The sequence below is a fragment of the Nocardioides mangrovi genome, assembly GCF_020073815.1.
GTDB classification, from domain to species: domain Bacteria; phylum Actinomycetota; class Actinomycetes; order Propionibacteriales; family Nocardioidaceae; genus Nocardioides; species Nocardioides mangrovi.
Map to the genome: position 1 here is coordinate 1 of NZ_JAIQZJ010000003.1, position 55,577 is coordinate 55,577.

Genomic DNA, 55,577 nt, shown 5'->3' on the forward strand with positions numbered 1-55,577 from the left:
GTGCGGGTTCCGGCTGCCAGCCGCCGAAACCCGCGAGATCAGCCCGTCGGAGATCTCGACGAGCACGTCGTCCCGCACCGCGCCGTCGACCCAGGCCCGCTCGAGGAGGTACGACGAGCTCACCGGGTCAGCCTGTCGAGCGTGTCGGCCAGGGCGGAGACGCCGACCAGGCAGTCGGCGACCTCGGCGTGCTCGGCCGGCGAGTGGGAGACGCCGGTCGGGTTGCGCACGAAGAGCATCGCGGTCGGGATCCCCGCGGCGGAGAGGATCCCGGCGTCGTGGCCGGCCTGGGTCGGGATGATCGGCCAGGCGCCGCCCTCGTGGTCGGCGGCCACGGCGGCCGCGAGCGCCGGGTCGAAGGTGACCGCGCCGGAGACCGACTCGGCGGTCACCGTCAGCGACGTGCCGTCGCGGTCCGCGCGCTCGCTGCCCTGCCGCCCGATCGCGTCGACGAGCTCGGCCAGGCCGGCGTCGGTCGAGCACCGCGCGTCGAGCCACGCCGTCACCGCGGACGGGACGGCGTTGGTGCCGTTCGGGGTCACCGCGACGCGGCCGAAGGTCGCGCGCTGGCCGGCCAGCCGGGCCTGCTTGTTGGCCGCCAGCGCCGTCATCGCGTAGGTCAGCATCGGGTCCTGGCGGTCCTCCATCCGCGTGGTGCCGGCGTGGTTCGCGGCACCCGCGAAGTCGAAGCGGTAGCGACCGTGCGGCCAGATCTCGCTGGCCACGCCGATCGCCGCGCCGCGGTCCACGAGGTCGCGACCCTGCTCGACGTGCAGCTCGACGAACGTCCCGACCGACGACAGCAGCGACGACGCCGCACCCGGCACCACGTCGCCCAGCGCCACCCCGTCGCGGTCGCGCAGCTCGCGCGCCGCCTCCCACGACAGCGCGCCGGACGCGAGCCGCGAGCCCAGGCAGGCGAGGCCGAAGCGCGAGCCCTCCTCCTCGACGAAGACCGACACCCCCACCGGCCGCGTCGGTACGACGCCGCGCGCCCGCATCAGGTCGATCGCGGCCAGCGCGGACACGACACCGAGCGGTCCGTCGTACGCGCCCCCGTCGAGCACCGAGTCGAGGTGCGAGCCGGTGAGCACCGCCGGCCCGGAGCCGACGTCCCACCAGCCGACGGCGTTGCCGATCTCGTCGGTCTCCACGCGCAGCCCGCGCGCAGCGCACTGCTCGACGAACCACTGGGCGAGCTCCCGCTCGGCCGAGGCGAAGGGTTGCCGGAAGTAGCCGCCCGACGAGGCCGACCGGCCCACCGGCGCCAGGTCGCCCCACATCCGCTCGAAGTCATCGGGCACGGCTGCCTCCATATCCTTGGCCGCCATGGAGTTCCAGGACGTCGTACGGCGCCGCAAGATGGTCCGCAGCTACACGACCGACCCGGTCGACCCGGCGATCGTCGACCTGGCGCTGCGCAACGCGACCCGCGCGCCCAACGCCGGCTTCAGCCAGGGGTGGGCCTTCCTCGTGCTCGACCGTCCCGACGACGTACGCCGCTTCTGGGCCGCGACCGCCGACGACCTCGACCACCCGGACCGGTGGCTGGCCGGGATGATGCGGGCGCCCGTCGTGATCCTGCCGTGCTCGAGCAAGGCGGCGTACCTCGACCGCTACGCCCAGCCCGACAAGGGCTGGTCGGACCGCGACGAGGCCCGCTGGCCCAAGCCCTTCTGGGACATGGACACCGCGATGGCGGCGCTGCTGATCCTCCAGACCGCGACCGACGCGGGCCTCGGCTCGTGCTTCATCGGCGTCCCGCCGGACCGGGACGCCGCGGTGCGGGAGGCGTTCGCGATCCCCGACGACTTCGACCCGGTGGGCGTCGTGACCATCGGCCACGCCGCCACGACGGTCGGCGCACAGGGGTCCCCCGCCAAGCGGGCCCGCAAGCCGATGGACGGCCTGGTGCATCGGGGGCGCTGGGGACACGACTCCAGTCCATCGGCGTGAGCGGGCCGGGTCAACGACCGCGCCGCACCACGAGTCTCACATCCGAGACGAATAGCCTCCGCTCGTGACCACGCCCCCCGTCGACCCGGTCGTCGAGAAGCTCCAGGCCCTGATCCGGATCCCGACCGTGTCCCACCGCGACCCCGGTCGGGTCGACACGGCCGCCTTCGACGCGTTCGGCGCGGAGCTCGCGCGCCAGTTCCCGCTGCTGCACGAGCGGCTCGAGCTGACCCGGATCGACACCCACGGCCTCCTCTTCCACTGGGCCGGCCGGAGCGCGGAGCGGCCGGTGGTGCTGATGGCCCATCTCGACGTCGTGCCGGTCGAGGAGGACGCGCCGTGGCAGCACCCGCCCTTCGGCGCCGAGATCCACGACGGCGCGATCTGGGGCCGGGGGACGCTCGACGACAAGGGTCAGCTGGTCGCGATCTGCGCCGCCGTGGAGGCGCTGCTCGCCGACGACTTCATCCCCGCCCAGGACCTCTGGCTCTCCTTCGGCTGCAACGAGGAGGTCTCCGGTCCGGCGGCCCCGCTCGCGGTGGAGGAGCTGACCCGGCGCGGCGTACGACCGTGGTTCGTGATGGACGAGGGCGGCGCGATCGCCGCCGAGGCCTTCCCCGGCGTGGCCGCGCCGATCGGCGTCGTCGGCGTCACCGAGAAGGGCGTCACCTCGATCGAGCTCCGGGTGGACGGCCGCGGCGGCCACGCCTCGACGCCGGCGAAGAACGGCCCGACCGTCCGGATCGCCAAGGCGATCGCGAGGCTCGACGCCCAGCAGATGGCGGCCAGCATCCCCGACCCGACGATCGAGCTACTGCGCCGGATCGCACCGCACGGATCGACCCTGTTGCGACCGCTGATGGCCAACGCCGCGCGGCTGCGGCCGGTGCTCACCCGGGCGCTGATCGCGGCCGGGTCTGAGCCGGCCGCCATGACGCGCACGTCCTTCGCGATCACGACCCTGTCCGGCTCCCCCGCGCTCAACGTGATCGCCTCGACCGCCACGGCCGGCGTGAACATCCGGATCATGGTCGGCGACACCGTCGCCGGCGTCCTCGAGCACGTCCGCCGCACCGTCGACGACGACCGGGTGCAGATCAGCGTCGTGGAGGAGAACGAGCCGAGCCCGATCTCGCCGTACGACGGCGACGAGGCGTTCACGCTCCTGGAGGACACGATCGCCGAGGTGTTCCCCGACGCGATCCCGTCGCCCTACGTCATGATGGCCGCGACCGACTCGCGGTTCTTCACCTCGATCTGCTCCCGGGTCTACCGGTTCGCCCCGTTCCGGATGACCAAGGCGCAGCGCGAGTCGATCCACTCCTACGACGAGCACCTCGGGATCGACGCCTTCGTCGACGGCGTGCGGTGGTACCAGCGCCTGATCGAGAGGATTCCCGCATGAGTGACGCGGCATGACGGTGACCCAGGACCCCCGGGTCCGCGGCCTCTTCGCCATCGTCGGGTTCCTGGTCTGCGTCGAGCTCGCCAGCGGCATCCTGCAGGGCTACTACACACCGATCTTCAGCGACATCGCCGACCACCTCGACATCGCCGACGCCGACGTCAACTGGTTCGAGGCCGCGCAGCTGATCGTCTCCGCTCTCGTCGTGCCCCCGCTGGCGCGGATGGGCGACCTGGTCGGCCACAAGAAGGTGCTGCTCCTCTCGACCGCCGTCACCGCTGTCGGCTCGTGGGTGATGGCCTTCGCGCCGTCGTTCGCGACCTTCCTGGTCGGCGCGGCGATCCAGGGCGCGTACGTCGTCTGGCTGCCCCTCGAGGTCGCGATCATCCACCGGCGCACCGCCGGGACCGGGCGCCAGCACCAGCTCACCCGGCGCGCCGCCGCGATCCTGGTGGGCGCCCTCGAGCTCGCGGTGATCATCGGTGCCCTCACGTCGGGCGCGCTGGTCGAGGCGACGTCGATGACCGTGCTGCTGGCACTGCCCGCCGTCGCGGTGACGGCCTGCTTCGTGATCATCTGGTTCGGCATCGAGGACATGGAGGGCACCGCGACCGGCGGCATCGACCTCGGCGGGCTGGTGCTCCTCACCGCCTCGATCGGACTGGTGATGGGTGGCCTGATCGCGATCCGGCTGCAGGGCCCCGGCAGCATGCTGCCGTGGGTGCTGATCCTGCTCGGGCTGGTCGTGCTCTCCGTCTTCGGCCGCTACGAGCTCGGCCAGGACGACCCGATCGTCGACGTACGCCTGCTCAGGACGCCCGGCCAGTGGCCGGTGCAGCTGACGGCCTTCCTCTTCGGCATGTCCGTGCTCGGCGCGCAGATCCCGCTCTCGACCTTCGCGCGCACCGACCCCGACGTCGCCGGCTACGGGCTGGGCGCGAGCGCCGGCTTCGTGTCGACGCTGATCGGCGTCTACGTGATCTTCCTGGCGATCGGCGCGTTCACGCTGCCGCTCACCACGCGGGCGCTCGGCCCGCGCGGGGCGCTGATGATGTCCTCGGTGCTGGTGGCGGTCGGCTACGCGCTGTGGCTGCCCTTCCACGACCACACGTGGCAGGCGCTGATCAACATGGCCGTCGCCGGGCTCGGCTCCGGCGCGCTCGTTGCCGCGCTGCCCGCGACCGCCGCGGCGGCCGCTCCGCCCGAGCGCACCGGCTTCGCGACCGGCATGACCAACGCGACCAAGACCATCGGCGGCGCGATCGCGTCCGCGATCTTCGCGATCGCGCTGTCGGCCACGGGCTCGATCGCCGATCCGGAGAAGGGCCACGCCCCGCTGTCGGGTTACCTCACCGTCTGGACGGTGTGCGCCGTCGCGGCCCTCTGCGCCGCCGCCGCACTGATGATGCTGCCGCGGCACGTCGCCGAGGAGCCGGCGCTCCCCCTGGTCCAGTAGCACTGGCTCAGTAGGCTGAGGGTGATGCCCCAGGAGCAGGACCCCGACCGCGCGGCGAGTCGCGCCGCGGCCCGCGCGCGCATCCAGCAACAGCAGACCTGGGTCGACGTCCAGATCCGGCAGGCGATGGAGCGCGGCGAGTTCGACGACCTCCCCGGCGCCGGCAAGCCGATCGAGAACCTCGGCACCGAGCACGACCCCGACTGGTGGGTCAAGCAGCTGGTCGAGCGCGAGCGGATCGTCGTGCTGCCGCCCAGCGTCGCGCTGCGCAAGGAGGACGCCGAGCTCGACGAGCAGCTCGACGCGATCAACTACGAGGCGGAGGTACGCCGGGTCGTCGAGGACTTCAACGAGCGGGTGATCCGGGCGCGCTACTCGCTACACCCCGGACCTCCGCTGGTCACCATGCCGCGCGACGTGGACGAGACGGTGGAGGCCTGGCGCACGCGGCGAGCGGCCCGACGAGTCGCCCGGACGGAGCCCGCCGTACGACCGCGGAGGCGGCACTGGTGGAATCGACGCACACGAGGAGAGGGAGTTCGATGAAGAAGATCGCCGTCGTCGGTGGTGGCCTGATGGGGTCGGGCATCGCCGAGGTCAGTGCCCGCGCGGGCCACGACGTGGTCGTGGTCGAGTCGTCCGACGACGCCGCGAAGGCCGCGCTCGGCCGGCTGGAGAAGTCGCTGGCGCGTGCGGAGGCGAAGGGCAAGATCTCCTCGGCCGCCGACGTGCTCGGGCTGGTCCGGGTCGAGACCGACCTGGACGCGGTCGCCGACCGCGAGGTCGTGGTCGAGGCGATCGTGGAGGACGAGGCCGCCAAGGTCGCGCTCTTCAAGTCCCTGGACGCGGTCGCCGAGGCCCCGGACGCGATCCTGGCCTCCAACACCTCCTCGATCCCGATTATGAAGCTCGGCGTGGTCACCTCCCGCCCGACCCAGGTGATCGGCATCCACTTCTTCAACCCGGTCCCGGTGCTCCAGCTCGTCGAGCTGGTCCCCTCGCTGCTGACCTCCGAGGAGACCACCGCCCGCTCCCGCGCCTGGGTCGAGGAGTCGCTGGGCAAGCAGGCGATCGACTGCCAGGACCGCGCGGGCTTCGTGGTCAACGCGCTGCTGATCCCCTTCATCCTCTCCGCGATCCGGATGTACGAGTCCGGCTTCGCCTCCGCCGAGGACATCGACCGCGGCCTGGTCCTGGGCGCCGCCCACCCCCAGGGCCCCCTCGCGCTGGCCGACCTGATCGGCCTGGACACCACCAAGGCCGTCGCCGAGTCGCTCTACGACGAGTTCAAGGAGCCGCTCTACGCCGCCCCGCCGCTCCTCCAGCGGATGGTCGACGCCGGCCTGCTGGGCCGCAAGACCGGCCGCGGCTTCTACACCTACGCCTGACCACCTCGCGCCCCACCGGTCACACCCGTCAGGGTGGTCAGCCGGAACCCGCCCGACACGCCGCTCCATCGGCCGCGTGTCGGCGGGTTTCCCCGGGCAGCCGGGGAAACCCGCCGCCGACTGTCAGATCCGTCATACCGGCGGGTAACGATCCGCTGCTACGTTCCGCCCCATGAGCGGTTCCCGCAGCGCCAAGGACTTCTTCCGACCCCTCGCGGTCGGCGCGCCGACGCCCCTGACCGAGATCCCGGCCCGGCCGAGCCGGGCGATCCACTTCTTCGACCCGAGCAACCCGAAGATGGCGGCCAAGATCCCGGACATGGTCGGCACCGTCGACGTGCTGCTGGGCAACCTCGAGGACGCCGTCAAGGCCGACAACAAGGTCGCCGCGCGAGAGGGTCTCGTCGAGATCGCGAGGAAGACGGCCAACCTCGGAGGACAGAGCGGGCCGACCCAGCTGTGGACCCGGATCAACAGCCTCGACAGCCCGTGGGCCCTCGACGACCTCACCACGCTCGTCCCCGCGATCGGCGACAAGCTCGACGTGATCATGGTGCCGAAGGTGCAGGGCGCCGAGGACATCCACTACGTCGACCGCCTGCTCGCCCAGCTCGAGGCCAAGGCCGGGCTCGACCGGCCGATCCTGGTGCACGCGATCCTCGAGACCGCCCGCGGCGTCGCCAACGTCGAGGAGATCTGCGGCGCCAGCCCGCGCATGCAGGGCCTCTCCCTCGGCCCGGCCGACCTCGCCGCCGACCGCCGGATGAAGACCACCCGGGTCGGCGGCGGCCACCCCGGCTACCTCGTGCGGGAGGACCCGCCGAAGGAGAACGGCGTCGCCAACCTCGAGGCCGCCCGCGCGACGTACCAGCAGGACCTCTGGCACTACACGATCGCCCGCATGGTCGACGCCTGCGCGATGCACGGCATCTACCCCTACTACGGCCCGTTCGGCGACATCGCGGACACGACGGCGTGCGAGGACCAGTTCCGCAACGCGTTCCTGCTCGGCTGCGTCGGCACCTGGAGCCTGCACCCCAAGCAGATCGCGATCGCCAACAGGGTCTTCTCCCCCAGCGTCGAGGACATCGCGCACGCGCGCCGCGTGGTCGCCGCGATGGGCGACGGCACCGGCGCCGTGATGCTCGACGGCAAGATGGAGGACGACGCCTCCCTCAAGCAGTGCCTGGTCATGGTCAAGCTGGCCGAGCAGCTGGCCGCGATCGACCCCGAGCTCAAGAAGCAGTACGACGCGATCGAGGTCGCCTGAGATGACCGACTTCACCCCGCTGCGCAGCGTCCTCTACATGCCGAGCTCCAACGCCAAGGCGCTGGAGAAGGCCAAGACGCTGCCTATCGACGGCGTCATCTTCGACCTCGAGGACGCCGTCGCCCCCGACGCCAAGCCCGCCGCCCGCGAGGCCGCGGCGGCGGCCGCGGCCAGCGGCGAGTACGGCCGCCGTACCCTCACCATCCGCGCCAACGGCATCGGCACCGAGTGGCACGACGCCGACCTGGTCGCGGCCGCGCAGGCCGGCCCGGACGCCGTCGTCGTCCCCAAGGTCAACAGCGCCGCGGAGGTCGGCCGGCTGGTCGACGCGCTCGAGAAGGCCGGCGCCCCCGACCACACCAAGCTCTGGGCGATGATCGAGACCCCGGTCGCGATCCTCGACGCGCTCGCCATCGCGCGGGCCAGCGAGCGGCTCACCTGCTTCGTGCTCGGCACCAACGACCTCGTCAAGGAGCTGTACGCCGAGCACGTGCCCGGCCGCGCCCCGATCCTGCCGAGCCTGCACACCGCGCTGCTCGCGGCCCGGGCGGCCGGCATCGCCATCCTCGACGGCGTCTACAACGACGTGAAGAACACCGACGGCTTCCTCGCCGAGTGCGAGCAGGGCCGGCAGATGGGCTTCGACGGCAAGACCCTGATCCACCCCGGTCAGGTCGAGGGCGCCAACACCGCGTTCGCCCCGTCGGAGCAGGCGGTCGAGGACGCCCGCGGCCTGATCCAGGCCTGGGAGGACGGGCAGGGCTCCGGCGTCGTCACCTACAACGGCCGGATGGTCGAGAACCTCCACGTCGAGTCGGCCCGCCGTACCCTCTCCATCCACGACGCGATCCAGGCCCTGAACCAGGACTGATGCGCGCCGTCGTCCAGCGCGTCCTCGGCGCGAGCGTCACCGTCGACGGAGTGACCGTCGGCGCGATCGAGGGCCCCGGCCTGCTGGTCTACCTCGGCGTCACCCACGACGACGGCGCCGCCGACGTCGCCTGGACCGCCCGCAAGATCTGGGACCTGCGCATCCTCCGCGACGAGCAGTCGGCCTCGGACGTCGCCGCGCCGGTCCTGGTGGTCAGCCAGTTCACGCTGTACGGCGACGCCCGCAAGGGCCGGCGCCCCACCTGGCAGGCGGCGGCACCCGGACCGGTCAGCGAGCCGTTGTACGACGCCGTGTGCCAGGCGCTGCGCGACCTCGGCGCCCAGGTCGAGACCGGCTCGTTCGGTGCCGACATGCGCGTGGAGTCCGTCAACGACGGGCCGATCACGATGATCCTCGAGAGCCCCCCTGACCGCTAGCGTGGCCTCATGGCCGGGACGGGCGGGGAGGGCCGCGGTCTCTTCCACCGGATCACCGGTGGGGTGACCGAGCGCGTCGTCGACCTCGTCGACCCCGACATCGTGCTCGACCAGGTGGACGTCGACGCCCTGGTCGCGCGGATCGACGCCGACGCGCTGCTGGCGCGGATCGACATGAACGCCCTGCTCGCCCGCGTCGACCTCAACGCGCTCCTCGACCGGGTCGAGATGGATCCGCTGCTCGACCGCGTGGACCCCGACCGGCTGCTCGCCCGCGTCGACGTCGCCGCCCTCGTGAGCCGGATCGACCCCGACGAGCTGATGTCGCGGCTCGACCCGAACGCCCTCCTCGACCGCGTCGACATGAACGCGTTGCTCGCGCGCGTCGACATGAACTCACTCCTCGACCACGTCGACATGAACACGCTCCTCGACCACGTGGACCTCAATGCCCTGCTGGCGAAGGTCGACGTCGAGGCGCTGCTGGCCCCCGTCGACCTCGAGGCGCTGGTACGCCGCTCCGGCGTGCCCGAGCTGGTGGCCGAGAGCACCAACCAGCTCGCCGGATCGGCGATCGACCTGGTCCGGCGGCAGCTGGTCGCCCTCGACGTCGTCATCGACCGGATCGTCAGCCGGCTGCTCCGACGCGACCCGGACACCCAGCCCGTCGGCCCGCCCCTGCTGCTCGTGACCGAGCCGGCGCCGGCCGCAGGCCCCCGGCTGACGGTCAGCGGCCACTACGCCGGCCCGGTGACCCGCGCCGCCGCGGCCGCGCTGGACGTCGCGATCATCACCACGTCGTACACGCTCGGGATCGCGGGCCTGGGCTTCCTGGCCGGCGTCTTCCTGGGCACCACCTTCGACGACCTCAACGACAACGGCCCGATCGCTGTCGGTGCGCTGGCGGTGTGGGCGTTCCTCTACTCCTTCGGGTCGCACGCCGTCGCCGGCCGCACGCTCGGGAAGGGGATCGTCGGCCTGCGCGTGGTCGGCCGGGACGGCAGCCCGTTGTCGGTGCGCCGCGCCTTCGTGCGCACGCTCGCCTTCCCGTTGAGCGCGCTGGTGTTCGGCATCGGCTACCTCATGGTGCTCGTGCAGCGCGAGCACCGCGCGCTGCACGACCTCATCGCCGGCACCGCATCGGTCTACGACTGGGGCGAGCGGTCGGCGGAGATCCCCGGGCCGCTGTCGGCGTTCCTGGCCCGTCAGTCCGGCTGACCGGCGAAGTCGGCGCGACGGAGGAACGCGAGCACCTTCGCCGCCGGCATCTCGCAGGGCCGCAGCTCGTCGCCGGCCTCGACGAGGTAGACGTTGGTGCTCACGACGTCCGTCCCGCCGAGCTCCTCGGCGTAGACCGACACCGCGCGGCCGTCGGCGCGCAGGGTCTTGGTGACGCCGTACCGGCGCCCGTCGTACGTCGCGACCGACCAGCCCTCGGGGACCCGGCCGACGAGCTCACGCAGGGTGCTCAGTCGCGGGTCCTGCGCAGCTGCTCGTCGAGCCAGACCTTGACGCTGCCGAGCACGCCGGCGACGTCGTGCATCAGCTTGCCGATGGCGTCCTGGCTCTGCTGGAACGTCTCGGAGTAGCTCCTCGCGGCGGCCTTCGCGGCGTCGGTGAGCTTCGCGTCGGCGTCGTCGGTACGGCGCGGGTAGTCGCCGCCGAGGACCCGGGTGTAGTCGCCGGAGTCGACCCACCGGCGCAGCTCGGTCGCGCGGACCACGGCGAAGGGGTGCGAGCGGTTCTCGACGAGCAGCAGCTTGAGCACGGAGTCGCGCAGGTCGGACTCGTCGTACTCCTGGCCCTGGGCGAAGAACGAGGTCGCGTCGAGGTCGTCGAGGTGACCGCCGCTGGCGAGCTTCATGTGCACCCGGAACGCCGCCGCCGGGTCCTGGGTCGCGAGCAGCCCGGCGCGGTCGGCCGAGAGCTCGGACTTGCGCGACCACTCGTAGAGCGCGGCCATGATCGCGCGCGCGCCGAGCGCGCCTCCCGGCACCGAGGAGAGCACGCCGCTGAGCGTGATCATCCGCTGCAGCATGGTCTGGTAGACGGCGTGCCCGCTCATCGCGTGGCCGAGCTCGTGGGCGATCACGAAGCGCAGCTCGTCGTCGTCGAAGAGGTCGACGACCCCGGAGTTGACCACGACGATCGGCTTGTTCATGCCGATCGTGACGGCCCCGAGCATCGGGTTGGCGGCGACGTACAGCTCGGGGAGCTCGGGCGCGTCGAGGGTGCGCCCGGCCTCACCGAGGAGGCGGTGCAACCGGGCGAAGTTCCGCTCGTCGACCCGGACCGCGGAGCCGAGGAAGACGAGGCGTACGGCGCGCTCGTTGAAGAGTCCCGACAGCGCCTTGAGCAGCGTGTCGAAGCCCTTGAGCTTGCGGAGCGCGACCAGCGCCCCCTGGTCAGCGGGGTGCTCCCACGCGCGGGAGCTGATGCCGGTGAGGGTGGCCCGGGTCCGAGCCGGCTCGGTCGTCACACCGTCACTCTGACATGGGGATGCGAACGCCGCGGTCGTCGGCGACCTCGGCGGCGCGGTCGTAGCCGGCGTCGACGTGCCGGATCACGCCCATGCCCGGGTCGTTGGTGAGGACCCGCTCGATCTTCTCGGCCGCCAGGGCGGTGCCGTCGGCGACGCAGACCTGGCCGGCGTGCAGCGATCGGCCCATGCCGACGCCGCCGCCGTGGTGGAAGGACACCCAGGTCGCACCCGAGGCGGTGTTGACCAGGGCGTTGAGGATCGCCCAGTCGGCGATGGCGTCGGAGCCGTCGAGCATCGCCTCGGTCTCGCGGTAGGGCGAGGCGACCGAGCCGCAGTCGAGGTGGTCGCGGCCGATCACGACGGGAGCGGAGAGCTCGCCGGAGGCGACCATCTCGTTGAACTTCAGGCCCGCGAGGTGGCGCTCGCCGTACCCGAGCCAGCAGATCCGCGCCGGCAGGCCCTGGAAGTGCACGCGCTCACCGGCCATGGTGATCCACTTCCGCAGCCGCTCGTTCTCGGGGAAGAGCTCCAGGATGGCGCGGTCGGTGGCGGCGATGTCGGCCGGGTCGCCGGACAGCGCAGCCCAGCGGAAGGGGCCCTTGCCCTCGCAGAAGAGCGGCCGGATGTACGCCGGCACGAAGCCCGGGAACTCGAACGCCCGGTCGTAGCCGCCCTTGCGGGCCTCGTCGCGGATCGAGTTGCCGTAGTCGAAGACCTCGGCGCCCTTGTCCTGGAACTCCACCATGGCCCGCACGTGCGCCGCCATCGAGGCCTGGGCCTCCTTGGTGAAGGCCTCCGGGTCCGTCGTACGACGCGCCTCCCACTCCTCGAACGGCACCCCGACCGGCAGGTAGAAGAGCGGGTCGTGGGCCGAGGTCTGGTCCGTGACGATGTCGATCGGGGCGTCCATCTCCAGCAGCTGCGGGAGCATCGACGCGGCGTTGCCGAGGACGCCGATCGACAGCGGTCGCCGCTCGTCGCGGGCCTCGATGGCCAGCGACACGGCCTCCTCCAGCGAGGCCGCCTGGACGTCGAGGTAGCGGTGGTCGATCCGGCGCTGGATCCGCGCCTGGTCGCACTCGATGCAGATCACGACGCCGTCGTTCATGGTGACGGCGAGCGGCTGCGCGCCGCCCATGCCGCCGAGGCCGGCGGTCACGGTGATGGTGCCGGCGAGCGTGCCGGCGAACCTCTTGTCCGCGACGGCCGCGAAGGTCTCGAACGTGCCCTGGAGGATGCCCTGGGTGCCGATGTAGATCCAGGACCCGGCGGTCATCTGGCCGTACATCGTCAGGCCGAGGTCCTCGAGCCGCCGGAACTCCTCCCAGTTGGCCCAGTCGCCGACCAGGTTGGAGTTGGCGATCAGCACCCGCGGCGCCCACGCGTGGGTCTTCATCACGCCGACCGGCTTGCCGGACTGCACGAGCATCGTCTCGTCGTCACCGAGCGTGGTGAGGGTCCGCACCAGTGCGTCGTACGCCTCCCACGACCGCGCGGCCTTGCCGGTCCCGCCGTAGACGACGAGGTCCTCGGGACGCTCGGCGTTCTCGGGGTCGAGGTTGTTCATCAGCATCCGCAGCGGCGCCTCGGTCTGCCAGGAGCGAGCGGTCAGCTCCGTGCCGTGCGCGGCGTGGATCGGGAGGCGGGGGTTGCTCGAGGAGGCCATGCCTCCAGTGAACGAGGTCCGACGCGAGACCCGCCAGTGTGCCGCGACCCCAGCCGTCTCGGGTACGAGACGACCGGGGTCGCGGAGGAGGTGTGGGTACTGCGAAGAGAGCGTCAGACGCGGAAGCGGCCGACGGCCTCCTCGAGCTGAGCGCCCATCTCGGCGAGCTCGCCGGCGGAGCGCTGGGCGTCGGTGACACCGGCGAGCGTCTGCGCGGCGGAGTCGGCGATCCCGGAGACGTTGCCGGCGATGCCCTCGGAGCCGTTGGCGGCCTCGAGCACGTTGCGGTTCATCTCGTTGGTGGTGGCGGTCTGCTCCTCCACGGCGGACGCGATGGTCATCTGGAAGTCGTTGATCTCCGCGATGACGGCGCTGATCTGGCCGATGGCCTCGACGGCACCGGTGGTGTCGCCCTGGATCATCTCGACCCGGCGGGCGATGTCCTCGGTGGCCCGCGCGGTCTCCTGCGCGAGCTCCTTGACCTCGCCGGCGACCACCGCGAAGCCCTTGCCGGCCTCACCGGCCCGAGCGGCCTCGATGGTGGCGTTGAGCGCCAGGAGGTTGGTCTGCTCGGCGATCGAGGTGATCGTCTTGACCACCGAGGCGATCTCCTGCGAGGAGGTGCCGAGCTTGCCGACCGTCTCGGTGGTGGCGGCGGCGACACCGACGGCGTTGCCGGCCACCTGGGCGGCGGCGTTGGCGGACTGCGCGATCTCGCGGATCGCCGACTGCATCTGCTCCGAGCCGGCGGCGACGGTGCCGACGTTGCGGGAGACGTCCGAGGCGGAGGACGAGACGAGGTCGGCCTGCTGGGCGACGCCCTCGACGTTGACCGCGATCGCGCCGGCGGTGCTGCTCAGGTTGGCCGACGAGCCGGCGAGACGCTGGGCGAAGTCGCGGACCATGACCATGACGCCACCGAAGGCCTCGAGCGACTTGTTGAGCGAGCGGTTCATCTCGGCGATCTCGCGGGGGCCGGACTCCTCGACGCGGATGGCGAGGTCGCCCTCGGCGACCCGGGCGAGGATGTCGCGGGTGGCGTCGATGGGCCGGGCCACCGCGCGGGCGCTGGCGAAGCCGAGGCCGACGCTGAGGGCGAGGCCGACGACGATGATCGCGATGGTCAGGGTCCGGGCGGACTCGAAGGCGTCCTTGGCCGACTGGGCCTGGTCGGCGGCCGACTTCTGCTCGGCGCTGTTGGCGGCGTCGATCGCCTTCTGGGCGTCGTCCGCGAGGCTGGTGAGCTGCTGCAGGACGGTGGCCGACTCGGCGGCCGAGAGGGTGCCGGTCTTGAGCTTGTCGACCTCGTCGATGGTGCTCTGGATCGCGGTCGCGAAGGCGTCGACGCTGGCCGCGACGTCGGACGAGAGGTCCATGGCCTTGACCGTCTCGATGCTGGAGTTGAGCTCCTGCAGCGAGGCCGCCTGCATCTTCTGCTCGTCGGCGAGGACGGCGTCGGGCAGGCCGGTGATCGCGAGGCGCGCGTCGTGGGTCTCGTACTCCCACCACAGCACCTGCAGGTTGCGGGTGCCGTCGAGCTGGACGGTGCCCTTCTCGTAGACCGCCTGGGCACGGTCGCTGATCGTGTTCATCCGCGTGAGCGCGAAGCCCGCGACCACCACGCTGGCCAGCGAGACGACGAGGAACGCCGCGAGCAGCCTGGTCCGCAGCGAGAGCGAGGACAGGGACGAGTTGGACACGTTGCACACACCTCCACCCCGGACCGTCCGTCGGTCCGAGTCACGGAGGTCTGGATCGACCGTCTCAGCGTCGACCTGAGGGATCGCTCACCAGCGGAGCGGGCCGACGACCCCCTCGGCCGCCCGCAGCACGGCTCCGGAGGCGACCAGCTCGACCGTCGCCTCGATCTCCGGCGAGAGGTGGCGGTCCGGTCCGGGCCCCTCGACGCCGGAGCCGCGCAGCAGCGCGACGACCGCCCCGGTGGCCGGGGACGGGGTCAGCGGGGCGCGCAGGTCGAGCGCCCGCGCGGCCGTGAGGACCTCGATCGCCACCACCCGGGTGAGGCCGTCGACCGCCCGCCGCAGCTTGCGGGCCGCGGACCAGCCCATCGACACGTGGTCCTCCTGCATCGCGCTGGACGGGATCGAGTCGACCGAGGCCGGCACCGCGAGGCGCTTGAGCTCGGAGACGATCGCCGCCTGGGTGTACTGCGCGATCATGTGGCCGCTGTCCACGCCGGGGTCGTCGGCGAGGAAGGGCGGCAGCCCGTGGTTGCGGGCCTTGTCCAGGAAGCGATCGGTACGACGCTCGCTGATCGAGGCCACGTCGGCGGCGACGATCGCGAGGAAGTCGAGGACGTAGGCCACGGGAGCGCCGTGGAAGTTGCCGTTGGACTCGACCCGACCGTCCTCGGCGAGGACGACCGGGTTGTCGACCGCCGAGGCGAGCTCGCGGCCGGCGACCAGGATGGCGTGGTCGACGGTGTCGCGGGCCGCGCCGTGCACCTGCGGGGAGCAGCGCAGCGAGTAGGCGTCCTGGACCCGGTTGCAGTCCGGCCCCCGGTGCGAGGCGACGACGCCGGAGTCGGCCAGCAGGGCCGTGAGGTTGGCCGCGGACGCCGCCTGCCCGGGGTGCGGACGGATCGCCTGGAGCTCGGGCGCGAAGACCCGGTCGGTGCCGAGCTGGCCCTCGACCGACATCGCGGCGGCGACGTCGGCGGTCCGCAGCAGCATCCGCAGGTCCTCGATCGCCATCACCAGCATCCCGAGCATCCCGTCGGTGCCGTTGATGAGCGCGAGCCCCTCCTTCGCGGCCAGCTCCACGGGTCCGAGCCCGGCGGCCGCGAGCGCCTGCGCGGCGGGCATCAGGGTGCCCTCGGCGTCCCGCACCTCGCCCTCGCCCATCAGGGCGAGCGCGCAGTGCGAGAGCGGCGCCAGGTCGCCGGAGCAGCCGAGCGAGCCGTACTCCCGCACCACCGGGGTGATCCCGTGGGTCAGCAGCCCGGCGAGCAGCGACGCGGTCTCCCGGCGTACGCCGGTGTGGCCCGTCGCCAGGGTCGAGAGCCGCAGCAGCATCAGGGCGCGGACCACCTCCCGCTCGACCTCGGGGCCGGACCCGGCCGCGTGCGAGCGGACCAGCGAGCGCTGCAGCTGGGCCCGCATCTCGGTCGGGATGTGCCGGGTCGCGAGCGCGCCGAAGCCGGTCGAGACGCCGTACGCCGGGGTCGGTGCGGCGGCGAGCTCGTCGACGACGGCCCGGGCGCGGTCGATCGCCGCGAGCGCGTCCTCGCCCAGCCGGACGGCCGCGCCGCCGCGGGCGACGGCGACGAGGTCGGCGAAGGAGACCGGACCGACGCCGATCTCGACGGGGTCCAGGGCGGTCGGTGCGAGCACGTCGGTCATGCCGCCATCCAACTCCCGGGCCCGGGGCCGGACCACCCCGCCGGCGGCGCGGATGTCTGGGATACGAGATGAGACGGGGGTCACACGTAGCGAGAACAGGTTTCACCCGTTTGTTGAACACGGGGTGGGGGGACAGTCCGTGCACATTCCTCGGGAGGGATACAGAGATGGTCAACACCTGGAGAAGTCCTGCTCTGCTCACGGCCGCGGTCGCGGTCCTCGGTCTGACCGCCGGCCTCGGCGTCAGCACCGCCAACGCCGCCACCGGCTCGGCGCCGCAGCGCGTCAAGCCCAGGACGGTCGCCACGGCGTTCGCCCTGCAGAGCGCCGGCTACGCCACCAAGATCAAGGGCGGTCAGGTGCCCGCCCAGTCCGGCACCACCGCCTGGGACGTGATCGGCTGCACCAACGAGGCCGGCACGACCAACACCAACGACGTGACCGACGTCCAGCTGCCCGGCCTCGGCACCGTCGGCGCCGGTACGACGAAGCTCTGGACCACCAGCAAGAAGGGCACGGTCTCCTCGTGGGCCCGTCACTCCGTCGGCGACATCGTGCTCAGTGACTCGCCGCTCGGCACCCTGTCGATCAAGGCGGTCACGACCACGGCCCGCGCCTACCACAACGCCTCGGGCTTCCACACCTCGACGAACACCGACGTCGGCAAGCTGTCGTTCGCCGCAGCGGGCGGCCTGCCGCCGGTCGACCTCCCGATCCCGGCGCCGGGCCAGCCCGTCGACATCCCGGGCTTCGCGACGATCACGATCGGTCACTCCAACACCCACGACCGGGCGACCCAGGCCAACGCCTACGCCAACGGTCTCAAGGTGGAGCTGACCGCGAGCGGTACGTCGGTGCACATCGCGCATGCGGAGGCCAACCTCTACGAGGGCATCAAGACCGGCATCTTCAAGGGCTCGTCCACCGGCCTGACCGGTGACGTCGGCTCCGGCACGCTCAACCTCGGCAAGAACCTCCTCTCCCGGATGCCCTGCCAGGGCACCGACGGCAAGGTCGTCAGCAAGAGCGCGGCCGGGGTCGACCTCGGGGGCCAGGTGGTCGTCGGCGCCGCGAAGAACACCCAGTTCGGCAAGCAGACGGCGAGGAAGGCCACCGGATACGAGCGCAGCCAGATCGCCTCGGTCGACCTCGGCGGCGGCGCGCTGCACATCGACGGCATCGTCGCGAAGGCGAAGGTGACCCGCGCGAACGGCAAGCTGGTCCGCTCCTCCGACGGCACCACGCTGGGTGCCATCACCGCCAACGGCGAGCCGCAGCAGATCCCCGACACCGGCGTCCTCGAGATCCCCGGCGTCGCGAGCATCCAGCCGGGCGTGGTCAAGAAGACCGCCCACGGCCTCCGGGTGGTCGGGCTGCGGATCACCCTGCTCGACGGCACCGGCGCGACCATCGACCTGGCCACGGCCAAGCTCGACATCGCTCGGCCCAGCTGAACCGGCTGAGCGCCACCTCACAGGTCACCCTGCAAGACGGGAAGGGTCGCGCGGGCCGGTCAGGCGTTGACTGGCCCGCGTGACCCTGACCGCCGTCCCCACCGTCGCCGCCGGCCGCCGGTGGGCGATGCTCGGGGCGAGCACGCTCGCCCAGGTCGCCAGCGCGGTGATGATCCACGGCCCGGCGTTCCTCATCCCGAGCCTGCACGCCGACGGCATGAGCCTCGCCGAGGCCGGACTCGTCGCGGCCGCACCGACGGTCGGCGTGATGCTCACCCTGGTCGCGTGGGGCGCGGTCACCGACCGGCGTGGCGAGCGCTTCGTCCTCCTCACCGGCCTCTCCATCACCGTCCTGGCCGGGGTCGCGAGCGCGCTGACCAGCGGCACCGCCGCGCTCGTCCTCACCCTGCTCCTCGCGGGCGGCGCCGCCGCGACCACGAACGTCGCCGGCGGCCGCGTCGTCGTCGGCTGGTTCCCGCCGGACCGCCGCGGCCTCGCGATGGGCATCCGGCAGATGGCCCAGCCGGTGGGCGTCGGCATCGCCGCCATCTCGGTCGCGGTCGTCGCGGACGCCGCCGGGCCCCACGCCGCGCTCTGGATCCCCACCGTCGCCTGCGCGGTCGCCGTGGTGCTGGTCGGCGCGGTCGTCGTCGACCCGCCCCGGCCGGACGCCGCCGACCCGGTGGCCGCGGTCAACCCCTACCGGCAGGACTCCTTCCTGGCCCGGGTCCACGGGGTGTCGGTCCTGCTGGTCGTGCCGCAGTTCCTCATCTGGACCTTCGCCCTCGTCTGGCTGGTGCAGGACCGCGACTGGCGCCCGGCCGCCGCCGGCACCGTCATCGCGGTCGCCCAGGTGGCCGGGGCGCTGGGCCGGATCGCCGCCGGCCACCTCTCGGACCGGGTGCACAGCCGGATGCGGCCCCTGCAGTGGGTGGCGATCGCAGCCGCCGCGACCATGGCCCTCCTCGGCCTGGCCGCGGCGCTCGACCTCGCCGTCGCGGTCGTCCTGGTCGTCGTCGCCACGGTCGTCACCGTGGCCGACAACGGGCTCGCGTTCACGGCCGTCGTGGAGCGCGCCGGGCCGTTCTGGTCCGGCCGCGCGCTCGGCGTGCAGAACACCGCGCAGTTCCTCGCGGCCTCGGCCGTCCCGCCGCTCGCCGGGCTGGCGGTCACGCACATCGGGTACGCCGCGGCGTTCGGCCTCGCCGCGCTCTTCCCGCTCGTGGCCGCGCCGCTGGTGCCGGTCCGCGAGGAGCGGCCGCTCGGCTGAGCGTGAAGGATGCCCGATCGGGTACGGCTCCCCCAGGAACGTCGGGGGACGTCCGAGGAGGAAACCCATGACCCTGGTGCTGCTCGTCCTGATCGTCGTCGTGATCGTCGTCGTCGCGGTGGCCGTCGCCGCCGTCGTCACCACCAACCGCCGCCGCGACCGTCACCGCGAGGAGGCCACGCAGCTGCGGGCGCGGGCCGCCGAGCAGGGCGGCACCGTCGGCGCGCTGCGGCACGACGTGGCCGCCGCCGAGAGCCGCGCAGAGATCACCCGCGCCGAGGCGGAGCGCGCCGAGCAGGAGGCCGACGAGGCACGCCGGAGCCTGGCGATGGAGGAGGCACGGCAGGAGGACGTGATCCGGGACGCCGACGCCGTCGACCCGGACGTCGACCACCGCTCCGCGGACTACCAGCCGGGCAGCGGGACGCACCGCAAGGCCTGACCGTCCGGGTGGCCGTAGCCTTCGGCCATGAGCCAGGTGCCGGCGGCCACGCGCGCGCTCCGCGTGCTGCGCTTCCTGGCCGGGCAGCCCGACCCCGTGCCGCTCGACCGGATCATGCGCGCCTGCGAGCTGCCGCGCAGCACGGCGTACCACCTCCTCAACGCGATGATCGAGGAGGGCTTCGTCGTCCACCTGGCCGACGAGCACCGCTACGGCCTCGGGGTCGCGGCCTTCGAGGTCGGCAGCGGCTACGCCCGCCAGGAGCCGCTGCAGCGGATGGCGCGCCGTCCGCTCGCCGCGCTGGTCGACCGGACCGGCCACTCGGCCCACCTGGCGATCCTGCACGGCCGGGAGGTGCTCTACGTGATCGAGGAACGCGCGCCCGGTCGGCCGCCGCTCGTGACCGACGTCGGCGTCCGGCTGCCGGCGCACCTCACCGCGAGCGGCCGGGCCATCCTCGCGCGGCTGCCACCGACGCAGGTGCGCGCGCTCTACGCGTCGCCGGAGGACTTCGTCGACCGCAACGGCCGCGGCCCGCGGCGGCTGAGCGAGCTGCGCGCGATCCTCACCGACACCCGCAACCGCGGTCACGCCACCGAGCACGGCGAGATCACGACGGGGCTCGCGAGCGTGGCCGTCGCGGCGGTCGACCACAACGGCCACCCGGTCGCCGCGGTCGCCGTCACCTACCCCGAGGACGCCGGCGCCGAGCACCTCGCGGAGGCGGTGGGGGCGACCGCCTCCGCACTCTCCCGCCGGATCGGCGGACAGCCCGCATCGCGGTAATCGGTGCGACCCCGGCCCGGCGATCCGGGAGGATGGGCCGGCCATGCCGACCACCTCCGCCCGCGCCTCGCTGGGCCTCCTGCAGATCTCCCTCGCGGGCGTGCTGTGGGGCACCGGTGGCCTCGCGGTCCACGTGATCCGCGAGGCCGAGCCGCTCTCCGTGGTCACGATCAGCGCCTGGCGGATGCTCATCGGGGCCGTGGCGCTCCTCGCGATGGTCGCGCTCGCCCGCCAGCTCGGCGACCTGCGCGAGCTGGTCCGGCGCCGGCCGGGCCGCGTCGTCGTCATCGGCGTCGCGACCGCGACCTACCAGGCGCTCTACTTCGCGGCCGTCGTCTGGGTCGGGGTGACCGTCTCGACGGTCGTGAGCCTCGGGCTGGCGCCGCTGATCGTGACCCTCGTCGAGAGCGTGCGGCGACGCCGCGCCCCCGGCTCGACCGACGTGCTGATCCTGGCCGCCGCCCTGGTCGGGCTCGTCCTGGTCAGCGTCTCAGCCGGCTCGGCCGGCGGCCCCCACCCGGTCCTGGGCGTGCTCGCGTCGATCGGCTCCGGCACGGCGTACGCGCTGACGACGGTGGTCGGTCACGGACTGGCCCAGTCGACCGGCCCGCTCTGCCTCGCGACCGCGAGCACCTCGGTCGGCGCCCTCGCGCTGGCCCCGCTCGCCGTCGGTGCCGGTGTCGGCGGCGGCGCGCTGACCGACCCGGTCGTCGCGGGGACGCTCGTCTACCTCGGCGTGCTCACGATGGGCATCGCCTACCTGCTCTTCTACGCCGGGCTGCGCACCGCGCCGGGCAGCTCGGCCGTCATCGCGACGCTGCTCGAGCCGCTGACCGCGGCGGTGCTCGCCGCCCTGCTGCTCGACGAGCGGCTCGGGGCCGCGGGCGTGCTCGGCGGCGTGCTGATCCTGGCCGCGGTGGCCGGCCTCGGCCGGAGGCCGGCCACCGCGCTGGACGTCAGCCCAGCCCCCTAGTCCTGCGTCTCAGCGCAGCGCCTTGACCAGCGCCGTCAGCTTCTTCGACGGCGTCCTCGACCAGTCACCGGTCATCGCCACGATCGAGATCCGGTTGGCGTCGAGCGCCGTGGTGTCGGCGTTCTTGTTCGTCGACTTCCGGTCGCTCGGGATGCCGAGGGAGTACGTCGCGCCCTCGGTGGTCGTCGCGCCGTTCCAGGTCATGTCGAGCATGTCGCCGTTGCCGAGCACGTTGAGGGCGGGCTTGCCCTGCTTCTCGTCCGCGCCGACGTAGGGGAAGTTGACGTTGAGCAGCGTCGACGGCTTCAGCAGGCCGGCGCCGCGGAGCTTGCCGATCAGCGTGACCGCGAAGGCCGCGCCGGGGGTGTACGTCGGGCAGTTGACGCCCGACACGGCGCACGGGATGAGGTCGAACTGCTCGCTGAAGGCGATCGCCGGCCGGCCGAACTCGTGCGCGGTCACGGCGGCGCTCGTCGTGCCGCTGTGGAAGACGCCGATGCCGGCGTTCTGGCCCCAGTTGATGCCGCTCAGCACCAGGTCGGGGCCGGCGGGCCAGTAGGTCGCGGGCAGGAAGTTCTGGATGCCGATCCGCACGGTGTCGGACGGCGAGGCGCTCGGCGACCCGGTCGTGCAGGTCATGTTGGAGTTGCAGACGCCGTAGACGGCGCCGCCCGCGCCGGCGTCGGCGCAGTCGCCGGCGTACGTCTCGGGCACCGATGCCGGCGTCACGGTCAGGCCGGTGGCGCGATCCGTGGTGATCCGGCCGCCCTGGCCGCTCTGCTGGCCCCACGGTCCGATCACGACCACGTCCGCGCCGGCGGCGCAGAGCGCCTTGCGCAGCTCGTAGAGGCCCTGGCCGTCGGAGCCGTCGGCCTTGGTGCCCTGCACCGAGTCGTCGTTGGTCAGCAGGATCTTGAGCCCCTTGACGGTGGCCGGCGGCTTGGCGGACTCCGCCGACGCGCCGACCTGGCCCGCGAGGAGCCCGGCGACGAGGACGGCGACCGCCCCGATCGCGATCCCGATCTTCCGATGACGTGCGTGCATGTGGTTGCCCTCCCTGAGCGGACCGCGGCTCCCGCGGCGTGTGACGCGCATCATATACATTTGTAGAACAGATTTAGAACATGTTCCAGTCCGGTGCGGGGAAGGAGGTGACCCCCGGCCGCGACCGTCGTTGGACCGGCGTCGCCGAACGAAGGATCACGCCCGTGCCCCAGCTGCGTCGTCACACCCGGGTCGCCCTCGCCGTGCTCACCGCCGGCGCCGTCCTCACCACCGGCGTCGCCCTCGGCGGCGCGACCGGGCTCCGCGAGGGCAGCCTCAACGCCCGCTACGCCTACGCCCAGAACGCGCTCGGCAGCCTGGCGGCCGACAAGAACGCGATCTCCCGGGCCGGCGAGCTCGGCGACAGCACCCACGACCCGACGAGCGCGGCCGAGAAGGCCCGGAGCACGGCGTACGTCGACCGGGAGCGCGCCCTGCCGGACCCGCAGCTGACCACGGTGCCGGTGATGCAGGAGCGGCGGGCGAGGCCGCAGGACCGCTACGCCATGGCCAACGGCTGCTACGCGCTGGCCGGCGACCCGATCTACTTCAAGCCGACCGACCTCGGCGACTACCTCCTCTACACCGCCGACGAGCAGTTCGTCGTCGCCGAGGGCGGCCGCGCCCAGGCCCCGAGCGCGGCCACCGTGTGGACGGCGCGGAAGAGCGCCGACGGCTTCACCTTCAGCAACGACGGCAGCCCGCTCAGCATCGACGGCGTCAGCGTCTTCGACCTGCGGACGACCAGCGGGTGCACCGACTACCCCGAGTCCCAGATCGACGTCGAGGGCGACCCGACCGCCGGCGTCACGCCCTACCAGGAGGTGCGCGGCTACGTCGACGCGCACACCCACGGCATGGCCTTCGAGTTCCTCGGTGGCGCGGCCCACTGCGGCAAGCCGTGGGACCAGTACGGCGCGCCGTACGCCCTGGTCGACTGCCCCGACCACACCGCCACGGGCGGGTACGGCGGGGTGCTCGAGAGCGTGCTCTCCGGCGAGCCGCACCACGACCCGGTCGGCTGGCCGACCTTCAAGGACTGGCCCGCGCCGGAGTCGCTGACCCACGAGGGCACCTACTACCGCTGGCTTGAGCGGGCCTGGCGCGGCGGGCAGCGGATCTTCGTCAACCTGCTCGTCGAGAACAACAAGCTCTGCCAGATCTACCCGCTGAAGAAGAGCCCCGAGTACGCCCGGTGCGACGACATGGTCACCGTCCGCCGCGAGGCGAACGACATGTACCAGATGCAGGACTACATCGACGCGCAGTTCGGCGGCCCCGGCAAGGGCTTCTACCGGATCGTGAAGAACCCCTTCCAGGCCCGGCGGGTGATCAACGAGGGCAAGATGGCCGTGATCATGGGCATGGAGACCAGCGTGCCCTTCGGCTGCACCATGAAGCTGGACGTGCCCCAGTGCGACATCGGGGACATCGCCGACCAGCTCGACAGCCTGAAGAAGCTCGGGCTGCGGCAGTTCGAGCTGGTCAACAAGTTCGACAACGCCCTCTCGGGCGTGGCCGGCGACAACGGCGCTGTCGGCGCGGCCGTCAACGCCGCGAACTTCCTCGAGACCGGCTCGTTCTGGGACATGCGCCACTGCGAGCCGGCCGACGGCGAGTCGCACGACCGCGACCAGGTCGCCGTACCGGAGATCTCCGGGGAGCAGCAGGACGCGCTCTTCGGCGCGGTCGCCGAGCTCTTCGGCGACCTGCACACCGCGCTCCCGGTCTACGGTCCGCCGCACCACTGCAACGCGCGCGGCCTGACCACGCTCGGCGAGTACACCATCAAGGCGCTCGCGCAGCGGCACCTGGTCTTCGACCCCGACCACATGAGCGTGAAGGCGCGCTCGGCCGCCCTCGACGAGATCGACGACCTCGGCTACCACGGCGTCGTCTCCAGCCACTCGTGGTCGACCCCCGACGCCTACCCGCGGATCTACCAGGAGGGCGGCTTCATCACGCCGTACGCCGGCGACTCGACCGGCTTCGTCGAGAAGTGGCGCGCGCACCAGGGCTGGGCGGACGAGCGCTACTACTGGGGCATCGGGTACGGCGCCGACATGAACGGCCTCGGCGCGCAGGGCGATCCCCGCGGCGCGGACGTGGCCAACCCGGTCACCTACCCCTTCACGGGCCTCGGCGGCGTCACCATCGACCAGCAGCACGCCGGCGAGCGGGTCTACGACATCAACATCGACGGCGTCGCGCAGTACGGCCTCTACCCCGACTGGATTGAGGACCTCACCCAGGTCGCCGACGCCGAGCACCCCGGCGACGGCGCGAAGATCCAGGACGACATGGAGCGCGGCTCCGAGGCCTACCTGCAGATGTGGGAGCGCGCCGTCGGCATCGCCCCCGACTCCTGCCGCAACCCGGAGCTCCGCAAGCCGGTCGCCCGGGTCTCGTCACTGGTCCACCGAGGCATGACCACGACGGCCGTGATGCGCGCCGTCGGCCAGCCCTACGAGCGGCTCGGGTCGACGTACACCTTCTGCGCACGGACGCCCTCGGACGCCCGGGTGACGATGACGGCGAGGTTCTCGAGGAGCGGGAAGGTCACCGCCCTCCGGCGGACCTGAAGTTACCTGCCGGTAGGATCCTTCTCACGCCGTCACGGGACTGACGTCGGGGGACGCTGGGAATAGAGTCCCTCGGACGCCGTACGGCGTTGCCCGACTGCCGTCGCCGAGTCGCTCAAGGGAGTCCCGCTCCATGCAGATCTTCGCCATCGTCGTCTCGCTGGCCGTCACGGTCGTCGCCGTGGCCGCCATGGTCGTGGCCGTCCGGCAGATGCTGGCCGTGCTCCGCCAGGGCCAGGCCGCACCCGGCCGCAGCGACGCGAAGGGTCCCCGCACCCTGACGATGCTCAAGGAGACCTTCCTCCACACGCGGATGCTCCAGTGGCACTGGGTCGGCATCATGCACTGGTTCGTCTACCTCGGCTTCATCGTGCTCAGCACGGCGGTGTTCACGGGCTACTTCCAGCTCTTCGACCCCGAGTTCGTGCTGCCGGTCATCGGTCACTGGTTCGTCTACGAGTGGGTGTGCGAGGCGCTCGGCGTGCTCAGCACGGTCGGCATCGTCTTCCTGATCGTCTACCGCCAGAAGCACCACCCGCGCCTCGAGGGCCGCAACAGCCGCTTCTTCGGCTCGACCTTCTGGCAGGCCTACTTCGTCGAGTTCATGGCCCTGCTCGAGGGCTCGGCGATCCTCTTCATCCGCGGCGCGGAGTGGAAGCTCGACGACGACGCGACCCGCTTCCACTTCCCGATCAGCTCCTACCTCGGCGACGTGCTCTACCCCGACGGTCACGACGCGCTCGAGAACATCGTCGTCGTCATCGCGATGATCAAGATCCTCTCCGCGATGGTGTGGCTGATCGTGATCGCCCGCAACCTGACGATGGGCGTCGCCTGGCACCGCTTCACGGCGTGGTTCAACATCTGGTTCAAGCGCGACGCGACCGGTCGTACGGCGCTCGGCGCGGTCAAGCCGCTGACCTCCGGCGGCAAGGCGATCACGCTCGACGACATCGACGACCTGGACGAGGACACCCGGCTCGGCGTCGGCGCGATCGAGGACTTCAGCTGGAAGGGCATCCTCGACTTCACGACCTGCACCGAGTGCGGCCGCTGCCAGTCGCAGTGCCCCGCCTGGAACACCGAGAAGCCGCTCTCGCCGAAGCTGCTGATGATGGGCCTGCGGGAGGCGGCGTACGCCCAGGCCGGCGCGCCGGCCCACGCTGAGCCCAAGGCGCTGATCGGCAAGACCGACGCCGATGAGGCGCTCGGCTCCGGCGCCGAGGTGACCGACTGGTTCTACAACCCGACCGACGGCGACTTCGTCATCGACGAGGACGTGCTGTGGTCCTGCACCTCGTGCGGCGCCTGCGTCCAGCAGTGCCCGGTCGACATCGAGCACGTCGACCACATCATCGACATGCGCCGCTACCAGATCCTGGTGGAGTCCAACTTCCCCGCCGAGCTCAACGGCCTCTTCAAGGGCCTGGAGAACAAGGGCAACCCCTGGAACATGTCGCCCTCGGCCCGCCTCGACTGGGCCAAGGACCTGCCCTTCGAGGTCAAGGTCGTCGGCGACTCGATCGAGTCGCTCGACGAGGTCGACTGGCTCTTCTGGGTCGGCTGCGCCGGCGCCTACGAGGACCGCGCGAAGAAGACCACCCGCGCCGTCGCCGAGCTGCTCGACATGGCCGGCGTGTCCTTCGGGGTGCTCGGCAACGGCGAGACCTGCACCGGCGACCCGGCCCGCCGCGCCGGCAACGAGTTCGTCTTCCAGGGCCTCGCCCAGCAGAACGTCGAGACCTTCCAGGAGTACCGGGTCAAGAAGGTCGTCTCGACCTGCGCCCACTGCTTCAACACGCTCAAGAACGAGTACAAGGAGTTCGGCGTCGAGCTCGAGGTCGTGCACCACACCCAGCTGCTCAACCGGCTGGTGCGTGAGGGCAAGCTGACCCCGGTCAACGACGGCGCCGGCGCCCACAAGCGCACGATCACCTATCACGACCCCTGCTACATCGGCCGCCACAACGGCGTCTACTCGCCGCCGCGCGAGCTGCTGCAGGTGCTGCCCGGTGCCGAGTTCGCCGAGATGGAGCGCAACTCCGAGCGGTCCTTCTGCTGCGGCGCCGGTGGCGCCCGCATGTGGATGGAGGAGAAGCTCGGCTCGCGGATCAACGTCAACCGCACCGAGGAGGCGGTCGGCACGGGTGCCGACCAGATCGCGGTCGGCTGCCCCTTCTGCCGGGTGATGCTCTCCGACGGCCTCACCGCCCAGCAGGCCAAGGGCGAGGCGCGCGAGGAGGTCGAGGTCCTCGACGTCGCGCAGATGCTGCTCGCCTCGGTCAAGGGCGAGATGGCCACCAAGCTCGCGCCCGGCGCGGGTGCCGCCGCGGCTCCGGCCGCACCGGCCGAGGCGAAGTCGGCCCCCGCCGAGCAGCCCGCCGAGCAGCCCGTCGAGACCAAGGCCGAGCCGGAGGCCGGCGACGAGACCATCACCGAGGACACCGTGGTGGAGACCGCGGACGCCGGCCCGGCTGCGAAGGCCTCGGGCGGCTCCTCGCTCTTCGACGACGCGGGCTCGATGTTCGACGAGCCCGCCGAGGCGAAGGCGGAGCCCGCGACCGCCAGCGAGGACAAGGCCCCCGCCGAGGAGGCGCAGGCCGCGAAGCCGGCGTCCTCCGGTGGTTCCCTCTTCGACCTGGGTGGCGACGACGCACCCGCCGCGGAGCCCGAGAAGAAGCCCGAGCCCGAGGCGAAGGCGGAGCCCGAGGAGAAGCCTGCTGCGAAGCCGGCCTCCTCCGGCGGCTCGCTGTTCGACATCGCCGCGGACGAGCCGGCCGAGGCGCCGAAGGCCGAGGCGAAGGCGGCCGAGCCCGCCGCCGAGAAGCCCACGGAGAAGCCCGCCGCGGAGCCCCAGGCCGACCTCGGGTCGGGCGGGTCGCTCTTCGACCTCGCCGCCCCAGAGCCGGAGGCCCCGAAGGCCAAGGCCGCTCCCGAGCCGAAGCCGGCAGCAGAGCTCGAGCCGGCAGCAGAGCCCGAGCCGGTGGCCGACGAGAAGCCGGAGCCCGCCGCAACGGCGCCCGCTCCGACGTCCTCGATCCCCGAGGGCGGCTCGCTGTTCGACATCGCTGCCCCCGAGCCCGAGGCCCCGCAGGCGAAGGCCGAGCCCACCCCGGAGCCCGAGCCGGAGCCGGAGCCCGAGCCCGAGCCCGAGCCCGAGCCCGAGCCGGAGCCGCAGGACGAGGCGACCGACGAACCCGAGGAGAAGCAGGCGCCGAAGACCGAGTCCGCCCCGGCGCCGACCGCGACGATCCCGGAGGGCGGCTCGCTCTTCGACATCGCCGCCCCCGAACCGGAGGCCCCGCAGGCGAAGGCCGAGCCCACCCCGGAGCGCGAGCCGGGGCCCGAGCCCGAGCCGGAGTCCGAGGCCGAGCCCGAGGCGAAGCCCGAGCCGGAGCCGGAGCCGGAGCCGGCGGCGACGTCCGGTAAGCCGGACCCGACCGCGCTGAGCGCGGCGGCCACCTCGGCGGCGGCCCGCTCGGACGCGGAGCCGGCAGCAGAGGATCCCGAGGACTCGGCGGAGCCTGAGCCGGAGCCCGAGCCGGAGCCGGAGCTCGAGGAGGCAGCGGAGCCGGAGGAGCCCGAGGAGAAGCCGCAGCCCAGCGGCGAGGCCCACCAGCCGAAGACCGACGCCGACATCCACGGCGCCGGCTCGCTCTTCGACCTCTGACCCGCTCACCCGGGGGGTCGTCAGCCGATACCCGCCCGACACGCCGTACCCACCCGGCGCGTCGGGCGGGTTTCCCCGGGCGACCGGGGAAACCCGCTGCTCTCACCATCCGCGCGTAGCGTCGGCTCCGAACAGGAGCTGACATGGATCCCCGGGAGTACCGCGACGCACGGTGGCACTCGCTGCTGCGCGAGGCGGAGGACCTCGGGGTCGCGCCGGAGGAGGCGCCGGGGCTGGTCGAGGGGGTCCTCGGCAGCCAGGAGCGCCGGATCCGCCGGTCGGCCGACCCCGACCCGCTCGTCCGCGAGGCACTCCACGACGCGGTCGACCCGCGGCCGGCGGGCCGGGGCGGCCGGAGGGTGCTGGCCGTCGGTGCGGCCCTCGCGCTGCTCGTCGGCGGCGGCACGGCCTACCGCGAGCTGACCCGACCCGACCCGCCCGGCGACCAGCTGCGCGGCGACCAGGTCCCGTCCCTCTTCGGGTACGACGGACCGACCGCGGCCCAGGTGCTCAAGGACCGCGGGATGCGGGTCCACCTGCAGCCGTTCCAGTCCTGCGAGGTGCTCGACCGGGTGACCGGGGCCGACCCGCCGACGGGCACGCCGTACCACCGCGGCGACCCGATCACGGTCTACACGGCGCTGCCCTCCGACATCACCTGCCTGACCGACTACCAGGACCGCGCGACGGCCTGGGCGTTGCTCGACTTCGCGAACGGCCGCGGGCGCGCGCCGCGGTTCGCCCACCACGTCGTCGTGTACGGCGGGGACGGGCAGCGGCTGCTGCTCACGCGCCGGGCGGCCGGCCACCGGGAGGCCTGGGAGCCCAGCGGCGTGCTCGACGGCCTCCGCGCCGCGTCGGACGCGGTCAGCCTGGCCACCACCGAGCCCGCGACGTACGCCGTGCCCGCGATCCGCATCGTCCCGGCGACCACCGGGCTCGGGAGCTGCGCGGCTCCCGGTCCGACGGTCACCGGGTCGCACGATGCGTTCTCGGTGCTGATCCAGCCACCGGACCGCCAGGGGTGCGGCGTCCGGCTCACCGTCTACCGCGACGGTCGGGCGATCGTCGCGGTGGCGTACTACCCGGTGGCCTAGCCGGCGTTCTGACCGTCGGCGGACTCGTGGTGCGCCGGCACCTTCACCGGGCGCAGCCGCGCCCACGCGAGGAAGATGACGCCGACCACGAGCATCGCCAGGCCGGCCCACAGGTTGGCGCTGGCGTCGCCGGTGCCGTTGTCACCGGCTCCGAAGATCCCCATGACGGTGAGGATGATCCCGTAGAGGCCGACCAGGCCGCCGATGACGTTGCGGATGTCGAAGGCGCCGGCCGTGTGCTGCTTGCTGGGCATGTCGCGCTCCCGTCAGAAGAGGAAGTTGAGGATGATGACGAGGACCAGGGCGATGCCGGCGAGGGGCATCGTGCGCTGGTACCACGGATGCGAGGCCTCCTCGGGGTCGACGAGGTCCTCCTTCGGCGTCTCGGAGTAGACGAGTCCGCGCAGCTCGGCCGCCGGCTTGGGTTGGGTCCCCATCGAGACCACGATGCTGAGGACGATGTCGACCACGAAGGCCGCACCGGCCGCGACGAACGATGCGCCCTGGCCGCTCAGCGAGAGCACGCCGGTGCTCCACGACCCGAAGGCGTCCTCGCTGAGGAAGGCGACGATCACCGCGGCGATGGTGCCGGACGAGAGACCGACCCAACCGGCGGTCGCGGTCATCCGCTTCCAGAACATGCCGAGGATGAAGGTCGCGAAGAGCGGGGCGTTGAAGAACCCGAAGAGCGTCTGCAGGTAGTTCATGATGTTCGAGAAGTTCGACGCCAGCTGGGCGGTGAAGATCGCGATCACCGTCGCGGCGACGGTCGCCCAGCGACCGACCCGCAGGTAGTAGCCGTCCTCCTTGTCCTTGACGACGTAGCGCTGCCACAGGTCGTAGGACATGACGGTGTTGAACGCCGAGATGTTGGCCGCCATGCCGGCCATGAAGGCGGCCAGCAGGCCGGCGATCGCCACGCCCAGCAGGCCGTTGGGCAGCAGGTCGCGCATCAGGTAGATGAGCGAGTCGTTGAAGGTCACCGTGCCGCCGGCACCACCGGACACGGCCTGCCCTTCCTTGGTCTTGACGATCTCGGTGACGAGGACGGCGGCGATCATGCCGGGCAGGATCGTGATGAAGGGGACGAACATCTTCGGGTAGGCACCGATGATCGGCGTCTTGCGGGCCGAGGAGATCGAGTCGGTCGCCATCGCGCGCTGGACCTCGACGAAGTTGGTGGTCCAGTAGCCGAAGGACAGCACGAAGCCGAGGCCGAAGACGATGCCGACGATCGACCAGAAGTCCGAGGAGAAGCCGGTCAGCGCGGTGCCCGGCCACGAGTTGAGCTGCTGGTCGGCGGTCGCGGAGCCGCCGACGCCGGCGTTGGCGGTGATCTTGTCCTTCAGGCCGTCCCAGCCGCCGACCTCGTGCAGGCCGAGGATCGTCAGCGGCAGCAGCGCGGCGACGATCACGAAGAACTGGAGCACCTCGTTGTAGATCGCGGCGCTCAGGCCGCCGAGGGTGATGTAGGAGAGGACGATGATCGCGGCGACGATCAGCGCGAGGGTGAGGTTCCAGCCGAGCAGCGCGTTGATGATGCTGCCGAGCAGGTAGAGGTTGATGCCCGCGATGAGCAGCTGCGCGACGGCGAACGAGATCGAGTTGACCAGGTGCGCACCGGTGCCGAACCGCTTGAACATGAACTCCGGGACCGAGCGGACCTTCGACCCGTAGTAGAAGGGCATCATCACGACGCCCAGGAAGAGCATCGCCGGGATCGCGCCGATCCAGAAGTAGTGGACGGCCGGGAGGCCGAACTGCGCACCGTTGGCCGACATGCCCATGATCTCGACCGCGCCGAGGTTGGCGGAGACGAAGGCGAGACCCGTGACCCAGGCCGGCAACGACCGCCCGGACAGGAAGAAGTCGAGGGAGTCGGAGACCTGGCGTCGAGCCAGGAGACCGATCCCGAGGACCACCGCGAAGTAGAGAGCGACGATCACGTAGTCGACGGCGCTCGCATCGATGATCGTGCTCGAGAGGACGGTCGGACCGCTCATCAGAGGCCTTTCAGATCCGGGGGCAGGGCCATCAGATCTGGTCCCCCGTTGTGATCGACAACAAACCTCTGCCACCACGCGGACGCCATCTGACACCACTTTCTGCTTGACGTGACATCACGGTGATGTCATCGTGGTGCACATGGACATCACGCCGTACGTCGAGGGCCTGCGCCGCGACCTGCTCGCGGCCGCCGACGCCGCCGGCCCCGAGGCCCGCGCGGTCACCGAGCGGCTCGCCTTCGCCCTCGATCCCGCCGCCCGGCTGGCCCTGATGGAGGCGGTCTCGCAGGCCGCCGCCGAGATCACCGCGGAGATGCCGGCGGGCGGCGTCGACGTCCGGCTGCAGGGCCGCGAGCTCGAGTTCTCCGTCCAGTCGCCGCCGGCGGCTCCGACGCCTCCGCCTCCCCCGGCACCGCCGGGCGCCCCGGGCGCGGAGGAGGCCGACGAGGACGGCAACGTCGCCCGGATCACGCTCCGGATCCCCGAGTCGGTCAAGACCCGGGCCGAGGAGCTGGCCGCCCGCTCGGGCCACTCGCTCAACACCTGGCTGGTCAACGTGGTCCGCGCCGCCACCCGCGGCGACGGCGCGATCAACGTCGACATCGACCTGTCCAGCATCCCGTTCCTGTCCGGCGGCGGGAACGACCCCTTCCACAACAAGAGCGGCACCCGCCGCATGACCGGCTGGGTGTAGCCGACACCCGCCCCCTCCACCCCCCACCTCGGGACCGGCGCACGGCCGGCCCCGTGGATCCGCACACCCTCACGCAGGAGACCGCGATGACCGAGCACCACTTCGACACCCCGCAGCCCGTCGAGCTGTTCACCGAGATCGGCAAGGGCTCCGTCGCCATCGACGCGACCGACACCGGCGAAACCACGGTCGTCGTGGTGGGCCGCGACGCCGACCAGGTCGCCGTCCGCCAGGACGGCCGCCAGGTCAGCGTGGTCGCGCCCCGTCAGCGCGGCGGCTTCTTCGGCGGCGACAGCCGCCTCGACGTCCGCATCACGCTCCCGACGGACAGCAACGCCGTGGTCCGCACCGGCAGCGCCGACATCACCGCCACCGGCACCCTCGGCACCGTCCAGCTCAAGAGCGGCTCGGGCAACGTCCGCTGCGGTACGGCGACCGGCCCGCTGCTCGCGGAGACCGGCTCCGGCGACGTCCGGGTCGACGAGGCCCAGGGCCCGCTGAAGGTGAAGAGCGGGTCCGGCGACATCCTCATCGGCCGCGCCGACGGCACCGTCACGGTCTCCACGGGGTCCGGGGACGTCCGGATGCACGCCAGCCACGGCACCACGGTGGTGAAGACCGGCTCGGGCGACCTCGAGGTCCGCGAGTCGACCGGCGACGTCACGCTCAACACCGGCTCGGGCGACCTCGTCGTCGCGCGCGCCGAGCGCGGCCGGGTCAGCATGAAGGGCGCCTCGGGCGACGTGACCGTCGGCGTACCCCCGGGCGTGCCCGTGTGGACCGACATCTCGACGGTCACCGGCGACATCCGCTCCCAGATCCAGGGCGCCGGCGAGCCGCAGGACGGCGCCGACCACCTCGAGGTCCGCGCCCGCACCGTCAGCGGCGACATCGTCCTCACCCAGGCATGAGCACCGACAGCCCCACGACCACCAGCGACCCCACCAGGAGGCACCCCATGGAGTTCAGCAGCGTCACCCTCAACGCCGAGCTCGCTCGCCAGGAGCTGCGCGAGCGCACCGCCCACGCCACCGAGCCGCGGATCCCCGCGACCGCCTACCGGCACCTGCTCGCCCAGCGGCTGCGCCGGGTCGCCGACCGGATCGACACCTGATCCGGCGTCAGCCCTTCATCGCGACGCCACGACGCCAGTAGCCCATGAAGGCGACCTGGCGGCGGTCGAGCCCGAGGTCCTTGACCAGCGCACGGCGCAGGCCGGTGACCACCTGGGACTCGCCCGCGATCCAGGCGTAGACGTCGTCGAGGTCGTGGCCGACCACCGTCATCGCGGTGTCGACGTCCTCGCCCGAGGAGGAGTACGTCGGGGTCTCCCACAGGTCGGGGTCGACCTCGTCGACCTCGTCGGCCTCTCGGGGCAGCGCGGCCGAGGCGCCGAGGTGGTCGAGGACGGCCGGGTGCAGCCGGGTCCCGTGCGCGCCACCCTCGCGGGCCAGCCAGACGACCCGGACCCCCTCCGGGTGCTGAACGGTCAGCACATCGGCCGCCGTCGGCACCTCGAGGAACGCCGCGCCGGTCGCCGACCAGGGCAGCTGCTCGAGCACCGCGCAGATCGCCGGCACCGCGGTCTCGTCGCCGGCGAGCAGCAGGCGGCGCGCCGTCCCGGGGTCGAACTCGATGCCGCCGTAGACCTGGCCGCGGCGCGGCGCGAGCACCACCACGCGGTCGCCGACGCGGGCGTCCGCCGCCCAGGCGCAGCCCGGTCCGGGCTCACCGTGGTCGTCGGCGTGCACGACGATGTCGACGACCAGCCGGGTGTCGACGTCCTCGCCGACGACGTCGCGGATCGTGTAGGTCCGCATGTGTCCGCGCTCGTCATCGGGGAGCGCCAGCCACGCGGCGTACCAGTCCTCGGCGGCGAAGCGCGGCAGCGGGCCGCGCGGCTGGCCCGGGAAGATCAGCTTGATCCGCTGGTCGTAGGTCGGGCCGTCGACGCCGAAGTCGGCCAGGCAGCGGCCGCCCAGCTCGACCCGCACGAAGGTCGGGGACAGCCGCTCGACCCGGACCACCTCGACCTCGTCGAGGATCATCGGGAGCGGCTGCGCGGTCGTCGTCATGTAAGTAAGGCTAACCTAACTTCCACGACGGTCCAGGGGCGGTCCTAGATCTGGGTGCGGTGGAAGTTCTGGAAGGACCGCGACGGCGTGGGGCCGCGCTGGCCCTGGTAGCGGGAGCCGTACTTCTCCGAGCCGTAGGGGTGCTGGCTGGCCGAGGTGAGCTGGAAGAAGCAGAACTGGCCGATCTTCATGCCCGGGTAGAGCTTGATCGGCAGCGTCGCGACGTTGGCCAGCTCGAGGGTGACGTGGCCGGAGAAGCCGGGGTCCACGAAGCCGGCGGTCGCGTGCGTCAGCAGGCCGAGGCGGCCGAGCGACGACTTGCCCTCCACGCGGGCCGCGATGTCGTCGGGCAGCGTCACGACCTCGTACGTCGAGCCCAGCACGAACTCGCCCGGGTGCAGGATGAACGGCTCGTCGCCGTCCGGCTCGACCTCGCGGGTCAGGTCCGACTGGTCGGCCGCAGGGTCGATGTGCGGGTACTTGTGGTTCTCGAAGACCCGGAAGAAGCGGTCCAGGCGCACGTCGATCGAGGAGGGCTGCAGCATCGCCGGGTCCCAGGGGTCCATCGCGATGCGGCCGGCGTCGATCTGGGCCAGGATGTCGCGGTCTGACAGCAGCACGCTGGCACCCTACCGGTGGCCGCGCCGCGCCCGGCGGGACAATGACGCAGTGAGCTTCCAGCGGTACGTCGCGATCGGCGACTCCTTCACCGAGGGCGTCGGCGACGCCGACCCGACCCGGCCCAACGGCGTGCGCGGCTGGGCCGACCGCGTGGCCGAGGTGCTCGCCGCCGCGGACCCGGCCTTCGGCTACGCCAACCTCGCGATCCGCGGTCGCAAGCTCGGCCCGATCCTCGACGAGCAGCTCGAGCCGGCCCTCGCCCTCGAGCCGGACCTGGTCACCGTCTACGCCGGCGCGAACGACATCATGCGGCCGCGGGTCGACGTCGACGCGCTCGTGGATCGGTACGACGGCGCGCTGGGCCGGCTGGCCGCGACCGGCGCCCGGGTGGTCGTCTTCACGGCGTTCGACCCCGGCGGCTCGGCGATCTACCGGCCGCTGCGCGGTCGCTTCGCCCTCTACAACGAGCTGGTCCGCGCGGCCGTCGCCCGGCACGGCGCGACCCTGGTCGACTACTGGAACCTCCGCGAGTACCGCGACTGGCGCTACTGGGACGCCGACCGGATGCACATGGGCCCGGCCGGTCACCAGCGGATGGCGATCGCGGTGCTCGACACCCTCGGCGTACCCCACCACCTCGAGCCGCTGCCCCTGGTCGACGCGCCCGCACCCACCCGTGCCGAGCAGCGCCGCGAGAACCTCACCTGGGTCCGCGAGATGGCGATCCCGTGGGTGCACCGCCGGCTCACCGGCCGCTCCTCCGGCGACGGTCTCGACCCGAAGCGTCCGACGCTCGCGCCGATCGACTAGGATTCCCGCGTCCCGCAAGGGACGTGCGGATGTAGCTCAGTTGGTAGAGCGCGACCTTCCCAAGGTCGATGTCGCGAGTTCGAGTCTCGTCATCCGCTCCAGCTCCTCACCCACCCCGCCCCCGCGATATGTAACGCGGAGTTATCGAGCCTGCTGAGCCGGCACAACGGGGCGAGGGATGCCGTAACTCCGCGTTACATGCCGGCCCGGCGCCCGCGCGAGCCGCCTGTGACAATTGGTTCAGTTGACGATCCATGTGACGATTGGGACGAACACACCCTTCCCCGTCTGTGTCTCGAGGTCCTCGGATGTCCCGCCCCCGCCCCCGCACCATCGCGATCGGCGCGCTGATCGTCCTCCTCGCCGTCGCCCCCTTCGTCCCCCGCGGCTCGCACCACGACGACGGCTCGATCCTCCCGTCGGGTGACGGCAACGGCAGCGACTCCGCCCTGCGCCCGGCGATGACCGCGGGTACGTCGCGGATCACCCCGGCCATGCAGCGCGAGATCGACCAGGTCGTCGCCCAGGGCCAGCGCGTGGGCCGGCTGGGCAAGGCCTCCGCCAACCAGCTGGTCGACGACGCCGTGCGCTGCGCGGACCTGGACGGCCAGCGCTACTGCCTCGGCTTCGGCTGGACCCAGGACACCCAGGCGCAGGTCCAGGCGCGGATGGCACGCGCGGCGCGCACCGCCGCCAAGATGCCCGCCCGGATCAACACCGGCGACCTCGGCCCGGCCGCGTCGCTGGCGCGCTACGCGCGGATGAGCCCGGCCGACCGCGCGGCCGCCGACCGGGCCGAGCTCGAGGACGCGGCCCGCTCGGTCGCCAAGGTCTGGCTGCTGCGCCACGAGATCCAGGGCGAGGCGCTGCCCGCGGACTTCCTCGCCGACCACCCCGAGGCCCGGGCCGCGACCGCGACCACCCCGGCCGACCTGTCGACGGACGCCCCGGCGACCGCCGCCCGTACCAAGGCCACCTCGAAGCCGAGCGCGACGCCCACGGCCACGGCCACCCCCACGACGAAGACGACGAAGAAGCCGACCGCCACCCCCACCGCGACCGCGACGCCCACGAGCACCACGTCGGCGGCGGCCACCAAGAAGGCCTCGGACTACCCGCGCCGGTCGGTGATCATGAACCCCCAGCACGTCTCCGAGCAGCACATGACCTACTGGTGCGGTCCGACGTCGATGCAGATGATCGCCTGGGGCTGGGCCGGCAAGGCCCGCAGCCAGCAGCACTGGGCCGACAAGCTCGGCACCACCACCGGCGGCACCGCGATCACCTCCATGGTGCGCGTGACCAACCGCTACACCGGGTGGGACAACCCCGCCCGCGCCGGCCGCTACATCACCCTCGACATCGGCTCGTGGTCCTACCAGAAGTGGTGGCTGCTGATGATGCGGCACATCCACGACTACCGGGCGCCGGTGATCCTGCACCCGATCCTGCTCAAGAAGTTCTACCCCTACCTCGACGACGACGCCTCCGGGCACTTCCAGGTGGGTCGCGGCTACGACAAGCGCGGCAAGAAGCCGGACCAGCTCGGCTACTTCGAGCCGTGGAACCAGCAGCGCTTCGACCCCTCCGAGCCCTACATCTCCCGGGTCCAGTGGCGCGCGGCCTACAAGAGCTACCGCGCCAACCAGGCCCACTTCCAGCACAACGTCGGGGTCTGATGCGCCTCCGGTACGCCGTACCCGTCGCCGCCCTGGCGCTCGTCCTGGCCGGCTGCGGCGGCAGCGACGAGTCGCCGGCCTCCTCGGACACCACCCCGACGCCGACGTCGCCGCCGACGTCGAGCGCGACCACTCCCAGCGGATCGCCGACCACCGAGAGCTCGCCGACGGCCGAGCCGGACGGCGGCACCGCCGACGCCCCCGAGCAGCTCGAGGCCTCCGAGCAGCTGCTCAGCTGGCAGCCCGTCGAGGTGCCGCTCAAGGACGCGGTGACCCGGCACGGCTCGTGGATGCTGACCGTCGCGGGCAGCGGCGGCAGCGCGACCCTGCAGGGCGAGGACGGGTCCACCCGGTACGCCGCCAGCGGCCGGCGGGTCTCGGACGCGCTGCTCGACGACGACTGGGCCGTGGTGGTGCTCCAGGACCGCACCGAGTCCCAGCCGTCCGTCGCCCGGATCACCGAGCTGGGGACCGGGAAGACCTGGGAGCTCGACGGCGGCTCCGACGTCCCCACCGTCAACGGCGGCACCTGGGCGCTCGACGACGACACCCTCGTGCACGCGACGGTCGCGAACGGCGCCTACTGCCTGGCCTCCGTCGACCTCGAGAAGCAGACCTCCAGCGTCGGCTGGTGCGCCCCGAAGCGGCACGGCTTCAACGCGGCCCATGTCACCGACGCCGGCACCGCGGTGCTGTCGTTCGACGACTCCCGGCCCTCCTGTCGCACGGTCGTCGCCCTCGACGGCGCGAGCGCGACCCCCTTCCCCGGCGTCCACGACTGCTCGGCGTGGGAGGGCCTCGTCACCGATGACGGCGCCGTCTGGTCGGTGATCCCGCAGGAGCGCCAGGTCGAGAAGGCGCACTTCTACGCGCGCGTCGGCCAGGGCTACTACGACCTCGGCCCCGGCACCGCCGGCACGCTGACCTGGTGCGACGACGCGGCGTACTTCGTCCGCGACCCGCAGCAGGACGGCGCCGCGGCCGCGCTGATGCGCTGGACCGCCGACGACGGGCTGAGCATCGCCTACCAGTCGCCGAAGGGGCAGGCCTTCCTCGAGGACCCGCGCTGCGGCGGCGACGCGCTCACCGTCACGGCCCGCACCTCCTCCGGCGACGAGCAGGTCACCACCGATCTCTAACCTGGAGGGGTGACCGATGCGTTCTCCGGCTTCCCCGTCGCCGCCCTCGACTTCTACGACGACCTCGAGGTCGACAACACCAAGTCCTTCTGGGAGAAGCACAAGGCGGTCTACACCGAGAGCGTGAAGGCGCCGATGACGGCGCTGTGCGCGGCGCTCGAGCCCGAGTTCGGCGCCGCCAAGATCTTCCGGCCCTACCGCGACGTCCGCTTCGCGAAGGACAAGACGCCGTACAAGACCCACCAGGGCGCGTTCGTCCGGGTCGGCGAGGCGACGGGCTGGTACGTCGAGGTCTCGCCGCGCGGCGTCCGCACCGGCGGCGGGTTCTACGAGGCGAGCGGTCCGCGGCTCGCGGCCTTCCGCGAGGCGGTCGCCCACGACCGCTTCGGGCCCGAGCTGGAGAAGATCCTGAGGACCGTGGAGAAGAAGGGCTTCGAGATCGGCGGCGAGCGGCTCAAGACCACGCCGCGCGGGTACGACGCGGACCATCCTCGGATCGAGCTGCTGCGCCACAAGTCGCTGGTCGCCGGGCACCAGCTCGGCTTCGAGCCGGTGATCCACACCCCCGAGCTCCTCGACCTCGTCCGCGCCGACTGGCAGGCGGTCCGCCCGCTCGTCGAGTGGTGCGCGCGGCACGCGGCCGTCTGAGTCCTACCCCTGCCGGAGCACGCGCGCGATGAAGGTGTCGAGGTTGTCGCGGAGCCGGGCGACCTTCTCCTCGACGGTCAGCGTCTCGTAGACGATCGGGCCGGCGTCGGAGCGCCTGCCGCGGACGTAGAGCGAGCAGGCCAGGTCCGAGCACATGTAGGTGCCGGACGAGTTGCCCTGCTGGCCGGCCCGGCCGGCCCGGGGCGCCACCATCAGCGAGACCGAGCCGGAGCGCATCGTCATGCAGAGCGCGCACATGCTCGAGCGCCGGATCGTCCCGGAGTTGGGGGCGCGCAGCACGACGCCGCGGAGCTCGCCGCCGTGCTCGGCGACGAGGTAGCCGCGCAGCGGCGCCTGCGGGTCGCGCCAGCCGAGGTAGTCGAGCTCGTCCCAGGGCCGTTCGGCGAGGTCGGCGGGCAGGTTGATCCGCTTCGCCTCGCCCTTCGAGCAGTTGACGAAGCTGGCGCGGACCTCGGGCTCGAGCAGCGGCTTCATGCCCTCCACGGTAGGTTTCCTATAGGCTTTAGGCAAATCCCTATGAGATGGAGGAATCATCGATGCCACGAGCGGGCCTGACCAGCGACCGGGTCGTCCGCGCCGGCGCCGAGCTCGCCGACGAGGTCGGCCTCGACGACGCGACCGTCTCCGCGCTCGCCCGGCAGCTCGGCGTGAAGGTCGCCAGCCTCTACGGGCACGTCGACGGTGCGACCGGCCTCCAGGAGGGGATCGCCCGGCTCGCCCTCGACGAGCTCGCGGACCGCGCCGCCGAGGCCATCGCCGGCCGGTCGGGCCGCGACGCGCTGGTCGCCTTCGCGTCGGCGTACCGCGACTACGCCCGCCAGCACCCGGGCCGGTACGCCGCCACCCGGCTCCGGGTCGGTCCGGACAGCCCGGTCGTCGAGGCCGGTCGCCGGCACGCCGACCTCACCCGCGCGGTGCTCCGCGGCTACGCCCTCGAGGAGTCCGACACCGTGCACGCCGTGCGGCTCCTGGGCAGCACCGTCCACGGCTTCACCGACCTGGAGCTCGGCGGCGGCTTCGACCACAGCGAGCCCGCACCCGAGGAGAGCTGGGCCCGCACCCTCGACGCGCTCGACGCGACCCTGCGGTCGTGGGCGATCAGCCCGCCGGGGTGAAGCTCGCCATCGTCCGGTCCGGCTCCCAGAAGGCCTTCATCGAGGCGACCCGGCCGTCGTCGTGGATGACGTAGACCATGATCAGGTCGGTCGTCGTGTGGCTGCCGTCGGGGAACGAGGTCCTGATCCGGCCGATGTTCGCGCAGGTGTTGCTGCCGGGGTTGGCGAAGGACTCGTAGATCTCGAACTCGAACGTCGCGATCGGCGCGATCGCCTTCTCCCAGAAGGCCGCGATGCCCTCGTGACCGCGGTGTCCCTTGCCCTCCGGGTCGAACATCGACGGCCCGACCGGGTCCTCGATCACGGCGTCCTCGGCGTAGACGGTCAGCCACTCGGCGAGGTCGCCCTTCGCCACGGCGGAGTAGGAGCGTTGCGACGCCGCCCGGGCCGGGTGGTCGTCGTTCGGCGCGGTCCAGGTGATGGCGTCCGACGTGATCATGACCGCATCCTAGAACACGTTCTTGTTTCGACGGCTCGACCACCGAAGACTCGACAACCGAAGACCGGCGGTCACCCGGATTTCACCGATCGTCCGCACGCGGGTGCGAGCGTGACGACATGGCCAAGCGCAAGGCGTACCTGCACATCGGCCCGACGCAGAGCGGCGGCGACTTCCTCGACTCGGCCCTGGCCGAGCACGCCCCCGCCCTCGAGGACGCGGGCCTCCGACACCCGGCCATCTCGGCCGAGGAGATGTTCCGCGCGGCGATCGAGATCCGCCGCGACCACCGGGCGTGGGGCTACGAGCGCCGCGAGGTCGAAGGCGTGTGGGCCGGCATCTGCCGCCGCGCCTGGAAGGGGAAGAAGAACGTCGTCTTCAGCCAGGACCTGCTCGCGGGCTGCACCGGCGCCCAGGTCGACCTGCTGCTCGACGGCCTGCACGGCTTCCAGGTCCACGTCGTCGTGACCGGCACCGAGGTGCCTGTCGCGTGGGCGCCCGTCGTCAAGCCCGAGCGCCTCCACGTCATCGAGGTCCCCGACACGGATGCCGAGCAGGCCGTGTGGCTCGCCTTCGGCGAGATCGCCGGCTTCGACGCGAGCGCACTGCCGCTCTCGCCGGCCTGGTCGGCCCCGCGGCCCGAGCCGACCGACGTGCTCGCCGAGGTCGCGCGGCTGCGCGCGCACAACCGCGTGCTCGAGGAGCAGAACGCGAAGCTGACCCGCAAGAAGGACAAGCTCAAGCGGAAGCTCGCCGAGGCGGGCTGACGACTCAGTGCGGCTGCCAGGCGTCCTCGTCGGCGGTCCGCGACGTGACCGCGTCGGGCAGGCGACCGTCGGCGAGCTGCTGGATCGAGACGCTCTCGAAGACCTCGCGCAGCGAGCGGCGGCCCGCGATCCACACGTGCTGGAGCACGTCGGCCCGGTCGTTGTAGGTGACCGCCTCGGGGCGCAGGCCGTAGACCGAGACGAGCGGTCCGTCGACGGCGCGGATGACGTCGGCGACGGACACCTCCGCGGCCGGACGGCCCATCCGCCAGCCACCGGACTGGCCGCGCTGGGACATCACCACGCCCGCGCGACGCAGGTCGGCGAGGATCGCCTGGAGGAAGCCGTGCGGGATCTCCTGGAGGCGGCCGAGCTCCTCCGCGCTGACCGCGCGACCGTCCTCGCGCGAGGCCATCTCGATCAGCGCGCGCAGGGCGTAGTCGGACTTGGCGGAGACGCGCATGAGCCCAGTGTGTCAGATGTGTTGACTTGTTCAGTCGATCTTGAGGGGTACGTCGGCGACCGGACCGCCCGCCACCCGGACACTAGGCGGGCAGGTGCGCCCGGACCTGCCGGCGCGGGTCGTCGCTGCCGGCGCGCTCGGCCTGCTCGAGCTTGACGGCGTAGGAGACCCAGAGCACCCACAACGTGAAGACGACCGCGGCGATGAGCCCCAGGTTGAGGTCGGAGACACCCGTCTCGACCGCGAGCGTGCGGAGGTTGGTGAGCACGATGACCCCACCGGCCGCGACGCCGAGGACGCGCGGCGGCATGAACCTCACCAGCACCGCGGCGAGCGGCGCGGCCACGACACCGCCGACGAGCAGCGCCGCTGCGGCCGACCACTCGATGCCCTCGCGGCCCAGGGCGAGCAGGAAGCCGAGCGAGGCACCGAGCGTGACCACGAACTCCGCGGCGTCGACCGAGCCGACCACCTTGCGCGGCTCGAGCCGCCCCGAGGAGAGCATCGTCGTGGTGCCGACCGGGCCCCAGCCGCCACCGCCGACCGAGTCGAGGGCACCGGCGACGAGGCCGACCGGCGCGAGGAACCGCGCCGACGGCCGACCCTCGAAGCGGAGGTGGCGCAGGGTCAGGAAGCGCCAGGTGACGTAGCCACCGAGCGCCAGCAGGATGACCGCGACGGCCGGCACCGCGATGCTCGCGTCGACGCTGACCAGCAGCGTCGCGCCGGCGAAGGCGCCCACGAAGCCCGGCAGCGCGAGGATCCCGACGGTGCCCCAGTCGACGTTGCCCAGGGCGGCGTGCGAGGCGCCGGACGCGAGGGTGGTCGCGATCTCGGAGAAGTGGATCGCCGCGGACGCGGCCGCCGGGCCGAGCCCGCCGGCCACGAGCAGCGTCGCCGAGGTGACGCCGTAGCCCATGCCGAGCGAGCCGTCGACGAGCTGGGCAGCGAGGCCCACGAATGCCAGGATCACGAGCTTGCGCATGATGCGCCACCTTCGAAGAAGTAAGTCGATCGTTTTTATGTTCTTTGATCGACGGGCGCCTGTCAACCGCTGCGCGACCGGTCGGCACGATCCCCGGATTTGAAGTTGATTTGACCCTCTGTTGCGTCGGCGCTGACCCGCCGGCCGGGACCGTCGCCGCCATGCCTTCGACCATCGGCGGACTCCCGCTGCACCCGCTCATCGTCCACGCGACCACCGTCCTCGTGCCGCTCGCGGCGCTCGTCGTCCTGCTCGCGGTGCTCTGGCCGCGCTTCCGGCGGTGGGCCGGCCCCCTCCCCGTGGGCCTGGCGCTCGTGGCGCTGGTCCTCACCCCGCTCTCGACCGCGACGGGGGAGGACCTCGAGCACGAGGTCGGCCGGTCTGCGCTCGTGGAGCGGCACGCCGAGCTCGGCGACCAGCTGCTGCCGCTGACCATCGCGCTCTTCGTCCTGGCCGCCGTGTTCTGGTGGCTCGAGCGCCGGCCGGACACCCGCCGGGCGCTGGTCCTCGGCGCGGGCGCCCTCGCCGTCGTCGCCGCCCTGGCCACCGGCGTCCAGGTCGTCCGGATCGGCCACAGCGGCGCGGAGGCCGCGTGGTCCGGGACTGCAGCAACCTCGGGGTGACCACCACTACCGTGAGCGACATGGTGCGGCTGCTGCTCGTCGAGGACGACCCGGACATCCGGCGCACCCTCGCCCGCGGCCTCACCGAGCAGGGCGCCATCGTGGTGCCGGTCGCCACGGCTGTCGAGGCGATCCGGGCGGTCACGGCCGACCGCCCGGACGCCGTCGTGCTCGACCTCGGCCTGCCCGACCTCGACGGGAGCGACGTCCTGGCGCTGATCCGCGCGAGCAGCGACCTGCCGGTCGTGGTCGCCACGGCCCGGGACGACGAGCGGGAGATCGTGCGGCTCCTCGACGCGGGCGCGGACGACTACCTGATCAAGCCGTTCTCGGCCGCCCAGGTGATGGCCCGGGTCCGCGCGGTCCTCCGACGGACCTCACCCATCGACCGTGCCGACCCCCGTGTCGTGGTCGGCGAGCTCGAGATCGACCCGGTCGCCCGGTCGGCGCGGCTGGCCGGTCAGGAGCTGACCCTCAACCGCAAGGAGTTCGACCTCCTCCTCGCCCTCGCGACCCGTGCGGGCGAGGTGGTGACCAAGCGCCAGCTGCTGGCCGAGGTGTGGCAGATGCCGTGGGGCGGTGCGGACCGCACCGTCGACGTGCACCTCTCCTGGCTGCGCCGCAAGCTCGGCGAGACCGCCGCCGAGCCGCGCTACCTCGTCAGCGTGCGCGGCGTCGGCGTGAAGCTGGTCGACCCGACGTGAGCCTGCGGCTCCGCATCCTCTCGCTGACCGTCGGCGCGACCGCCGTGGTGCTCGTGCTGCTCGCGGTGCCGCTGTGGATCCTGCTCCACCGCGCGGCCGCCGAGGAGGGGCGCGAGCAGGCGACCGAGGCCGCGCGCAGCGTCGCCGACTACGTCAGCACCGGCGACGCGGACTCCACGACGCTGGCGGCGTACGTCGACCGCGTCAACGACCGCGAGAACGCCATCCCGGTCAGCGTCGTGACCGCGGACGGCACGGTGGTGGGCGCCGAGCTCCCCGACACCGCCGTCCAGGACCTCGACCCCCACCGCGGCGGCGGGTCCGACCCCGACGACGACGGCGACCGCGACGGCGGCCTGATGCCGGTCTCCGAGCCCGAGGTGCACGAGATCTCGGGAGGCGAGCTGGTCACCGTCCACGTGTCGACCACGGACGGCGGGGCCGTCGTGGTGGCCTACTCCTCCGACGCCGACGCGCGGGCCGCCGTCCGCGACCGGCTCTACCTCCTCGGCGGCGTCGCGGTCGCGCTGCTGGCGCTCGCCGCGGGCGCGGCCGAGGTCGTCTCGCGGCGCCTGGTCCGCCAGCTCGACGCCACCGCGGCCGTCGCCGACCGGCTCTCGCAGGGAGACCTCGCGGCCCGGGCGACCGAGAGCGGCCCGTCGGAGGTACGCCGGGTGTCGGTCGCCCTCAATCGCCTCGCGGGACGGATCGACGAGCTCCTCGCGGCCGAGCGGGAGACGGTCGCGGACCTCTCCCACCGGCTGCGCACGCCGCTGACCGCGGTCCGGCTCGACGTCGAGAGCCTGCCGTCGAGCCCCGAGGCCCAGGAGCTCGAGGCGCACCTCGACCATCTCGAGCGGACCCTGACCGACGTGATCCGGGCCGCGCGCCGCCCGGAGCGCGAGGGCGCGCTCCCGCGGTGCGAGCCGGCCACGACCGTCGCCGAGGGCGTCGACTTCTGGCGGCCCCTGATCGAGGACCAGGGCCGCGTCCTCGACGTCGACGTCGAGCGCGCGACGCACGGGGCGACCGTCGCCTGCGCCCCCGACGACCTGCGCTCGGCCGTCGACGCGCTGATCGAGAACTGCATCGCGCACACCCCGGAGGAGACGCCGCTCGCGGTGTCGCTCGGCCTGGCCGGTGGCGTGCTGCACCTGGAGGTCCGCGACCGGGGGCCGGGGCTCCCGCCGGACGCCGTGCACCGGGGCCGCAGCGACCGCGGCTCGACCGGGCTCGGCCTGGACATCGCCCGACGCTGCGCGGAGAGCTGCGGCGGGCGGCTCGAGACCGACCGCCTGGACGGGTGGACCGTCGTACGGCTGGTGCTGCCGATCGTGGCTCAGCCGGGACACAGGTCGATTTGACCTGGAATTGAGGGTCGGTTCCGGTCCGGTTAGCGGCCCCCGACGCACCGTGGGGGCATGACCGAGAACCCCCGCCGCCAGCTGCTCCGCCGAGCCCGCTACGCCTCCGCCGGCCTCGTGGCCGTCGCCGTGACCGGGACCGCCGTCGCCACGGTCGCCGCGGCCCAGGCCGCGGACGACACGGGATCGGGGTCCACCCAGGGCGGCGACACGTCGAGCACGACCAGCAACAGCAACAGCGACGACAGCGGCAGCAGCTCGTCGTCGAGGACCGGGGTCACCACCCCGTCGACGACCAGCCAGGACGACCAGGCCGCGCAGCCGCAGGCCGGGACGAACGCGTCATGAGCCCCGCCCGCACGTGGCGCGACTGGTCCTGCACCGTCCGGGTCCTGGTCGACGCCGACGAGCGCACGGCCGACGCCGGCGAGCGGATCGTGCGCGACCTGATGGCCTCGGTCGAGCGCGCCGCCAGTCGCTTCCGCCCGGACTCCGAGCTCGAGGTGGTCAGCGACGCGGCTCCCCGGCTGCTGCCCGTCGGACCGACCGCCCAGCGGCTGGTCGCCGTCGCGCTGGACGCCGCCCGGCGTACCGACGGGGCCGTCGATCCCACGGTCGGCGGTCCCCTGCAGGCGCTCGGGTACGACGCGGACATCGCCACCGTCCGGTCGCGGTCACCCCGAGCGGCCCGAGCGACCGACCCGACCGGCGCCGCGGCCGACTGGACCAAGGTGGTGCTCGACACCGACCTGGGCCGGGTCGGGCTCCCCCGCGGCCTGCGCCTCGACCTCGGCGCGACCGCGAAGGCCTGGACGGCCGACGAGGCCGCCCGGCGGATCGCCGCGGCGCACCGCTGCCCGGCGCTGGTCGAGATCGGCGGCGACATCGCCGTCGCCGGCGCCGCACGGCGGCCGTGGCTGGTGCGCGTCGCCGAGGTCGAGGGTGGCCCGGGCGAGGTCGTCGGCCTCACGCACGGCGGCCTGGCCACGTCGTCGGCCGTCGCACGCCGGTGGGACACCCCGCACGGCCCGGCCCACCACGTCGTCGACCCGGCGACCGGTCGACCCACCTCGGGTCCGGTCCGCACCGCCACGGTGTGGAGCGCCTCGGCGGTCGAAGCCAACACGTTCAGCACCGCGGCCCTGGTCTGGGGCAGCCGGGCGGAGGCGCGGCTGCGCCTCGCCGGCGCCAGCGCACGCCTGGTCCGCACCGACGACACCGTCCGCACCGTCGGCGACTGGCCGACCGAGGAGGTGGCGGCATGACGCTCTGGCTCCTCGCCCGCGCCGCGGGCTTCGCCGCCTACCTGACGGCATCGATCGCGGTGGCGCTCGGCGCACTCGCCGCGGTGCAGCGCTCGGCCACCGGCCCGGTCGGACCGCGCCGCCGCCGCAGCAGCGAGCGCCGCCTCGTCCTGCAGCTGGTCCACCGCACCAGCGCCGTCCTCACCCTCGGCCTCCTCGCCCTCCACGTCGCGCTGCTCGTCACCGACAGGTACGTCGACCTCTCGCTCCCCGGGGCACTCGTCCCGTTCACGGCCGGCTACCGCGGCTTCGCCCTGGGGCTGGGCACGCTCGCGGCGTACGGCTTCCTGCTGGCCGGACTCACCGGTGCGCTCCGCGGCCGCGCGGCGTCCCGGCTCGGCACGGCCCGGCGCTGGCGGGTCGTGCACGCGCTCGCCTACCTGACCTGGGTGCTCTGCCTCGCGCACGGGCTGCTCGCCGGCACCGACACCGGCACCTGGTGGTCCTGGCTGCTCTACGGCGGCGGCGTCACCCTCGTGCTCACCACCGTCCTGGCCCGGACGGCGACGGCCGAGCACGAGGCCGCCGCGCCCCTCGCGGTCGCCCGCGAGGACGCCCGGGTCCTGGCAGGTCGGCGATGACCGCGCTCGCCCCCACCCCCGGACCGGGCGTGCTCGCCCTCGGCTCCGCCCGGCTGCTGGCCGGCGCGACCCACGGATCGCCCGTCGACCTCGCCCGGCACCGCTCCCTGCACGGGCCCCGCCGTCCCCTCGACCTCACCGGACTCGTCGCCGCGACCGAGTCGGTCCACCTGCTCGGCCGGGGTGGGGCCGCCTTCCCGGTCGCCACCAAGCTCCGCGCGACCCCGTCGGGCCCGGGCACCTCCGTCCTCGTCAACGGCTCCGAGAGCGAGCCCGCGAGCCGCAAGGACCGCACGCTGATGACCCTGGTCCCCCACCTCGTCCTGGACGGCGCGCTCGTCGTCGCCGAGGCGCTCGGGTCGCGGCGGGTCGTCGTGGCGGTGCACGACGAGGCGTCGTACGCCGGGCTCCGCGCCGCGCTCGCCGAGCGCCGGCGGTCCGAGCCGACCGGGATCTCGGTCGAGGTCCTCCGCCAGCCCGCCCGGTTCGTCGGCGGCGAGGTCCGGGCGCTGATGCGCGGCCTGGACGGCGGACCCGCCGTGCCCCCGGGGCACCGGGTGCTGCCGAGCCGCCGGGGGCTGGGTGGTCGCCCCACGTTCGCGAGCAACGTCGAGACGTTCGCCCAGATCGCGGTCCTCGCCGCGCTCGGCCCGACGCGGTTCGCCGAGGTCGGCGACCCCCACGAGCCGGGGACGACGCTCCTCACCCTGCTCGGGGACGTCCCGACGCCCGGTGTCGTCGAGGTGCCCAGCGGGCTGCCCCTGCGGGCGCTGCTGCCCGACGCCGCCCGACCGGTGCTCGTCGGCGGCTATCACGGCCGCTGGACGAGCCGGACGGATCTGACGCTGAGCCGTCCGGCGCTCCGCGCGGCCGGGCTCCCCCTCAACGCGGCCGTCGTCGCCCGCCTGCCGCGGGACACCTGCGCCCTCGGCGAGGTGGCCGCGGTCGCGACCTGGCTCGCCGGGCAGTCTGCCGGCCAGTGCGGACCCTGCGTGTTCGGCACCGCCTCGGTGGCGCGGGACCTGACGGCACTCGCCGCCGGGCACGCGGACCGCGACGCCCTGGCCCGGCTCGGCGTCGTCGTTCCCGGCCTCCCGGGACGCGGCGCGTGTGCCCACCCGGACGGCACGGCGGCGTTCGTCGGCACCGCGCTGGACGCGCTCGCCGACGAGGTCGCGGCCCACGTCCACCGAGGCCACTGCGGTCGCCCGGTGCGGGGCGTGCTGCCGACGGGAGGCGCCCGATGAGGATCGACGTCGACTGGACCCGCTGCGACGGCCACGGGCTGTGCGCGCTGCTGCTCGCGGAGAACCTCACCACCGACGCCGCCGGCTTCCCGGTGGTGACCCGCGCGGACGTGCCTCCGGGGGCCGAGCGCGACGCCCGCCGGGCCGCCGCGGCCTGCCCCGCGCTCGCCCTGCGGGTGATCGCGGACACCTGATGTTTCGGCGACTTCGATTGCGGGGTTACTGATCGGTACGTACCATGAAGTTACCGACCAGTACCACAGGCATTCCAAGGCGAAGGTGGGGCAGTGAGCCACTACAAGAGCAACATCCGCGACATCGAGTTCAACCTCTTCGAGGTGTTCGGGCGCGACCAGGTCCTGGGCACCGGCCCGTTCGCCGAGGTCGACACCGAGACCGCCCGTGAGGTGCTGGCCGAGGTCGACCGCCTGGCCCGCGAGGACCTCGCCGCGTCGTTCACCGACGCCGACCGGAACCCGCCGGTCTTCGACCCGACGACCAACACGGCGCCGCTGCCCGAGTCGTTCAAGAAGAGCTACCAGGCGTGGATGGACGCCGAGTTCTGGCGCCTCACCACCTTCGCCGAGCTCGGCGGCACCCCGGCGCCCTCCAGCGTCTGCTGGGCGATGGGCGAGCTGGTGCTCGGCGCCAACCCCGCCATCTGGATGTACGGCGCGGGTCCGATGTTCGCCGGCGTGCTGTGGCGCAACGGCAACGAGCGCGACCGCAAGATTGCCCAGCTCGTCGTCGACCACGGCTGGAACACCACCATGGTGCTGACCGAGCCCGACGCGGGCTCCGACGTCGGCGCCGGCCGCACCAAGGCCACGCCCAACGAGGACGGCACCTGGAACATCGAGGGCGTCAAGCGCTTCATCACCTCCGCCGAGGGCGACCTCAGCGACCAGATCATCCACATGGTGCTGGCCCGCCCGGTCGGCGTCGAGGGCGCCGGCGGCCCCGGCACCAAGGGCCTGAGCCTCTTCGTCGTGCCGAAGTACCACTTCGACCTCGAGACCGGCGAGCTCGGCGAGCGCAACGGCGCCTACGTCACCAACGTCGAGCACAAGATGGGCATCAAGGTGTCCAACACCTGCGAGCTCACCTTCGGCGACCCCGGCGTGGGCGGTGGCGAGCCCGCCGTCGGCTACCTCCTCGGCGAGGTGCACAACGGCATCGCGCAGATGTTCCAGGTCATCGAGAACGCCCGCATGATGGTCGGCACCAAGGCCATCGCGACCCTGTCGACCGGCTACCTCAACGCGCTCGACTTCGCCAAGGAGCGGGTCCAGGGCGCCGACCTCTCGCAGTCGGCCGACAAGACCGCGCCGCGCGTGACGATCACCCACCACCCCGACGTACGCCGCTCGCTGATGACGCAGAAGTCGTACGCCGAGGCGATGCGCGCGCTGGTGCTCTACACCGCCACCTGGCAGGACCGGGTGATGATCGCCGAGCACAACGGCGAGCGCGACGAGATGGCGGAGAAGGTCAACGACCTGCTGCTCCCGATCGTGAAGGGCTACGGCTCCGAGCGCTCGTGGGTGCTGCTGGGCACCGAGTCGCTGCAGACCTTCGGCGGCTCCGGCTTCCTGCAGGAGTACCCCATCGAGCAGTACGTCCGCGACGCCAAGATCGACACCCTCTACGAGGGCACCACGGCGATCCAGGGCCAGGACTTCTTCTTCCGCAAGATCGTCAAGGACCAGGGCGCCGCGCTCGGCCACCTGGCCGGCGAGATCGCGAAGTTCCTCGAGTCCGAGGCCGGCAACGGTCGCCTCAAGAACGAGCGCGAGCTGCTCGCCACCGCCCTGGACGACGCCCAGGCGATGGTCGGCCACATGATCAACGACCTGATGTCCGCCCAGGACGAGGTCCGCAACATCTACAAGGTCGGCCTCAACACCAGCCGTCTGCTGATGGTCCTCGGCGACGTCGTCTGCTCGTGGCTGCTGCTGCGCCAGGCCGAGGTCGCGCTGGAGAAGCTCGGCGGCGAGCCGGGCAAGGACAAGGCGTTCTACGAGGGCAAGGTCGCCGCGGCGCAGTACTTCGCCCAGAACGTGCTCCCGAAGATCACCGCCGAGCGCAAGCTCGCCGAGTCCGTCGACCTCGCGGTGATGGACCTCGACGAGGCGGCCTTCTGAGCCGAGTCGGCGCAGCCTCACCCTCGAGTCGGCGCTGATTCACCCTCCACCAGGGTGAGTCAGCGCCGACTCGGCATTTCGGCGGCGCTGCGGACGACGTCGGTGAGCCGGTCCAGGGTCGGGGAGTCGAGGCGCCAGCGCTGCCAGTGGAGCGGTACGTCGACGTGGAGCCGTGAGCCGAGCGGCACGAGGCGGCCGGTCTCGAGCAGCGGGGTCAGCTGCGGTTGCGGGATCATCCCCCAGCCGAGGCCGAGGCAGACCGCCTCGAGGAAGTCGGCGGAGGTCGGGACCCGGTGCACCACCGGCGGCTCGGCGACGCCGCGGGCCGCGAGCAGGTCGTGCTGGAGGGCGTCCTTCTCGTTGAAGACCACCATCGGCATCGCCGCCCAGTCCGGACCGCGACCGCGCCGCCACCGGGCCGCGACCTCGGGCGTGGCCGCCGGGACGTAGCGGAGCGTGCCGATCCGCTCGACCGAGCAGCCCTGCACCGCCACCGGCACCGAGGTGACGGCCGCGAGGACCTCGCCGTTGCGCAGCAGGTCGGCGGAGTAGGCCTGGTCCTCGACCTGCAGCCGGAGCGCCACCTCGCCCCAGCCGGCGACCTCCCCCAGCACGCCACGGAACCACGTCGCGAGCGAGTCGGCGTTGACGGCGACCGGCAGGTCGATCACCCCGTGGTGTCCGTGGACCAGCGCGTCGCGCACCTCGTCGTGCAGCAGCCGCGTCTGCCGGGCGAGCCGCACGAGCACCTCGCCGGCCGGCGTCGGCGCGCACGGCGAGCCGCGCCGTACGACGACCTGGCCGACCTCCGACTCGAGGGCGCGGATCCGCTGGCTGATCGCGGACGGCGTCACGTGCAGCGCGCGGGCCGCGGCCTCGAACGTGCCGTGGTCGGCGATCGCGGCCAGGGCCTCGAGCTGGGCGGGCACGACGTCCATGAAGCGATGCTAATGGTCCTGAAGAAACATTCGCTGGTCTTCATATGGGCGTGGTCCTAGCGTGATCGTCGTGCTCGACTCCACCCCCCTGCACTCCGGGACGGCCGGCCTGCTCACCGGCCTGTCCCTCATCGTCGCCATCGGCGCGCAGAACGCCTACGTGCTGCGGCAGGGACTCGCGCGCGACCACGTCGGCCTGGTGGTGGCGATCTGCACGCTCTCCGACGTGGTGCTGATCTCCGCCGGCGTCAGCGGGATCGGGACGATCGTCGAGCGCGCGCCGTGGGTGCTCGACGTGGTCCGGTGGCTCGGCGTCGCCTTCCTGACCTGGTACGGCGTGAGCTCGCTGCTGCGCGCCCGCCGGGCCGAGGCACTGCGGGCGTCCGGCAACGGCACCAGCAGCCGCCGCGGAGTGGCCGGACGCGCGCTGGCCCTGACCTGGCTCAACCCGCACGTCTACCTCGACACCGTGCTGCTGCTCGGCACCATCGCCAACCACGAGGGATCGACGGGGCGCTGGTGGTTCGCGCTCGGCGCGTGCGTCGCGAGCACCGTGTGGTTCTGCGCCCTCGGCTTCGGCGCCCGGCGAGCCGCGCCGCTGCTCGCGCGGCCGCGCGCCTGGCAGGTGCTCGACGTGCTGATCGGCCTGACCATGCTGGGCATCGCGGTATCCCTTGCTGCTGGCTAGGGTGCTGCACCATGAGTGACGGCGACAGACAGCTCCTGGCCGGGTACGTCGAGGTCTGGTGGCAGGCGATCAACGACTTCACCGACCTCCTCGAGGAGCTCCCCGAGGAGGAGTGGTCCACCCCGACGGACCTCCCCGGCTGGGACGTCCGGGCCGTGGCCTCCCACACCGCCCACCTCGAGTCGCGGCTCGCGGGCGCCGACGAGGAGACCGCCGACGTCGGTGAGCCGCCGCACGTGACCGGCCTGATGGGCCTCTACACCGAGATCGGCGTGGTCAACCGACGCGACGCCAGCCCCGACGCGATCATCAACGAGATCCGGTCGGCCACCACCGCCCGGCACACCGCGCTGCTCGCCGACCCACCCACGGACGCGTCCGCGAAGCCCGAGACGATCTTCGGCGGCGTCCCGTGGGACTGGCGCACCCTGCTGCGCAACCGGCCGCTCGACGTCTGGATGCACGAGCAGGACATCCGCCGGGCCGTCGACCGGCCGGGCGGCATGAGCTCACCGGCCGCGCAGCACACCGCGGAGTACCTCGCCGAGGGCTTCGGCTACGTGCTCGCCAAGCGGGTCGGCGCCCCGGCCGGCACCACGGCCGTGCTGGAGATCGACGGCAGCGCGCCGTACGCCTTCGCGGTCAACGACGCCGGTCGCGGCGAGCGCCTCTCCGCGGCGCCGGCCGACCCGACGATCACCCTCCGGATGGAGCGGGAGGCCTTCATCCGGCTCGCCGGCGGCCGCTGCGCCCCGGAGCCGGGCACCGTCCAGGTCGCCGGCGACACGGCGCTCGGGCAGCGCGTGGTCGACGCGATGGCCACCACCCCGTGACGCGTCGGGACACCTGGTCGCTCGCGGACCTCCCCGCCCAGACGGGCCGGACCGTGCTGGTCACCGGCACCACCGTCGGCGGGCTCGGCCACCACACCGCCCTCGAGCTGGCCCGCCGCGGCGCCCGCGTCGTGCTCGCCGGCCGCACCGAGGCACGGCTGCAGGAGACCGCGCGCGTGATCCGCGACGAGGTGCCGGACGCCGCGCTCGACCAGGTGGTCGTCGACCTCGCCGACCTCGGGTCGGTACGCCGGGGCGCGGCGATCGCCAGCGGCCTCGGCCCCCTCGACGTGCTGGTCAACAACCCGGGCGTGATGGGCACGCCCTACCACCGCACGGCCGACGGCCTCGAGCAGCAGATGGCGACCAACCACTTCGGGCCGTTCCTGCTCACCGGCCTGCTCCTCCCCCAGCTCGCCGCGAGCGGCCACGGCCGCGTGGTGACGGTGTCGTCGCAGATGCACCGGATCGCGCGGCGGGCGCCGCTGCACGACCCGCGGGTGCAGGAGGGGCGCTACCAGCGCTGGCCGGTCTACGGGCAGACGAAGCTGGCCAACCTGCTCTTCACCTACGAGCTCGACCGGCGACTGCGGCGCGCGGAGGTGCCGGTCAAGGCGCTCGCGGCGCACCCGGGCTTCGCCTCGACCCACCTCGCCGCCAACGGGCAGTACGGCCGTTCGAGCGGCGGGATCGCCTCGATCCTGGACGGCGCGATCAGGCTCGTCTCGCCGAGCACGCCGCTGGAGGGCGCCGCCCCGAGCCTGATGGCGGCCACGGCCGACCTGCCCGGCGCGACGTACTGCGGACCGAGCGGTCTCGCCGGGTGGAGCGGCGCACCGCAGGTCACCACGAGCAACAAGCTGTCCTACGACGAGACCGCGCAGCGGCGGCTGTGGCAGATCAGCGAGGACGTGACCGGCGTCCGCTTCCCCTGACGGTCACGACCCGCACCCGCCCGTCCGAATATGTAACGCGGAGTTACGGCCCCTTCCGCCCCGGCACAACGCCCCGGAGGAGCCTGTAACTCCGCGTTACATGTTCCGGCGGCGCTACACGACCCCGGTCCGGTCACGACCGGTCCGCGACCCGCACCAGCCCGCCGAGCACGGGGGCGTACGCCGCGCCGTCGTCGAGGGTGACCACGCCGTGGTGGTTGTCGAGGAGCGGCCCGAGGCCGACCCGGCTCGCCCAGGACAGGCGGCCGGTGCCCAGGTCGAGGGCGCTGAGGTACCAGGCGTCCACGCCGAGCCAGCTGTGCCGCTTGGCCCACACGTAGACCAGGTCGCGGTCGGCCGACACGGCGGGCGTGCCGCTCGGTGCGTCCATGTCCGTCGTCCAGGCGACCCGGCACTCCCCGCCGGCGACCTCGACGCGCGCGATGCCGCGCGACGTGGTCCGGCCGAGGATCGTCGAGCGGACGCCGGCGTACCCGTCGGAGTTCTGCACGACCACGCCCGAGCCGGCCGCGACCATGCCGTCGTCGGTCGCTCCCTCGTCGTCGTCGAAGACCTCGGCGCGGCAGACCACCCCGCCGTCCGTGACCGAGTGGACGACGACCTGGAGCCGGGGGTCGCGGTTCATCGCGGTCGCGACCAGGCCACCGGGCAGCGGCACCGGGGCGCTGCCCGGCGTCCCGCTGTCGTACGCCGCCGACCAGTCGACCACGGCCTTCCCGCCGCGCAGGCCGACCCGGTGGAGCGCCGTCGCGCCCGCGACGTACGCCGTGCCCGCGTCGACCGCGATCGGCCGCGCGACCTCGTCGTCGATGTCGACGCTCGCGACCGACGTGCCGGTGATCGCGCCGACGACGCCGTCGCGGGAGGCGAACCAGGTGCGGTCGCCGTCGACCGCGAGCCCAGTCACGCAGTCACCGTCGCCGAGCGTGCCCGCGAGGTCGACCGACTGGTCCACGACCAGGTCGGGGACACCGACCGTCAGCACCTGCCGGCCGCTCGACGCGACCACTCGGCCGCCGCCGACCGCGAGCCGGCCGGTGCAGCCGGAGCCCGGCAGCCGCACGGACTCCTGCTGGTGCAGGCTGTCGGCGTCGACCAGCCGCAGCACGGGCTCGTCGTCGC

At 72.8% G+C, this 55,577-nt stretch carries 55 protein-coding genes and 1 tRNA gene (1 of these 56 running past the window's edge); 39 read left to right on the forward strand and 17 right to left on the reverse strand.

The annotated features are described in order from the left end of the window. Positions 1-119 precede the first annotated feature (119 nt). Complete coding sequence (locus K8U61_RS06705) at positions 120-1,304, reverse strand: allantoate amidohydrolase (RefSeq protein WP_224122220.1); 1,185 nt, start codon at positions 1,302-1,304, stop codon at positions 120-122. Positions 1,305-1,329: 25 nt separating this feature from the next. Here K8U61_RS06705 and K8U61_RS06710 point away from each other — a divergent pair, with 25 nt between their 5' ends. The 9 genes from K8U61_RS06710 to K8U61_RS06750 all read left to right on the forward strand — a co-directional run bounded on the left by K8U61_RS06710 (position 1,330) and on the right by K8U61_RS06750 (position 10,001). Then, positions 1,330-1,956 carry a nitroreductase family protein gene (locus K8U61_RS06710; protein WP_224122221.1) on the forward strand — a complete coding sequence of 209 codons (627 nt, stop codon included), beginning with the start codon at positions 1,330-1,332 and terminating at the stop codon, positions 1,954-1,956. 64 nt (positions 1,957-2,020) lie between these two features. Next, the gene (locus tag K8U61_RS06715; RefSeq protein WP_224122222.1) at positions 2,021-3,361 is read left to right on the forward strand and encodes a M20/M25/M40 family metallo-hydrolase; all 1,341 of its coding nucleotides are present in this window, start codon (positions 2,021-2,023) and stop codon (positions 3,359-3,361) included. Between the two features lie 10 nt (positions 3,362-3,371). Then, the gene (locus tag K8U61_RS06720; RefSeq protein WP_224122223.1) at positions 3,372-4,817 is read left to right on the forward strand and encodes an MFS transporter; all 1,446 of its coding nucleotides are present in this window, start codon (positions 3,372-3,374) and stop codon (positions 4,815-4,817) included. Positions 4,818-4,841: 24 nt separating this feature from the next. Beyond that, entirely contained in the window at positions 4,842-5,363 is a 522-nt protein-coding gene (locus K8U61_RS06725; RefSeq protein ID WP_224122224.1) for a DnaJ family domain-containing protein, read from the forward strand. Beyond that, complete coding sequence (locus K8U61_RS06730; protein ID WP_224122225.1) at positions 5,360-6,205, forward strand: 3-hydroxybutyryl-CoA dehydrogenase; 846 nt, start codon at positions 5,360-5,362, stop codon at positions 6,203-6,205. Before K8U61_RS06725 ends, K8U61_RS06730 begins: the two co-directional genes overlap by 4 nt. Before the next feature lie 172 nt (positions 6,206-6,377). After that, positions 6,378-7,475, forward strand: a complete 1,098-nt coding sequence (locus tag K8U61_RS06735) for an HpcH/HpaI aldolase/citrate lyase family protein (RefSeq protein ID WP_224122226.1) — start codon at positions 6,378-6,380, stop codon at positions 7,473-7,475. A gap of 1 nt (position 7,476) precedes the next feature. After that, a complete protein-coding gene (locus tag K8U61_RS06740; RefSeq protein WP_224122227.1) occupies positions 7,477-8,346 on the forward strand; it encodes an HpcH/HpaI aldolase/citrate lyase family protein in 870 nt (289 codons plus the stop codon). Then, complete coding sequence (gene dtd / locus K8U61_RS06745; RefSeq protein ID WP_224122228.1) at positions 8,346-8,783, forward strand: D-aminoacyl-tRNA deacylase; 438 nt, start codon at positions 8,346-8,348, stop codon at positions 8,781-8,783. Before K8U61_RS06740 ends, dtd begins: the two co-directional genes overlap by 1 nt. 9 nt (positions 8,784-8,792) lie before the next feature. Further along, positions 8,793-10,001, forward strand: a complete 1,209-nt coding sequence (locus K8U61_RS06750) for an RDD family protein (protein ID WP_224122229.1) — start codon at positions 8,793-8,795, stop codon at positions 9,999-10,001. On the opposite strand, the gene K8U61_RS06755 is transcribed toward K8U61_RS06750, so the two are convergent. The 5 genes from K8U61_RS06755 to hutH all read right to left on the reverse strand — a co-directional run bounded on the left by K8U61_RS06755 (position 9,989) and on the right by hutH (position 16,293). Further along, positions 9,989-10,144 (reverse strand): hypothetical protein, encoded by a 156-nt coding sequence (locus K8U61_RS06755; RefSeq protein ID WP_224122230.1) that lies wholly within the window; start codon positions 10,142-10,144, stop codon positions 9,989-9,991. The genes K8U61_RS06750 and K8U61_RS06755 overlap by 13 nt on opposite strands. Before the next feature lie 107 nt (positions 10,145-10,251). Continuing rightward, positions 10,252-11,262, reverse strand: a complete 1,011-nt coding sequence (locus K8U61_RS06760) for a M48 family metallopeptidase (protein WP_224122231.1) — start codon at positions 11,260-11,262, stop codon at positions 10,252-10,254. Between the two features lie 4 nt (positions 11,263-11,266). Next, positions 11,267-12,931 (reverse strand): urocanate hydratase, encoded by a 1,665-nt coding sequence (hutU, locus tag K8U61_RS06765; RefSeq protein WP_224122232.1) that lies wholly within the window; start codon positions 12,929-12,931, stop codon positions 11,267-11,269. A gap of 113 nt (positions 12,932-13,044) precedes the next feature. Then, positions 13,045-14,631, reverse strand: a complete 1,587-nt coding sequence (locus K8U61_RS06770) for a methyl-accepting chemotaxis protein (RefSeq protein WP_224122233.1) — start codon at positions 14,629-14,631, stop codon at positions 13,045-13,047. Positions 14,632-14,718: 87 nt separating this feature from the next. Continuing rightward, positions 14,719-16,293 carry a histidine ammonia-lyase gene (gene hutH / locus K8U61_RS06775; protein WP_224122234.1) on the reverse strand — a complete coding sequence of 525 codons (1,575 nt, stop codon included), beginning with the start codon at positions 16,291-16,293 and terminating at the stop codon, positions 14,719-14,721. A 167-nt stretch (positions 16,294-16,460) separates the two neighbouring features. On the opposite strand from hutH, the gene K8U61_RS06780 reads away from it, so the two are divergent. The 5 genes from K8U61_RS06780 (at position 16,461) to K8U61_RS06800 (ending at position 21,218) form a co-directional block, all read left to right on the forward strand. Continuing rightward, entirely contained in the window at positions 16,461-17,747 is a 1,287-nt protein-coding gene (locus tag K8U61_RS06780) for a choice-of-anchor P family protein (protein ID WP_224122235.1), read from the forward strand. 79 nt (positions 17,748-17,826) lie between these two features. Beyond that, positions 17,827-19,017, forward strand: coding sequence for an MFS transporter (locus K8U61_RS06785; RefSeq protein WP_224122236.1), 1,191 nt, complete (start codon positions 17,827-17,829; stop codon positions 19,015-19,017). A gap of 67 nt (positions 19,018-19,084) precedes the next feature. Further along, on the forward strand, positions 19,085-19,459 hold the full coding sequence (locus K8U61_RS06790) for a hypothetical protein (RefSeq protein ID WP_224122237.1): 375 nt from the start codon (positions 19,085-19,087) through the stop codon (positions 19,457-19,459). 27 nt (positions 19,460-19,486) lie between these two features. Beyond that, on the forward strand, positions 19,487-20,245 hold the full coding sequence (locus K8U61_RS06795; protein WP_224122238.1) for an IclR family transcriptional regulator: 759 nt from the start codon (positions 19,487-19,489) through the stop codon (positions 20,243-20,245). A 43-nt stretch (positions 20,246-20,288) separates the two neighbouring features. After that, the gene (locus tag K8U61_RS06800; protein WP_224122239.1) at positions 20,289-21,218 is read left to right on the forward strand and encodes a DMT family transporter; all 930 of its coding nucleotides are present in this window, start codon (positions 20,289-20,291) and stop codon (positions 21,216-21,218) included. Between the two features lie 9 nt (positions 21,219-21,227). On the opposite strand, the gene surE is transcribed toward K8U61_RS06800, so the two are convergent. After that, entirely contained in the window at positions 21,228-22,262 is a 1,035-nt protein-coding gene (gene surE, locus K8U61_RS06805; protein WP_224122240.1) for a 5'/3'-nucleotidase SurE, read from the reverse strand. A 164-nt stretch (positions 22,263-22,426) separates the two neighbouring features. Here surE and K8U61_RS06810 point away from each other — a divergent pair, with 164 nt between their 5' ends. The 3 genes from K8U61_RS06810 (at position 22,427) to K8U61_RS06820 (ending at position 29,611) form a co-directional block, all read left to right on the forward strand. Beyond that, the gene (locus K8U61_RS06810; RefSeq protein ID WP_224122241.1) at positions 22,427-24,844 is read left to right on the forward strand and encodes a hypothetical protein; all 2,418 of its coding nucleotides are present in this window, start codon (positions 22,427-22,429) and stop codon (positions 24,842-24,844) included. A 133-nt stretch (positions 24,845-24,977) separates the two neighbouring features. Continuing rightward, on the forward strand, positions 24,978-28,514 hold the full coding sequence (locus tag K8U61_RS06815) for a (Fe-S)-binding protein (RefSeq protein ID WP_224122242.1): 3,537 nt from the start codon (positions 24,978-24,980) through the stop codon (positions 28,512-28,514). A 143-nt stretch (positions 28,515-28,657) separates the two neighbouring features. After that, positions 28,658-29,611 carry a hypothetical protein gene (locus tag K8U61_RS06820; protein WP_224122243.1) on the forward strand — a complete coding sequence of 318 codons (954 nt, stop codon included), beginning with the start codon at positions 28,658-28,660 and terminating at the stop codon, positions 29,609-29,611. On the opposite strand, the gene K8U61_RS06825 is transcribed toward K8U61_RS06820, so the two are convergent. Both K8U61_RS06825 and K8U61_RS06830 read right to left on the reverse strand, forming a co-directional pair. Further along, complete coding sequence (locus tag K8U61_RS06825) at positions 29,608-29,865, reverse strand: hypothetical protein (RefSeq protein WP_224122244.1); 258 nt, start codon at positions 29,863-29,865, stop codon at positions 29,608-29,610. The two genes, K8U61_RS06820 and K8U61_RS06825, sit on opposite strands and share 4 nt — an antisense overlap. A 12-nt stretch (positions 29,866-29,877) precedes the next feature. After that, complete coding sequence (locus K8U61_RS06830) at positions 29,878-31,614, reverse strand: sodium:solute symporter family protein (protein ID WP_224122245.1); 1,737 nt, start codon at positions 31,612-31,614, stop codon at positions 29,878-29,880. 142 nt (positions 31,615-31,756) lie between these two features. Here K8U61_RS06830 and K8U61_RS06835 point away from each other — a divergent pair, with 142 nt between their 5' ends. The 3 genes from K8U61_RS06835 (at position 31,757) to K8U61_RS06845 (ending at position 33,425) form a co-directional block, all read left to right on the forward strand. Then, positions 31,757-32,311 (forward strand): pilus assembly protein HicB, encoded by a 555-nt coding sequence (locus tag K8U61_RS06835; protein WP_224122246.1) that lies wholly within the window; start codon positions 31,757-31,759, stop codon positions 32,309-32,311. An 86-nt stretch (positions 32,312-32,397) separates the two neighbouring features. Further along, complete coding sequence (locus K8U61_RS06840; RefSeq protein WP_224122247.1) at positions 32,398-33,222, forward strand: DUF4097 family beta strand repeat-containing protein; 825 nt, start codon at positions 32,398-32,400, stop codon at positions 33,220-33,222. After that, positions 33,219-33,425: a hypothetical protein gene (locus K8U61_RS06845; protein ID WP_224122248.1), complete on the forward strand. Its 207-nt coding sequence runs from the start codon at positions 33,219-33,221 to the stop codon at positions 33,423-33,425. Before K8U61_RS06840 ends, K8U61_RS06845 begins: the two co-directional genes overlap by 4 nt. 7 nt (positions 33,426-33,432) lie before the next feature. On the opposite strand, the gene K8U61_RS06850 is transcribed toward K8U61_RS06845, so the two are convergent. Then, positions 33,433-34,386 carry a siderophore-interacting protein gene (locus tag K8U61_RS06850; RefSeq protein ID WP_224122249.1) on the reverse strand — a complete coding sequence of 318 codons (954 nt, stop codon included), beginning with the start codon at positions 34,384-34,386 and terminating at the stop codon, positions 33,433-33,435. Positions 34,387-34,430: 44 nt separating this feature from the next. Further along, positions 34,431-35,006 (reverse strand): dCTP deaminase, encoded by a 576-nt coding sequence (dcd, locus tag K8U61_RS06855; RefSeq protein ID WP_224122250.1) that lies wholly within the window; start codon positions 35,004-35,006, stop codon positions 34,431-34,433. Between the two features lie 49 nt (positions 35,007-35,055). Between dcd and K8U61_RS06860 the strand changes: the two genes are divergently transcribed. From K8U61_RS06860 to K8U61_RS06880, 5 genes are all read left to right on the forward strand, one after another. Beyond that, positions 35,056-35,817 carry an SGNH/GDSL hydrolase family protein gene (locus tag K8U61_RS06860; RefSeq protein WP_224122251.1) on the forward strand — a complete coding sequence of 254 codons (762 nt, stop codon included), beginning with the start codon at positions 35,056-35,058 and terminating at the stop codon, positions 35,815-35,817. A 25-nt stretch (positions 35,818-35,842) separates the two neighbouring features. Continuing rightward, a tRNA-Gly gene (locus K8U61_RS06865) sits at positions 35,843-35,918 on the forward strand. A gap of 207 nt (positions 35,919-36,125) precedes the next feature. Further along, positions 36,126-37,496 carry a C39 family peptidase gene (locus K8U61_RS06870; RefSeq protein WP_224122252.1) on the forward strand — a complete coding sequence of 457 codons (1,371 nt, stop codon included), beginning with the start codon at positions 36,126-36,128 and terminating at the stop codon, positions 37,494-37,496. Then, positions 37,496-38,635, forward strand: a complete 1,140-nt coding sequence (locus K8U61_RS06875) for a hypothetical protein (protein ID WP_224122253.1) — start codon at positions 37,496-37,498, stop codon at positions 38,633-38,635. The genes K8U61_RS06870 and K8U61_RS06875 overlap by 1 nt, the downstream gene beginning before the upstream one ends. 9 nt (positions 38,636-38,644) lie before the next feature. Further along, entirely contained in the window at positions 38,645-39,283 is a 639-nt protein-coding gene (locus tag K8U61_RS06880) for a DUF2461 domain-containing protein (RefSeq protein WP_224122254.1), read from the forward strand. A gap of 3 nt (positions 39,284-39,286) precedes the next feature. Here K8U61_RS06880 and K8U61_RS06885 read toward each other — a convergent pair whose 3' ends face one another. Then, positions 39,287-39,778: an FBP domain-containing protein gene (locus tag K8U61_RS06885; RefSeq protein ID WP_224122255.1), complete on the reverse strand. Its 492-nt coding sequence runs from the start codon at positions 39,776-39,778 to the stop codon at positions 39,287-39,289. A gap of 62 nt (positions 39,779-39,840) precedes the next feature. Here K8U61_RS06885 and K8U61_RS06890 point away from each other — a divergent pair, with 62 nt between their 5' ends. Continuing rightward, positions 39,841-40,419, forward strand: a complete 579-nt coding sequence (locus K8U61_RS06890; RefSeq protein WP_224122256.1) for a TetR/AcrR family transcriptional regulator — start codon at positions 39,841-39,843, stop codon at positions 40,417-40,419. Here the strand turns inward: K8U61_RS06890 and K8U61_RS06895 are convergent. Beyond that, on the reverse strand, positions 40,403-40,858 hold the full coding sequence (locus K8U61_RS06895) for a nuclear transport factor 2 family protein (RefSeq protein ID WP_224122257.1): 456 nt from the start codon (positions 40,856-40,858) through the stop codon (positions 40,403-40,405). The genes K8U61_RS06890 and K8U61_RS06895 overlap by 17 nt on opposite strands. Before the next feature lie 119 nt (positions 40,859-40,977). Between K8U61_RS06895 and K8U61_RS06900 the strand changes: the two genes are divergently transcribed. Next, the gene (locus K8U61_RS06900; protein WP_224122258.1) at positions 40,978-41,625 is read left to right on the forward strand and encodes a hypothetical protein; all 648 of its coding nucleotides are present in this window, start codon (positions 40,978-40,980) and stop codon (positions 41,623-41,625) included. 4 nt (positions 41,626-41,629) lie between these two features. Here the strand turns inward: K8U61_RS06900 and K8U61_RS06905 are convergent, their stop codons facing one another. Both K8U61_RS06905 and K8U61_RS06910 read right to left on the reverse strand, forming a co-directional pair. After that, positions 41,630-42,088, reverse strand: a complete 459-nt coding sequence (locus tag K8U61_RS06905; protein ID WP_224122259.1) for an RrF2 family transcriptional regulator — start codon at positions 42,086-42,088, stop codon at positions 41,630-41,632. Positions 42,089-42,170: 82 nt separating this feature from the next. Next, positions 42,171-43,073 carry a sulfite exporter TauE/SafE family protein gene (locus K8U61_RS06910; protein WP_224122260.1) on the reverse strand — a complete coding sequence of 301 codons (903 nt, stop codon included), beginning with the start codon at positions 43,071-43,073 and terminating at the stop codon, positions 42,171-42,173. A 161-nt stretch (positions 43,074-43,234) separates the two neighbouring features. On the opposite strand from K8U61_RS06910, the gene K8U61_RS06915 reads away from it, so the two are divergent. From K8U61_RS06915 to K8U61_RS06955, 9 genes are all read left to right on the forward strand, one after another. Continuing rightward, positions 43,235-43,696, forward strand: a complete 462-nt coding sequence (locus K8U61_RS06915; RefSeq protein ID WP_224122261.1) for a DUF2231 domain-containing protein — start codon at positions 43,235-43,237, stop codon at positions 43,694-43,696. After that, positions 43,693-44,400, forward strand: coding sequence for a response regulator transcription factor (locus K8U61_RS06920; RefSeq protein WP_224122262.1), 708 nt, complete (start codon positions 43,693-43,695; stop codon positions 44,398-44,400). Before K8U61_RS06915 ends, K8U61_RS06920 begins: the two co-directional genes overlap by 4 nt. Then, complete coding sequence (locus K8U61_RS06925; RefSeq protein ID WP_224122263.1) at positions 44,397-45,764, forward strand: sensor histidine kinase; 1,368 nt, start codon at positions 44,397-44,399, stop codon at positions 45,762-45,764. The genes K8U61_RS06920 and K8U61_RS06925 overlap by 4 nt, the downstream gene beginning before the upstream one ends. Before the next feature lie 57 nt (positions 45,765-45,821). Then, positions 45,822-46,112: a hypothetical protein gene (locus tag K8U61_RS06930; RefSeq protein WP_224122264.1), complete on the forward strand. Its 291-nt coding sequence runs from the start codon at positions 45,822-45,824 to the stop codon at positions 46,110-46,112. Continuing rightward, positions 46,109-47,029, forward strand: a complete 921-nt coding sequence (locus tag K8U61_RS06935; protein WP_224122265.1) for an FAD:protein FMN transferase — start codon at positions 46,109-46,111, stop codon at positions 47,027-47,029. Before K8U61_RS06930 ends, K8U61_RS06935 begins: the two co-directional genes overlap by 4 nt. Beyond that, the gene (locus K8U61_RS06940; RefSeq protein ID WP_224122266.1) at positions 47,026-47,649 is read left to right on the forward strand and encodes a hypothetical protein; all 624 of its coding nucleotides are present in this window, start codon (positions 47,026-47,028) and stop codon (positions 47,647-47,649) included. The genes K8U61_RS06935 and K8U61_RS06940 overlap by 4 nt, the downstream gene beginning before the upstream one ends. Continuing rightward, complete coding sequence (locus tag K8U61_RS06945) at positions 47,646-48,896, forward strand: NADH-ubiquinone oxidoreductase-F iron-sulfur binding region domain-containing protein (protein WP_224122267.1); 1,251 nt, start codon at positions 47,646-47,648, stop codon at positions 48,894-48,896. The genes K8U61_RS06940 and K8U61_RS06945 overlap by 4 nt, the downstream gene beginning before the upstream one ends. Next, positions 48,893-49,090 carry a ferredoxin gene (locus K8U61_RS06950; protein WP_224122268.1) on the forward strand — a complete coding sequence of 66 codons (198 nt, stop codon included), beginning with the start codon at positions 48,893-48,895 and terminating at the stop codon, positions 49,088-49,090. Before K8U61_RS06945 ends, K8U61_RS06950 begins: the two co-directional genes overlap by 4 nt. 93 nt (positions 49,091-49,183) lie before the next feature. Next, positions 49,184-51,040, forward strand: a complete 1,857-nt coding sequence (locus K8U61_RS06955) for an acyl-CoA dehydrogenase (protein WP_224122269.1) — start codon at positions 49,184-49,186, stop codon at positions 51,038-51,040. Between the two features lie 59 nt (positions 51,041-51,099). Here K8U61_RS06955 and K8U61_RS06960 read toward each other — a convergent pair whose 3' ends face one another. Then, positions 51,100-51,978 carry a LysR family transcriptional regulator ArgP gene (locus tag K8U61_RS06960; RefSeq protein WP_224122270.1) on the reverse strand — a complete coding sequence of 293 codons (879 nt, stop codon included), beginning with the start codon at positions 51,976-51,978 and terminating at the stop codon, positions 51,100-51,102. Positions 51,979-52,048: 70 nt separating this feature from the next. Here K8U61_RS06960 and K8U61_RS06965 point away from each other — a divergent pair, with 70 nt between their 5' ends. Genes K8U61_RS06965 through K8U61_RS06975 form a run of 3 tightly spaced genes read left to right on the forward strand, consistent with a single transcriptional unit; the run spans position 52,049 to position 54,434 of the window. Continuing rightward, positions 52,049-52,666 (forward strand): LysE/ArgO family amino acid transporter, encoded by a 618-nt coding sequence (locus K8U61_RS06965; RefSeq protein WP_224122271.1) that lies wholly within the window; start codon positions 52,049-52,051, stop codon positions 52,664-52,666. An 11-nt stretch (positions 52,667-52,677) separates the two neighbouring features. Next, positions 52,678-53,499, forward strand: coding sequence for a maleylpyruvate isomerase family mycothiol-dependent enzyme (locus K8U61_RS06970; protein ID WP_224122272.1), 822 nt, complete (start codon positions 52,678-52,680; stop codon positions 53,497-53,499). Further along, positions 53,496-54,434 (forward strand): oxidoreductase, encoded by a 939-nt coding sequence (locus K8U61_RS06975; protein WP_224122273.1) that lies wholly within the window; start codon positions 53,496-53,498, stop codon positions 54,432-54,434. Before K8U61_RS06970 ends, K8U61_RS06975 begins: the two co-directional genes overlap by 4 nt. Before the next feature lie 133 nt (positions 54,435-54,567). On the opposite strand, the gene K8U61_RS06980 is transcribed toward K8U61_RS06975, so the two are convergent. Then, positions 54,568-55,577: the 3' portion of a hypothetical protein gene (locus tag K8U61_RS06980; RefSeq protein ID WP_224122274.1), read on the reverse strand. Its footprint extends 385 nt past the window's final position; 1,010 of the gene's 1,395 nt are visible here — the last part of the coding sequence; its start codon lies beyond the right edge, outside the window — the gene reads right to left on this strand; the stop codon is at positions 54,568-54,570.

Excerpts from the sequence above, each read along its gene's own strand:
- K8U61_RS06710 (WP_224122221.1), top strand. The coding sequence starts at position 1,330 with ATGGAGTTCCAGGACGTCGTACGGCGCCGCAAGATGGTCCGCAGCTAC.
- K8U61_RS06720 (WP_224122223.1), top strand. The coding sequence starts at position 3,372 with ATGACGGTGACCCAGGACCCCCGGGTCCGCGGCCTCTTCGCCATCGTC.
- K8U61_RS06725 (WP_224122224.1), top strand. The coding sequence starts at position 4,842 with ATGCCCCAGGAGCAGGACCCCGACCGCGCGGCGAGTCGCGCCGCGGCC.
- K8U61_RS06730 (WP_224122225.1), top strand. The coding sequence starts at position 5,360 with ATGAAGAAGATCGCCGTCGTCGGTGGTGGCCTGATGGGGTCGGGCATC.
- K8U61_RS06735 (WP_224122226.1), top strand. The coding sequence starts at position 6,378 with ATGAGCGGTTCCCGCAGCGCCAAGGACTTCTTCCGACCCCTCGCGGTC.
- K8U61_RS06740 (WP_224122227.1), top strand. The coding sequence starts at position 7,477 with ATGACCGACTTCACCCCGCTGCGCAGCGTCCTCTACATGCCGAGCTCC.
- dtd (WP_224122228.1), top strand. The coding sequence starts at position 8,346 with ATGCGCGCCGTCGTCCAGCGCGTCCTCGGCGCGAGCGTCACCGTCGAC.
- K8U61_RS06750 (WP_224122229.1), top strand. The coding sequence starts at position 8,793 with ATGGCCGGGACGGGCGGGGAGGGCCGCGGTCTCTTCCACCGGATCACC.
- hutU (WP_224122232.1), bottom strand. The coding sequence starts at position 12,931 with ATGGCCTCCTCGAGCAACCCCCGCCTCCCGATCCACGCCGCGCACGGC.
- hutH (WP_224122234.1), bottom strand. The coding sequence starts at position 16,293 with ATGACCGACGTGCTCGCACCGACCGCCCTGGACCCCGTCGAGATCGGC.
- K8U61_RS06780 (WP_224122235.1), top strand. The coding sequence starts at position 16,461 with ATGGTCAACACCTGGAGAAGTCCTGCTCTGCTCACGGCCGCGGTCGCG.
- K8U61_RS06790 (WP_224122237.1), top strand. The coding sequence starts at position 19,085 with ATGACCCTGGTGCTGCTCGTCCTGATCGTCGTCGTGATCGTCGTCGTC.
- K8U61_RS06795 (WP_224122238.1), top strand. The coding sequence starts at position 19,487 with ATGAGCCAGGTGCCGGCGGCCACGCGCGCGCTCCGCGTGCTGCGCTTC.
- K8U61_RS06800 (WP_224122239.1), top strand. The coding sequence starts at position 20,289 with ATGCCGACCACCTCCGCCCGCGCCTCGCTGGGCCTCCTGCAGATCTCC.
- surE (WP_224122240.1), bottom strand. The coding sequence starts at position 22,262 with ATGCACGCACGTCATCGGAAGATCGGGATCGCGATCGGGGCGGTCGCC.
- K8U61_RS06815 (WP_224122242.1), top strand. The coding sequence starts at position 24,978 with ATGCAGATCTTCGCCATCGTCGTCTCGCTGGCCGTCACGGTCGTCGCC.
- K8U61_RS06820 (WP_224122243.1), top strand. The coding sequence starts at position 28,658 with ATGGATCCCCGGGAGTACCGCGACGCACGGTGGCACTCGCTGCTGCGC.
- K8U61_RS06825 (WP_224122244.1), bottom strand. The coding sequence starts at position 29,865 with ATGCCCAGCAAGCAGCACACGGCCGGCGCCTTCGACATCCGCAACGTC.
- K8U61_RS06830 (WP_224122245.1), bottom strand. The coding sequence starts at position 31,614 with ATGAGCGGTCCGACCGTCCTCTCGAGCACGATCATCGATGCGAGCGCC.
- K8U61_RS06835 (WP_224122246.1), top strand. The coding sequence starts at position 31,757 with ATGGACATCACGCCGTACGTCGAGGGCCTGCGCCGCGACCTGCTCGCG.
- K8U61_RS06840 (WP_224122247.1), top strand. The coding sequence starts at position 32,398 with ATGACCGAGCACCACTTCGACACCCCGCAGCCCGTCGAGCTGTTCACC.
- K8U61_RS06845 (WP_224122248.1), top strand. The coding sequence starts at position 33,219 with ATGAGCACCGACAGCCCCACGACCACCAGCGACCCCACCAGGAGGCAC.
- K8U61_RS06850 (WP_224122249.1), bottom strand. The coding sequence starts at position 34,386 with ATGACGACGACCGCGCAGCCGCTCCCGATGATCCTCGACGAGGTCGAG.
- K8U61_RS06870 (WP_224122252.1), top strand. The coding sequence starts at position 36,126 with ATGTCCCGCCCCCGCCCCCGCACCATCGCGATCGGCGCGCTGATCGTC.
- K8U61_RS06875 (WP_224122253.1), top strand. The coding sequence starts at position 37,496 with ATGCGCCTCCGGTACGCCGTACCCGTCGCCGCCCTGGCGCTCGTCCTG.
- K8U61_RS06885 (WP_224122255.1), bottom strand. The coding sequence starts at position 39,778 with ATGAAGCCGCTGCTCGAGCCCGAGGTCCGCGCCAGCTTCGTCAACTGC.
- K8U61_RS06890 (WP_224122256.1), top strand. The coding sequence starts at position 39,841 with ATGCCACGAGCGGGCCTGACCAGCGACCGGGTCGTCCGCGCCGGCGCC.
- K8U61_RS06895 (WP_224122257.1), bottom strand. The coding sequence starts at position 40,858 with ATGATCACGTCGGACGCCATCACCTGGACCGCGCCGAACGACGACCAC.
- K8U61_RS06900 (WP_224122258.1), top strand. The coding sequence starts at position 40,978 with ATGGCCAAGCGCAAGGCGTACCTGCACATCGGCCCGACGCAGAGCGGC.
- K8U61_RS06905 (WP_224122259.1), bottom strand. The coding sequence starts at position 42,088 with ATGCGCGTCTCCGCCAAGTCCGACTACGCCCTGCGCGCGCTGATCGAG.
- K8U61_RS06910 (WP_224122260.1), bottom strand. The coding sequence starts at position 43,073 with ATGCGCAAGCTCGTGATCCTGGCATTCGTGGGCCTCGCTGCCCAGCTC.
- K8U61_RS06915 (WP_224122261.1), top strand. The coding sequence starts at position 43,235 with ATGCCTTCGACCATCGGCGGACTCCCGCTGCACCCGCTCATCGTCCAC.
- K8U61_RS06930 (WP_224122264.1), top strand. The coding sequence starts at position 45,822 with ATGACCGAGAACCCCCGCCGCCAGCTGCTCCGCCGAGCCCGCTACGCC.
- K8U61_RS06935 (WP_224122265.1), top strand. The coding sequence starts at position 46,109 with ATGAGCCCCGCCCGCACGTGGCGCGACTGGTCCTGCACCGTCCGGGTC.
- K8U61_RS06940 (WP_224122266.1), top strand. The coding sequence starts at position 47,026 with ATGACGCTCTGGCTCCTCGCCCGCGCCGCGGGCTTCGCCGCCTACCTG.
- K8U61_RS06945 (WP_224122267.1), top strand. The coding sequence starts at position 47,646 with ATGACCGCGCTCGCCCCCACCCCCGGACCGGGCGTGCTCGCCCTCGGC.
- K8U61_RS06950 (WP_224122268.1), top strand. The coding sequence starts at position 48,893 with ATGAGGATCGACGTCGACTGGACCCGCTGCGACGGCCACGGGCTGTGC.
- K8U61_RS06960 (WP_224122270.1), bottom strand. The coding sequence starts at position 51,978 with ATGGACGTCGTGCCCGCCCAGCTCGAGGCCCTGGCCGCGATCGCCGAC.
- K8U61_RS06970 (WP_224122272.1), top strand. The coding sequence starts at position 52,678 with ATGAGTGACGGCGACAGACAGCTCCTGGCCGGGTACGTCGAGGTCTGG.